The 53,912-nt window shown below is 65.8% G+C and carries 59 protein-coding genes (2 of these 59 cut by a window edge); 35 read left to right on the forward strand and 24 right to left on the reverse strand.

All coding sequences use genetic code 11. The features are described 5' to 3' along the window. The 3 genes in view from rsmB to def are tightly spaced (at most 54 nt apart) and all read right to left on the reverse strand, a layout consistent with a single transcriptional unit that may run on beyond the window. Positions 1–1,079, reverse strand: partial view of a 16S rRNA (cytosine(967)-C(5))-methyltransferase RsmB gene (gene rsmB, locus E8F12_RS18875; protein WP_280326726.1) — the 5' portion only. Its footprint begins 235 nt before the window's first position; only the first 1,079 of its 1,314 coding nucleotides appear in the window; it begins with the start codon at positions 1,077–1,079; its stop codon lies off the left edge, out of view. Then, entirely contained in the window at positions 1,076–2,020 is a 945-nt protein-coding gene (gene fmt, locus E8F12_RS18880) for a methionyl-tRNA formyltransferase (protein ID WP_280326727.1), read from the reverse strand. The genes rsmB and fmt overlap by 4 nt, the downstream gene beginning before the upstream one ends. Positions 2,021–2,074: 54 nt before the next feature. Further along, positions 2,075–2,581: a peptide deformylase gene (gene def / locus E8F12_RS18885; RefSeq protein WP_280326728.1), complete on the reverse strand. Its 507-nt coding sequence runs from the start codon at positions 2,579–2,581 to the stop codon at positions 2,075–2,077. Between the two features lie 141 nt (positions 2,582–2,722). Between def and E8F12_RS18890 the strand changes: the two genes are divergently transcribed. From E8F12_RS18890 to E8F12_RS18900, 3 genes are all read left to right on the forward strand, one after another. Further along, complete coding sequence (locus E8F12_RS18890) at positions 2,723–3,748, forward strand: LysM peptidoglycan-binding domain-containing protein (RefSeq protein WP_280326729.1); 1,026 nt, start codon at positions 2,723–2,725, stop codon at positions 3,746–3,748. An 85-nt stretch (positions 3,749–3,833) separates the two neighbouring features. Then, on the forward strand, positions 3,834–4,928 hold the full coding sequence (gene dprA, locus E8F12_RS18895) for a DNA-processing protein DprA (protein WP_280326730.1): 1,095 nt from the start codon (positions 3,834–3,836) through the stop codon (positions 4,926–4,928). 40 nt (positions 4,929–4,968) lie between these two features. Next, positions 4,969–5,523 carry a Sua5/YciO/YrdC/YwlC family protein gene (locus E8F12_RS18900; RefSeq protein WP_280326731.1) on the forward strand — a complete coding sequence of 185 codons (555 nt, stop codon included), beginning with the start codon at positions 4,969–4,971 and terminating at the stop codon, positions 5,521–5,523. On the opposite strand, the gene E8F12_RS18905 is transcribed toward E8F12_RS18900, so the two are convergent. Then, on the reverse strand, positions 5,513–6,490 hold the full coding sequence (locus E8F12_RS18905; RefSeq protein WP_280326732.1) for an NADPH:quinone reductase: 978 nt from the start codon (positions 6,488–6,490) through the stop codon (positions 5,513–5,515). The two genes, E8F12_RS18900 and E8F12_RS18905, sit on opposite strands and share 11 nt — an antisense overlap. 137 nt (positions 6,491–6,627) lie before the next feature. Here E8F12_RS18905 and hemF point away from each other — a divergent pair, with 137 nt between their 5' ends. Together hemF and aroE are read left to right on the forward strand one after the other, a co-directional pair. Next, a complete protein-coding gene (gene hemF, locus E8F12_RS18910; RefSeq protein ID WP_280326733.1) occupies positions 6,628–7,548 on the forward strand; it encodes an oxygen-dependent coproporphyrinogen oxidase in 921 nt (306 codons plus the stop codon). Further along, positions 7,548–8,372: a shikimate dehydrogenase gene (aroE, locus tag E8F12_RS18915; protein ID WP_280326734.1), complete on the forward strand. Its 825-nt coding sequence runs from the start codon at positions 7,548–7,550 to the stop codon at positions 8,370–8,372. The genes hemF and aroE overlap by 1 nt, the downstream gene beginning before the upstream one ends. A gap of 184 nt (positions 8,373–8,556) precedes the next feature. Here aroE and E8F12_RS18920 read toward each other — a convergent pair whose 3' ends face one another. The 3 genes from E8F12_RS18920 to betC form a co-directional block, all read right to left on the reverse strand. After that, complete coding sequence (locus E8F12_RS18920) at positions 8,557–10,116, reverse strand: SulP family inorganic anion transporter (protein ID WP_280326735.1); 1,560 nt, start codon at positions 10,114–10,116, stop codon at positions 8,557–8,559. 135 nt (positions 10,117–10,251) lie between these two features. Further along, positions 10,252–11,178, reverse strand: a complete 927-nt coding sequence (choX, locus tag E8F12_RS18925; RefSeq protein WP_280326736.1) for a choline ABC transporter substrate-binding protein — start codon at positions 11,176–11,178, stop codon at positions 10,252–10,254. 24 nt (positions 11,179–11,202) lie between these two features. After that, complete coding sequence (betC, locus tag E8F12_RS18930) at positions 11,203–12,708, reverse strand: choline-sulfatase (protein ID WP_280326737.1); 1,506 nt, start codon at positions 12,706–12,708, stop codon at positions 11,203–11,205. Positions 12,709–12,819: 111 nt separating this feature from the next. On the opposite strand from betC, the gene E8F12_RS18935 reads away from it, so the two are divergent. From E8F12_RS18935 to E8F12_RS18955, 5 genes are all read left to right on the forward strand, one after another. After that, positions 12,820–13,773, forward strand: coding sequence for a LysR family transcriptional regulator (locus tag E8F12_RS18935; protein WP_280326738.1), 954 nt, complete (start codon positions 12,820–12,822; stop codon positions 13,771–13,773). A gap of 164 nt (positions 13,774–13,937) precedes the next feature. Beyond that, the gene (locus E8F12_RS18940) at positions 13,938–14,924 is read left to right on the forward strand and encodes a hypothetical protein (protein WP_280326739.1); all 987 of its coding nucleotides are present in this window, start codon (positions 13,938–13,940) and stop codon (positions 14,922–14,924) included. Then, positions 14,905–16,176, forward strand: coding sequence for a peptidylprolyl isomerase (locus E8F12_RS18945; RefSeq protein ID WP_280326740.1), 1,272 nt, complete (start codon positions 14,905–14,907; stop codon positions 16,174–16,176). The genes E8F12_RS18940 and E8F12_RS18945 overlap by 20 nt, the downstream gene beginning before the upstream one ends. 233 nt (positions 16,177–16,409) lie before the next feature. Beyond that, positions 16,410–16,781: a hypothetical protein gene (locus E8F12_RS18950; protein WP_280326741.1), complete on the forward strand. Its 372-nt coding sequence runs from the start codon at positions 16,410–16,412 to the stop codon at positions 16,779–16,781. Between the two features lie 67 nt (positions 16,782–16,848). Further along, on the forward strand, positions 16,849–17,217 hold the full coding sequence (locus tag E8F12_RS18955) for a DOPA 4,5-dioxygenase family protein (protein WP_280326742.1): 369 nt from the start codon (positions 16,849–16,851) through the stop codon (positions 17,215–17,217). Positions 17,218–17,376: 159 nt separating this feature from the next. Here the strand turns inward: E8F12_RS18955 and trpA are convergent, their stop codons facing one another. Then, positions 17,377–18,186, reverse strand: a complete 810-nt coding sequence (gene trpA, locus E8F12_RS18960) for a tryptophan synthase subunit alpha (protein WP_280326743.1) — start codon at positions 18,184–18,186, stop codon at positions 17,377–17,379. Beyond that, positions 18,183–19,391 carry a tryptophan synthase subunit beta gene (trpB, locus tag E8F12_RS18965; protein ID WP_280326744.1) on the reverse strand — a complete coding sequence of 403 codons (1,209 nt, stop codon included), beginning with the start codon at positions 19,389–19,391 and terminating at the stop codon, positions 18,183–18,185. The genes trpA and trpB overlap by 4 nt, the downstream gene beginning before the upstream one ends. 107 nt (positions 19,392–19,498) lie before the next feature. Here trpB and E8F12_RS18970 point away from each other — a divergent pair, with 107 nt between their 5' ends. The 4 genes from E8F12_RS18970 (at position 19,499) to E8F12_RS18985 (ending at position 22,243) form a co-directional block, all read left to right on the forward strand. Then, the gene (locus E8F12_RS18970) at positions 19,499–20,389 is read left to right on the forward strand and encodes a LysR family transcriptional regulator (protein ID WP_280326745.1); all 891 of its coding nucleotides are present in this window, start codon (positions 19,499–19,501) and stop codon (positions 20,387–20,389) included. A 59-nt stretch (positions 20,390–20,448) separates the two neighbouring features. Then, positions 20,449–20,664 carry a dodecin gene (locus E8F12_RS18975; protein ID WP_280292112.1) on the forward strand — a complete coding sequence of 72 codons (216 nt, stop codon included), beginning with the start codon at positions 20,449–20,451 and terminating at the stop codon, positions 20,662–20,664. A gap of 185 nt (positions 20,665–20,849) precedes the next feature. After that, a complete protein-coding gene (locus E8F12_RS18980; RefSeq protein WP_280326746.1) occupies positions 20,850–21,074 on the forward strand; it encodes a DUF1161 domain-containing protein in 225 nt (74 codons plus the stop codon). A gap of 170 nt (positions 21,075–21,244) precedes the next feature. Further along, complete coding sequence (locus tag E8F12_RS18985; RefSeq protein WP_280326747.1) at positions 21,245–22,243, forward strand: LLM class flavin-dependent oxidoreductase; 999 nt, start codon at positions 21,245–21,247, stop codon at positions 22,241–22,243. 1 nt (position 22,244) lies between these two features. Here the strand turns inward: E8F12_RS18985 and E8F12_RS18990 are convergent, their stop codons facing one another. Together E8F12_RS18990 and E8F12_RS18995 are read right to left on the reverse strand one after the other, a co-directional pair. Continuing rightward, complete coding sequence (locus tag E8F12_RS18990) at positions 22,245–22,664, reverse strand: hypothetical protein (RefSeq protein WP_280326748.1); 420 nt, start codon at positions 22,662–22,664, stop codon at positions 22,245–22,247. A 53-nt stretch (positions 22,665–22,717) separates the two neighbouring features. Further along, positions 22,718–23,134, reverse strand: coding sequence for a hypothetical protein (locus E8F12_RS18995; protein WP_280326749.1), 417 nt, complete (start codon positions 23,132–23,134; stop codon positions 22,718–22,720). 56 nt (positions 23,135–23,190) lie between these two features. Here E8F12_RS18995 and E8F12_RS19000 point away from each other — a divergent pair, with 56 nt between their 5' ends. Together E8F12_RS19000 and E8F12_RS19005 are read left to right on the forward strand one after the other, a co-directional pair. Continuing rightward, positions 23,191–24,267 (forward strand): aminopeptidase, encoded by a 1,077-nt coding sequence (locus E8F12_RS19000; RefSeq protein WP_280326750.1) that lies wholly within the window; start codon positions 23,191–23,193, stop codon positions 24,265–24,267. A gap of 58 nt (positions 24,268–24,325) precedes the next feature. After that, a complete protein-coding gene (locus tag E8F12_RS19005; protein ID WP_280326751.1) occupies positions 24,326–24,559 on the forward strand; it encodes a DUF1161 domain-containing protein in 234 nt (77 codons plus the stop codon). A gap of 129 nt (positions 24,560–24,688) precedes the next feature. On the opposite strand, the gene E8F12_RS19010 is transcribed toward E8F12_RS19005, so the two are convergent. Together E8F12_RS19010 and E8F12_RS19015 are read right to left on the reverse strand one after the other, a co-directional pair. Then, positions 24,689–25,333 (reverse strand): HAD family hydrolase, encoded by a 645-nt coding sequence (locus E8F12_RS19010; protein ID WP_280326752.1) that lies wholly within the window; start codon positions 25,331–25,333, stop codon positions 24,689–24,691. A 10-nt stretch (positions 25,334–25,343) separates the two neighbouring features. Then, entirely contained in the window at positions 25,344–25,889 is a 546-nt protein-coding gene (locus E8F12_RS19015; RefSeq protein ID WP_280326753.1) for a gamma carbonic anhydrase family protein, read from the reverse strand. Between the two features lie 111 nt (positions 25,890–26,000). Between E8F12_RS19015 and prlC the strand changes: the two genes are divergently transcribed. From prlC to E8F12_RS19045, 6 genes are all read left to right on the forward strand, one after another. Further along, entirely contained in the window at positions 26,001–28,049 is a 2,049-nt protein-coding gene (gene prlC / locus E8F12_RS19020) for an oligopeptidase A (RefSeq protein WP_280326754.1), read from the forward strand. Then, on the forward strand, positions 28,046–28,312 hold the full coding sequence (locus tag E8F12_RS19025) for a YheV family putative zinc ribbon protein (protein WP_280326755.1): 267 nt from the start codon (positions 28,046–28,048) through the stop codon (positions 28,310–28,312). Before prlC ends, E8F12_RS19025 begins: the two co-directional genes overlap by 4 nt. Before the next feature lie 21 nt (positions 28,313–28,333). Continuing rightward, on the forward strand, positions 28,334–29,107 hold the full coding sequence (locus tag E8F12_RS19030; protein ID WP_280326756.1) for a DUF1835 domain-containing protein: 774 nt from the start codon (positions 28,334–28,336) through the stop codon (positions 29,105–29,107). A 40-nt stretch (positions 29,108–29,147) separates the two neighbouring features. Then, on the forward strand, positions 29,148–29,789 hold the full coding sequence (locus tag E8F12_RS19035; RefSeq protein ID WP_280326757.1) for a Vat family streptogramin A O-acetyltransferase: 642 nt from the start codon (positions 29,148–29,150) through the stop codon (positions 29,787–29,789). Positions 29,790–29,874: 85 nt separating this feature from the next. Further along, positions 29,875–30,933: a PA0069 family radical SAM protein gene (locus E8F12_RS19040; protein ID WP_280326758.1), complete on the forward strand. Its 1,059-nt coding sequence runs from the start codon at positions 29,875–29,877 to the stop codon at positions 30,931–30,933. Between the two features lie 110 nt (positions 30,934–31,043). Beyond that, entirely contained in the window at positions 31,044–31,751 is a 708-nt protein-coding gene (locus E8F12_RS19045) for a carbonic anhydrase (protein ID WP_280326760.1), read from the forward strand. Between the two features lie 97 nt (positions 31,752–31,848). Here the strand turns inward: E8F12_RS19045 and E8F12_RS19050 are convergent, their stop codons facing one another. After that, complete coding sequence (locus E8F12_RS19050; protein WP_280326761.1) at positions 31,849–32,508, reverse strand: hypothetical protein; 660 nt, start codon at positions 32,506–32,508, stop codon at positions 31,849–31,851. A 388-nt stretch (positions 32,509–32,896) separates the two neighbouring features. Between E8F12_RS19050 and coxB the strand changes: the two genes are divergently transcribed. From coxB to E8F12_RS19070, 4 genes are read left to right on the forward strand one after another with little or no spacing between them, the layout of a single operon-like run. Then, on the forward strand, positions 32,897–34,024 hold the full coding sequence (gene coxB / locus E8F12_RS19055) for a cytochrome c oxidase subunit II (RefSeq protein WP_280326762.1): 1,128 nt from the start codon (positions 32,897–32,899) through the stop codon (positions 34,022–34,024). Positions 34,025–34,053: 29 nt separating this feature from the next. After that, complete coding sequence (gene ctaD, locus E8F12_RS19060; protein WP_280326763.1) at positions 34,054–35,643, forward strand: cytochrome c oxidase subunit I; 1,590 nt, start codon at positions 34,054–34,056, stop codon at positions 35,641–35,643. Position 35,644: 1 nt separating this feature from the next. Continuing rightward, complete coding sequence (locus E8F12_RS19065; RefSeq protein WP_280326764.1) at positions 35,645–36,196, forward strand: cytochrome c oxidase assembly protein; 552 nt, start codon at positions 35,645–35,647, stop codon at positions 36,194–36,196. 25 nt (positions 36,197–36,221) lie between these two features. Beyond that, positions 36,222–37,109, forward strand: coding sequence for a cytochrome c oxidase subunit 3 (locus E8F12_RS19070; RefSeq protein ID WP_280326765.1), 888 nt, complete (start codon positions 36,222–36,224; stop codon positions 37,107–37,109). Positions 37,110–37,284: 175 nt separating this feature from the next. Here the strand turns inward: E8F12_RS19070 and E8F12_RS19075 are convergent, their stop codons facing one another. After that, a complete protein-coding gene (locus E8F12_RS19075; protein WP_069081401.1) occupies positions 37,285–37,488 on the reverse strand; it encodes a twin transmembrane helix small protein in 204 nt (67 codons plus the stop codon). Between the two features lie 70 nt (positions 37,489–37,558). Between E8F12_RS19075 and E8F12_RS19080 the strand changes: the two genes are divergently transcribed. The 5 genes from E8F12_RS19080 (at position 37,559) to E8F12_RS19100 (ending at position 41,525) form a co-directional block, all read left to right on the forward strand. Then, a complete protein-coding gene (locus tag E8F12_RS19080; RefSeq protein WP_280326766.1) occupies positions 37,559–38,284 on the forward strand; it encodes an SURF1 family protein in 726 nt (241 codons plus the stop codon). Beyond that, on the forward strand, positions 38,259–38,840 hold the full coding sequence (locus E8F12_RS19085; RefSeq protein WP_280326767.1) for a hypothetical protein: 582 nt from the start codon (positions 38,259–38,261) through the stop codon (positions 38,838–38,840). Before E8F12_RS19080 ends, E8F12_RS19085 begins: the two co-directional genes overlap by 26 nt. Before the next feature lie 97 nt (positions 38,841–38,937). Further along, positions 38,938–39,963 carry a COX15/CtaA family protein gene (locus E8F12_RS19090; RefSeq protein WP_280326826.1) on the forward strand — a complete coding sequence of 342 codons (1,026 nt, stop codon included), beginning with the start codon at positions 38,938–38,940 and terminating at the stop codon, positions 39,961–39,963. Positions 39,964–39,987: 24 nt separating this feature from the next. Then, entirely contained in the window at positions 39,988–40,893 is a 906-nt protein-coding gene (gene cyoE / locus E8F12_RS19095) for a heme o synthase (RefSeq protein ID WP_280326768.1), read from the forward strand. Then, entirely contained in the window at positions 40,890–41,525 is a 636-nt protein-coding gene (locus E8F12_RS19100) for an SCO family protein (RefSeq protein WP_280326769.1), read from the forward strand. The genes cyoE and E8F12_RS19100 overlap by 4 nt, the downstream gene beginning before the upstream one ends. A gap of 157 nt (positions 41,526–41,682) precedes the next feature. On the opposite strand, the gene E8F12_RS19105 is transcribed toward E8F12_RS19100, so the two are convergent. The 7 genes from E8F12_RS19105 to E8F12_RS19135 all read right to left on the reverse strand — a co-directional run bounded on the left by E8F12_RS19105 (position 41,683) and on the right by E8F12_RS19135 (position 47,015). Further along, positions 41,683–42,459 carry a MetQ/NlpA family ABC transporter substrate-binding protein gene (locus tag E8F12_RS19105; RefSeq protein WP_280326770.1) on the reverse strand — a complete coding sequence of 259 codons (777 nt, stop codon included), beginning with the start codon at positions 42,457–42,459 and terminating at the stop codon, positions 41,683–41,685. Positions 42,460–42,513: 54 nt separating this feature from the next. Next, entirely contained in the window at positions 42,514–43,179 is a 666-nt protein-coding gene (locus E8F12_RS19110; protein WP_280326771.1) for a methionine ABC transporter permease, read from the reverse strand. Next, a complete protein-coding gene (locus E8F12_RS19115; RefSeq protein WP_280326772.1) occupies positions 43,179–44,186 on the reverse strand; it encodes a methionine ABC transporter ATP-binding protein in 1,008 nt (335 codons plus the stop codon). Before E8F12_RS19115 ends, E8F12_RS19110 begins: the two co-directional genes overlap by 1 nt. A gap of 164 nt (positions 44,187–44,350) precedes the next feature. Next, positions 44,351–44,779, reverse strand: a complete 429-nt coding sequence (locus E8F12_RS19120; protein WP_280326774.1) for a hypothetical protein — start codon at positions 44,777–44,779, stop codon at positions 44,351–44,353. Between the two features lie 157 nt (positions 44,780–44,936). Continuing rightward, positions 44,937–45,722: a zinc ABC transporter permease subunit ZnuB gene (znuB, locus tag E8F12_RS19125; RefSeq protein WP_280326775.1), complete on the reverse strand. Its 786-nt coding sequence runs from the start codon at positions 45,720–45,722 to the stop codon at positions 44,937–44,939. Continuing rightward, the gene (znuC, locus tag E8F12_RS19130; protein WP_280326776.1) at positions 45,715–46,518 is read right to left on the reverse strand and encodes a zinc ABC transporter ATP-binding protein ZnuC; all 804 of its coding nucleotides are present in this window, start codon (positions 46,516–46,518) and stop codon (positions 45,715–45,717) included. The genes znuB and znuC overlap by 8 nt, the downstream gene beginning before the upstream one ends. Then, the gene (locus tag E8F12_RS19135; protein WP_280326777.1) at positions 46,515–47,015 is read right to left on the reverse strand and encodes a Fur family transcriptional regulator; all 501 of its coding nucleotides are present in this window, start codon (positions 47,013–47,015) and stop codon (positions 46,515–46,517) included. Before E8F12_RS19135 ends, znuC begins: the two co-directional genes overlap by 4 nt. Positions 47,016–47,076: 61 nt before the next feature. Between E8F12_RS19135 and E8F12_RS19140 the strand changes: the two genes are divergently transcribed. The 3 genes from E8F12_RS19140 to E8F12_RS19150 all read left to right on the forward strand — a co-directional run bounded on the left by E8F12_RS19140 (position 47,077) and on the right by E8F12_RS19150 (position 51,209). After that, positions 47,077–47,994, forward strand: coding sequence for a zinc ABC transporter substrate-binding protein (locus E8F12_RS19140; protein ID WP_280326778.1), 918 nt, complete (start codon positions 47,077–47,079; stop codon positions 47,992–47,994). Positions 47,995–48,358: 364 nt separating this feature from the next. Continuing rightward, on the forward strand, positions 48,359–50,506 hold the full coding sequence (locus E8F12_RS19145; protein ID WP_280326779.1) for an adenosylcobalamin-dependent ribonucleoside-diphosphate reductase: 2,148 nt from the start codon (positions 48,359–48,361) through the stop codon (positions 50,504–50,506). 16 nt (positions 50,507–50,522) lie between these two features. Continuing rightward, entirely contained in the window at positions 50,523–51,209 is a 687-nt protein-coding gene (locus tag E8F12_RS19150; protein WP_280292147.1) for an NrdJb, read from the forward strand. 129 nt (positions 51,210–51,338) lie between these two features. On the opposite strand, the gene E8F12_RS19155 is transcribed toward E8F12_RS19150, so the two are convergent. Next, the gene (locus tag E8F12_RS19155; protein ID WP_280326780.1) at positions 51,339–52,289 is read right to left on the reverse strand and encodes a homoserine kinase; all 951 of its coding nucleotides are present in this window, start codon (positions 52,287–52,289) and stop codon (positions 51,339–51,341) included. A gap of 33 nt (positions 52,290–52,322) precedes the next feature. Then, positions 52,323–52,604, reverse strand: a complete 282-nt coding sequence (locus E8F12_RS19160) for a DUF2782 domain-containing protein (RefSeq protein ID WP_280292149.1) — start codon at positions 52,602–52,604, stop codon at positions 52,323–52,325. Positions 52,605–52,678: 74 nt separating this feature from the next. Here E8F12_RS19160 and polA point away from each other — a divergent pair, with 74 nt between their 5' ends. Further along, on the forward strand, positions 52,679–53,912 hold the beginning of the coding sequence (polA, locus tag E8F12_RS19165; RefSeq protein WP_280326781.1) for a DNA polymerase I. It continues 1,514 nt past the right edge of the window; 1,234 of the gene's 2,748 nt are visible here — the first part of the coding sequence; the start codon lies at positions 52,679–52,681; its stop codon lies off the right edge, out of view.

The following is a 53,912-nucleotide window of genomic DNA, read 5'->3' on the forward strand; positions in this document are numbered from 1 at the left end:
GGCCAGAGTGCGTCCAGCAGCTCGCCCTGGAGCTGGGCCAGGGCGGGGATGTCCTCCGCCTGGCGGGTCAGCTTGATGTCCGGGTGGCGGCGAATTACGCCGGTCGCCGAGCATGGCGCATCGAGCAGGATGCGCTGGAAGGGCTTGCCGTCCCACCAGGCGCCCGTGTCACGGCCGTCGGCGGCGATCAGGGTGGCCTGCAATTGCAGCCGTGCCAGGTTCTCGCGCACGCGCACCAGCCGGCTTTCTTCCAAGTCGACGGCCACCACCTCGGCGAGGCCCGGTTCGGCCTCCAGCAGGTGGCAGGTCTTGCCGCCGGGGGCGCAGCAGGCGTCCAGCACGCGCTGGCCGGGTGCGAGTTCGAGCAGGTCGGCGGACAGTTGCGCGGCCTCATCCTGCACGCTGACGCGGCCTTCGGCGAAGCCGGGCAGGGTCTTCACATCGCAGGCTTCCTCGAGGCGGATGCCGTCGCGGCTGAAGCGGCAGGGTCCGGCGCTGATGCCGGCCCGCGCCAGCTCGGTCAGGTAGGCATCGCGGCTGCCATGGCGGCGGTTGACCCGCAGGATCAGCGGCGGATGCGCGTTGTTCGCCGCACACACCGCTTCCCAGTGCTCCGGCCAGCTGGCCTTGAGTGCCTTCTGCAGCCAGCGCGGGTGGGCGGTGCGGGCGGCCGGGTCGCGTTCCAGCTCGGCGAAGATGGCTTCGCCCTGGCGCTGGGCGTTGCGCAGCACGGCATTGAGCAGGCCCTTGGCCCAGGGCTTCTTCAGCTTGTCCGAGCAACCAACGGTTTCGCCAATGGCGGCGTGGGCAGGGATGCGGGTGTAGAAGAGCTGGTAGAGGCCCACCAGCAGCAGGGCTTCGACGTCCTTGTCGGCAGCCTTGAACGGCTTCTGCAACAGGCGATCGGCCAGGGCGGCGAGGCGCGGCTGCCAACGGGCGGCGCCGAAGGCGAGGTCCTGGGCCAAGGCGCGGTCGCGGGGCTCCACCTTGTCCAGCTGCGGCGGCAGGCTGCCGCCGAGGGAAGCCTTGCCGGAAAGGACCGCGGCCAGGGCGCGTGCGGCAGCGAGACGCGGGTTCATGCGCCCAGCACCTTGCCCACGGCGAACTGCTCGCGGCGGCTGTTGTAGAGGTCGGCGAAGTTCAGCGGCTTGCCGCCGGGCAGCTGCAGGCGGGTGAGAAGCAGGGCGCCCTCGCCGCAGGCGACGGTCAGGCCGTCCTTGCTGGCGGCGAGGATCTGTCCGGGCACACCCTTGCCCTCACCGAGGGTGGCGGCCAGCACTTTCAACGGCTCGCCATCGAGGCTGCTATGGCAGATCGGCCAGGGGTTGAAGGCGCGCACCAGGCGTTCCAGCTCAACGGCCGGGCGGCTCCAGTCGATCCGCGCTTCGTCCTTGTTCAGCTTGTGGGCGTAGTTGGCCAGGGCATCGTCCTGCACCTCGCCTTGGAGCGTGCCGGCGGCCAGGCCTTCGACGGCTTGCAGCACGGCCTGGGGGCCGAGCTGGGCGAGACGGTCGTGCAGGCTGCCGCCGGTGTCGGAGGCCGCGATCGGCGTGGTGACCTTGAGCAGCATGGGGCCGGTATCCAGGCCCGCTTCCATCTGCATCACGGTGACGCCGCTCTCCGCGTCACCCGCCTGCACCGCGCGCTGGATCGGCGCGGCGCCGCGCCAGCGCGGCAGCAACGAGGCGTGGCTGTTGATGCAGCCGAGGCGCGGGGTGTCGAGCACCACCTGCGGCAGGATCAGGCCGTAGGCCACCACCACCATCAGGTCCGCGCCCAGGGCCTTCAGTTCAGCCTGGGCGGCCGGGTCGCGCAGCGTCGGCGGCTGCAGCACCGGGATGTCGTGCTCCACGGCAAGCTGTTTGACCGGGCTCGGCATCAGCTTCTGGCCACGGCCGGCCGGGCGGTCTGGCTGGGTGTAGACGGCGACTATCTGGTGAGGGGAGTCGAGCAGGGCTTTGAGGTGCTCGGCGGCAAACTCCGGGGTGCCGGCGAAGACGAGGCGCAAAGGCTGGGTCATGGCTACTCGCTAAAAGAAAAAGGCTTGCCGGAGCAAGCCTTTGGAGATCGGGGATCAAGCGTGCTGGCGGTGCTGCTTTTCCAGCTTCTTCTTGATGCGGTCGCGCTTGAGGGACGACAGGTAGTCGACGAAGAGCTTGCCGTTGAGGTGGTCGCACTCGTGCTGGATGCACACGGCGAGCAGGCCTTCGGCGATCAGCTCGAAGGGCTGGCCGTCGCGGTCCAGGGCCTTGATCTTCACCTTCTGCGGGCGGTCGACGTTCTCGTAGAAGCCCGGTACCGAAAGGCAGCCTTCCTGGTACTGGTCCATCTCGTCGGTGAGGGATTCGAACTCGGGGTTGATGAAGACCCGCGGCTCGGACTTGTCTTCCGACAGGTCCATCACCACCACGCGCTTGTGCACATTCACCTGGGTGGCGGCCAGGCCGATGCCCGGCGCGGCGTACATGGTTTCGAACATGTCGTCGATCAGCTTGCGCACGGAATCGTCCACCACCTCCACCGGCTTGGCGATGGTGCGAAGCCGCGGATCGGGGAATTCGAGAATGTTCAGTATCGCCATATGCGTTTGTGATGCACTTGTGGAATAAAGTAAAAATCCGCTGCTAAGATGATGAGCAGCATCGAAAAACGGCTACAGAGCCCGGTTGGGGCGGCTCTCAGGGCGTTTCATGTGAATGGACATAATAAAGGGATTCACCGCATGAGGAAATCACTACTCGCCCTGCTGCTCCTGGCTGCCAGTGGCCTGACCCAGGCTGCGGTGGAACTCAGGGAGGGGCATCCGGAGCGCTATACGGTGGTCCGTGGCGACACGCTCTGGGATATTTCGGGCAAGTTCCTGAGCAAGCCCTGGAAATGGCCGGAAATCTGGCACGCCAACCCGCAGATCGAAAACCCGCACCTGATCTATCCAGGTGATGTCCTCAGTCTGGTCTACATCGACGGCCAGCCGCGCCTGGTGCTCAACCGCGGTGCTTCCCGCGGCACCGTCAAGCTCTCTCCCCAGATGCGCAGCACGCCCATGGCCGAAGCCATCCCGGCCATCCCGCTGGAAGCCATCAACAGCTTCCTGCTCTCCAACCGCATCATCGATGACCCCAAGGAGTTCGAAGCCGCTCCTTATATAGTCGCCGGCAATGCCGAGCGCGTGGTCAGCGGCGCCGGTGACCGCGTCTACGCCCGCGGCAGCTTCTCCGAGGAGCAGCCGGTCTTCGGCATCTTCCGCCAGGGCAAGAGCTACATCGATCCGGAAACCAAGGAATTCCTCGGCATCAACGCCGACGATATCGGCGGCGGCGAGATGGTCGCCGACGAAGGTGACATCGGCACCCTGCTGCTGACCCGCTCCACCCAGGAAGTCCGCCTCGGCGACCGGCTGTTCCCCACCGAGGAACGCGCGATCAATTCGACCTTCATGCCCAGCGCGCCGGCCGGCGACGTCAACGGTGTGATCCTCGATGTGCCGCGTGGCGTGACCCAGGTCGGCCAGTTCGACGTGGTCACCATCAACAAGGGCAAGCGCGATGGCCTGGTGGAAGGCAACGTGCTGGCGATCTTCAAGACCGGCGAAACCGTGCGCGACCGGATCACCGATGAATTCATCAAGATCCCGGACGAGCGCGCCGGCCTGCTGATGGTGTTCCGCACCTACGACAAGCTCAGTTACGGCCTGATCCTCGCCGCCTCCCGCCAGTTGGCGGTGATGGACAAGGTACACAACCCGTAACACCTCCAAGCCCCCGCGTCGCGGGGGCTTGTTGTATTGATGGCGGTCCTGCCGCTGCGCGCGGCGCGATCAAGGACCGATCGACATGCCAACTATCTCCCCTGCCGAGCTGGAAGCTCGCCTGCGTCTGCATCTGCTCCCCGAACTCGGCCCGGCCCGATTCCACCGCCTGCTGGAAGCCTTCGGCAGCGCCTCCGCCGCCCTCAGCGCACCGGCTCCCGCCTGGCGTTCCCTGGGGCTGCCGCAAGCCTCCGCTGACGCGCGGCGCAGCCCACAGATCCGCGACGCCGCCGCCAACGCCCTGGCCTGGCTGGAGCAGCCCGGTCATCGCCTGCTGTGCTGGGATGACCCCGCCTACCCCGCCCTGCTCGGTGAACTGGCCGGTGCCCCGCCGCTGCTGTTCGTCGCCGGAGATCCCGCGCTGCTGGAGCGGCCGCAGCTGGCCATGGTGGGCAGCCGCCGCGCATCGGCCGCCGGGCTGGACACCGCACGCGCCTTCGCCCGCAGCCTGGCCGGCGGCGGCTTCGTGATCACCAGCGGCCTGGCCCTGGGCATCGACGGCGCTGCCCACCAGGGCGCGCTGGATGCGGGCGGCAAGACGGTGGCGGTGCTCGGCACCGGCCTCGAGCGCGTCTACCCGAATCGTCACCGCAGCCTGGCCGCGCGAATCGTCGACGAAGGCGGCACTCTGGTCTCCGAGCTGCCGCTGGACTGCCCACCGCACCCCGGTAATTTCCCGCGGCGCAATCGCATCATCAGCGGCCTTTCCCTCGGCGTGCTGGTGGTGGAGGCCAGCCCCTCCAGCGGATCCCTGATCACCGCGCGCCTGGCCGCCGAGCAGGGTCGCGAGGTCTATGCCATTCCCGGTTCCATCCACCATCCAGGGGCCCGCGGCTGTCACCAGCTGATCCGCGAAGGCGCCACGCTGGTGGAGAAGGTGGAAGACATTCTCGAAGCCCTGCGCGGTTGGCAGGCCGTGGCGTCCGCTCCGCGGGTCGACACCCCGGCACCAGTCTCCCATCCGCTGTTGGACCTGCTGCGCGCAGCCCCCTACAGCAGCGAAGGCCTGGCCGCCGCCAGCGGCTGGGAGCTGCCACGTATCCTGGCCGAACTCACCGACCTCGAACTGCAGGGCCTGATTGCCCGCGACGCTGGCTGCTGGGTGCATCGCTCTGGTTGAGCCTTGTACACTTTGCCGAACTGGTTTGCGGGAGTGGGTGATGGTCAGCAAGTGGCGAGTGCAGCGAGTGGCGCGGATCGTGCGCGAGGGCGGGGTGATCGCCTATCCCACCGAGGCGGTCTGGGGCCTGGGCTGCGACCCCTGGAACGAGGACGCGGTGTATCGCCTGCTGGCGCTCAAGGAGCGTCCTGTGGAGAAGGGCCTGATCCTGGTGGCGGACAATATCCGCCAGTTCGACTTCCTCCTCGAAGGCCTGCCGGATACCTGGCTCGACCGCCTCGCCAGCACCTGGCCGGGACCCAACACCTGGCTGGTGCCGCACCAGGACCTGTTGCCGGAATGGGTCACCGGCCAGCACGAGAGCGTCGCCCTGCGCGTCAGTGACCACCCGCTGGTGCGCGACCTCTGCGCCCTCACCGGGCCGCTGGTGTCCACCTCCGCCAACCCTTCCGGCCGTCCCGCCGCCTATTCGCGCCTGCGGGTGCAGCAGTACTTCGGCGATGACCTAGACGCGGTGCTGGGAGGCGCCCTCGGCGGGCGCCGCAATCCCAGCGTGATCCGCGACCTGGTGAGCGGCAGGGTCCTCAGGGGATAAGCACGGTCGACCCGGTGGTCTGACGGCTGGCCAGGGCGGTATGCGCCTTGGCCGCGTCGGCCAGGGCAAAACGCTGCTTGATCTCCACCTTGATGCGGCCGTCGGCGATCAGCCTGAACAGCTCGTCGGCCATGGCCTGCAGGCGTTCCGGCGTATTCGCGTAGCCGAACAGGGTGGGCCGGGTGACGTAGAGCGAACCCTTCTGCGCCAGTATCCCCAGGTTGACCCCGCTCACCGGCCCCGAGGCATTGCCGAAGCTGACCAGCAGGCCGCGTGGGGCCACGCAGTCGAGGGAGATTTCCCAGGTGTCCTTGCCCACCGAGTCATAGACCACCGGGCACTTGGCCCCGTCGGTCAGTTCCTGCACCCGCTGTACTACGTTCTCGAGGCTGTAGTCGATGGTCGCCCAGGCGCCGTTGGCCTTGGCCAGCTCGGCCTTCTCGGCCGAGCTGACGGTGCCGATCAGCTTGACTCCCAGGGCCTTTGCCCACTGGCAGGCGATCAGGCCGACACCGCCGGCGGCGGCGTGGAAGAGGATGGTCTCGCCACCCTTGAGCTCAAAGGTCTGGCGCAGCAGGTATTGCACCGTCAGGCCCTTGAGCATCACCGCCGCGGCCTGTTCGAAGCTGATGCTGTCCGGCAGCCGCACCAGCTTGTCCGCCGGCAGCACGTGCAATTCGCTGTAGGCGCCCAGTGGGCCGGTGGCATAGGCGACGCGGTCGCCCACCTTGAACTGGCTCACCGCGCTGCCCACTGCCTCCACTTCGCCCGCGCCTTCGGTGCCCAGGCTGGTGGGAAAGGCCGGCGCCGGGTAGAGGCCGCTGCGGTAGTAGGTGTCGATGAAGTTCAGGCCGATGGCGCGGTTGCGCACGCGCACCTCCTGAGGCCCTGGCTCGGCCGGCTGGTAGTCCGCGTACTCGAGAACTTCCGGACCGCCATAGGCGGAGAACTGGATGCGTTTGGCCATGCTTGCAACCTCCTTGGTCGGAAAAGCCCCAATCCAACGCCTCGCCTTGACTCCCGTCAAGCCACCAGTGCCCCCGGCCGGTGGTATGCTTGCCTGCTCATTTTTCCGCCACCCTACCCGCTTCCAAGGTTGACGACGTGACTGACCGTATCGAGGCCGTGAAGGCCTACCTGCTCGATCTGCAAGACCGCATCTGCGCCGCCCTGGCGGAGGAGGACGGCAAGGCCGACTTCTTCGAAGACGCCTGGACCCGCCCCGCCGGTGGCGGCGGCCGCACCCGGGTGATCGAGAACGGCGCACTGATCGAAAAAGGCGGCGTGAACTTCTCCCATGTCTTCGGTTCCAGCCTGCCGCCGTCGGCCAGCGCCCACCGCCCCGAGCTGGCCGGCCGCGGCTTCCAGGCGCTCGGCGTGTCACTGGTGATCCACCCGGAAAATCCCCACGTGCCCACCTCCCACGCCAACGTGCGCTTCTTCTGCGCCGAGAAGGAAGGCGAGGAGCCGGTCTGGTGGTTCGGCGGCGGTTTCGACCTGACCCCCTACTACGCCGTGGAAGAAGACTGCGTGCACTGGCACAAGGTGGCCCGCGACGCTTGCGTGCCTTTCGGCGAGGATGTCTACCCGCGCTACAAGGAATGGTGCGACCGCTACTTCCACCTCAAGCATCGCAATGAGCCGCGCGGCATCGGCGGTCTGTTCTTCGACGACCTCAACCAGTGGGACTTCGACACCAGCTTCGCCTTCATGCGCGCCATCGGCGACGCTTATCTGGAGGCCTACCTGCCGATCCTGAAAAAGCGCAAGGACACGCCCTTCACCGAGCAACAGCGCGAGTTCCAGGCCTTCCGCCGTGGCCGCTACGTGGAGTTCAACCTGGTGTTCGACCGCGGCACCCTGTTCGGCCTGCAGTCCGGTGGGCGTACCGAGTCCATCCTCATGTCCCTGCCGCCCCAGGTGCGCTGGGGTTATGACTGGAAACCGGAGCCCGGCAGCGAGGAAGCGCGCCTCACCGAGTACTTCCTCAAGGACCGCGACTGGCTGAAGGAGGCGGGCCTCTGATGGACAGCTACTGCGTCTTCGGCAATCCCATCGGCCACAGCAAGTCGCCGCTGATCCACCGCCTGTTCGCCGAACAGACTGGCCAGCAGCTCACCTACGAAGCCGTGCTGGCGCCGCTGGACGACTTTACCGGCTGTGCGCGGCAGTTCTTCGCCACGGGCAAGGGCGGCAATGTCACCGTGCCCTTCAAGGAACAGGCCTATCAATTGGCCGCCAGCCTCAGCCCGAGAGCGCAACGGGCCGGCGCGGTGAACACCCTGAAGAAGCTCGACGATGGCAGCTTGCTCGGTGACAACACCGACGGTGCCGGCCTGGTGCGCGACCTGGTCCGCAATGCCGGACTGTCCCTGGCCGGCAAGCGCATCCTGCTGCTGGGTGCCGGTGGCGCCGCCCGTGGGGTGATCGAGCCGCTGCTGGCGGAAAAGCCTGCGGCCCTGGTCATCGCTAACCGCACCGTGGAAAAGGCCGAGGCCCTGGCCCAGCTCTTCGCCGACCTGGGGCCGGTATCCGCCAGCGGTTTCGACTGGCTGGAAGAGCCCGTGGACCTGATCATCAACGGCACCTCGGCGAGCCTCGCTGGCGACCTGCCGCCCATCTCGCCGAGCCTGATCAAGCCGGGCCACACGGTCTGCTACGACATGATGTACGGCAAGGAAATGACCGCCTTCAACCGCTGGGCCACCGAGCACGGCGCCGCGCGCACCCTCGACGGCCTGGGCATGTTGGTGGAACAGGCCGCCGAAGCCTTCCTGCTCTGGCGTGGCGTGTTGCCGGACAGCGCGCCGGTGCTGGCCGAGCTGCGCCGCCAGCTGGCCCAGGGCTGATGCGTAGGTTGGGCTGAGTACGACGAGGCCCAACAGCGGAGCCAGGCTCGTGATCGTTGGGCTTCGCTTCGCTCAGCCCAACCTACAGAGGCATAACGCCAAGCCACCTCCTGATGCACCGCCCCGTGAGCGATTCAATCGCGAATGAATTCGCTACAGATGCATTGCTATTCCGGGCAATGTCCTACCCCTCGATTACCAGGCTACTGCTTTCGTCGTCCAGCTTGCGCAGCTCCCGCTCCACCTGGGGCCTGGCGCGGCGCAGCACCAAGCTGCGCCCTTCCCCGCCCAGGCGCCTTGCCTCCTCATGCAGCATGCTCACGCCGGCGTAGTCGATGAAATTCACATGGTGGGCGTCCAGCACCAGACGTCCGGCGCTGCTGCGCTGGATCAGCTTCTGCAGGTAGGGGCAGGCGCCGAAGAAGATCGAACCCTCAATGCGCAGCACCTCGTCCTCGCCCTCCCTGCCCTGCAGCACCCGTGGCTGTGAGGTGCGCTTCAAGTAGAAGAACAGCGACGCCAGCACCCCGGCATAGATGGCCGTCTGCAGCTCGAGCAGCAGGGTGGCGGCGCAGGTCAGCGCCATCACCACGAATTCCGCGCGGCTGACCCGCCAGAGCTTGCGGATGCTGCGCCGGTCCGGCAGCCCCCAGCAGATCAGCAGGATGCTCGCCGCCATGGCCGGTAGCGGGATCAGCGCGATCAGCCGGGCGCCGAGCACGGCGAACAGCGCCACCCAGAGTGCCGAGAACACGCCCGCCAGCGGCGACTGCGCACCGACTTGCAAATTGAGCCCGGAGCGGGTGAAAGAGCCCGCCGAGAGGTAGCCGGAGAACCAGGCGCCAACCAGGTTGGACAGCCCCTGGGCGCGGGTTTCCTGGTTGGCGTCCAGAACCTGCCGGGACTGGCTGGCCAGGGCGCGGGCGATGGACAGGCTGGTGACCAGCCCGAGCAGGCCGCAGGCCACGGCCGATGGCAGCAGGCGCAGTACGTCCTCGGCATCGAAATGGATCGACGCGAGCGGCGGCAGGCTGCCGCTGAAGGACTGGACCAGCTCGACGCCGGCGAAGGCCCCTGGCAGCGCCGCCACCAGCAGGCTGCCGCCGGCTATGCCGATCAGCAGTGCCGGCAGGCGCGGCCACAGGCTGCGCACCAGAATCGACAGGCCCAGGGTGACGGCGGCCACCAGCAGCGACGGCCCGTGCACCTCACGCACATGCTCGGCCAGCTGCAACGCGCTCTGCCAGGCGGTGGCGCGCCCTTCCAGGTTGGAGAGACCGAGCAGGTTCGGCACCTGGCCAAGCGCGATCACCAGCGCCGCACCCAGGGTGAAGCCGAGCACCACCGATTGCGAGACGAAGTTGGCCAGCACTCCGAAGCGCAGCAATCCGAGCAGCCACTGAAAGGCCCCGGCGAGGACGGTCAGCAGCAGCACCAGGCTGATGTAGTCCTGGCTACCCGGCAGCGCCAGTGGGCTGACGCTGGCGAAGAGCACCACCGAAATGGCTGCCGTCGGCCCGCAGATCAGGTGCCGTGACGAACCCCAGAGGCAGGCGATGACCACCGGCACCACTGCCGCATACAGACCGTATTCCGGCGGCAGCCCGGCGATCAGTGCGTAGGCGATGGACTGCGGCAGGGCGAGGATGGCGCCGGTCAGCCCCACCAGCGCGTCGCGGCCGAGGCCGCGCGGCCGGGTGGAAGGCAGCCAGGTGAGGAAGGGGAAGAGGTCGGAGGGTTTCACGTTTGACCAGGCTCTTGTAGGGGCGAATTCATTCGCCCAGCAGACCGAAGGTCTGCCATTCGGGAGCGGCAAGGGGCAGCTGCGCTGCCCTTGGCGAATGAATTCGCCCCTACAGGAAAGACCGCCCCATCAGGGTCAGAGCTTCGCCTGCACCGCCGTCACGGCATCGCCGCCCTCGCGGGTGGTGACGCCCTGCAGCCAGCCGTCGACCACCGCCGGGTTGGCTTTCAGCCAGGCCTTGATCGCCGCGTCGTTGTTGGCATCGCCGTTGAGCACCTGATCCATGATGGCGTTCTCCATGTCTTGGGTGAACTGCAGGTTGGCCAGCAGCTTGCCCACATTCGGGCACTGCTGGGCATAGCCCTTGCGCGCCAGGGTGTTCACGCTGCCGCTTTCACCGAAGTACTTCTCGCCGCCCTTGAGGTAGGCCATGTCGTACTGCACGTTCATCGGGTGCGGGGTCCAGCCGAGGAAGACCACGAACTGGTTGCGCTTCACCGCCCTGCCCACCTGCACCAGCATCGCCTGCTCGCTGGACTCCACCAGCGTCCAGTCGCCCAGGCCGAACTCGTCCTTGGCGATCATCTGCCGGATCGACTCGTTGGCTGGCGAGCCGGAGGCGATGCCGTAGAGCTTCTTGTCGAACTTGTCGGCGTACCTGTCCAGGTCGGTGAAAGTCTTCACCCCGGCGTCGAAGACATAGCGCGGCACGGCAAGGGTGTATTCGGTGCCGCTGAGGTTCTGCGCCAGCTTGTCGATGCTACCGGCGGCGACGAACTTGTCGTAGTTGCTCTGCTGGGCCGGCATCCAGTTGCCGAGGAAGGCATCGATCTGGCCCTTGTGCAGGCCGGCGAAAATGATCGGCACCGCCAGGGTCGGAGTCTCGGTGCGATAGCCGAGACCTTCCAGGAGGACGCGCGCCACGCCATTGGTCACGGCGATATCGCTCCAGCCCGGATCACCCAGCTTCACCGTTGCGCAACTGGCGTCTTCCGCCTGGGCGTTGAACGCCAAGCCGGCCAGCAGCACGCCGCCGGCAAGCACTGCATTGATCGTCTTCATGCCTTGGTTCCTCGCAAGGGTGGGTCAGGGTTGGGGAAAGCGCGCGCGGCGTTCCAGGTCGTCCAGGTCGATGTGATTGCGCATGTACTGCTGGCTGGCGTCGACAAAGGGCTGGTGGTCCCAGCTCTTCAGCGTGCCGTGGGTCAGGGCCTCGGCGACGAAGCGACGGCGGCGCTGGCTGGCCAGGGTGGCCTGGTGGATGGCGGGGATGTCCCAGCGGACGCGGGCCTCTTCCAGGAAGGCTTCCAGCAGGTCCTGGTGGTCGGAGGAGCCGGCCAGGTTCTCCAGTTCCTGGGGATCGTTTTCCAGGTCGAACAGCAGGCAGGGGTCCTGCACCGAGTAGATGAACTTGTAGGCATCACGGCGGATCATCATCAGCGGGCTGGTGGTGCCTTCGGCCATGTATTCGCCCAGTACCTCGTCGTGCCCGCCACGGCCTTCGAGGTGCGGCAGCAGGGAGCGGCCATCCAGCGGCAGGCTGGTGTCCAGCTCGCCGCCAGCCAGCTCCACCAGGGTGGGCAGCAGGTCGACCGTGGAGACGGAGGCCTTCACCCGTGCGGCAGCAAAGCGCGCCGGGGCGTGTACCAGCAGCGGGACGCGGGCGGCCATCTCGAACCAGTGCATCTTGTACCAGAGGCCGCGCTCGCCAAGCATGTCGCCGTGGTCGCCGGAGAAGACGATGATGGTGTCCTGATCCAGGCCGCAGTCGGTCAGGGTCTTGCGCAGGCGGCCGACCTGCTCGTCGACGTAGCTGCAGGCGCCATAGTAGGCGCGCCGAGCGTCACGGACCTTGTGTTCGGGCAGCGGCTTGCCCCAGAGATCGATGACCTTGAGCAGGCGCTGGGAGTGCGGGTCCTGTTCGGCATCGGCCAAGTGCACGCGCGGCAGCTCGATGTCCTCGTCGCGGTACAGGTCCCAGTATTCCTCGGGGATGGTGTACGGGTCGTGGGGGTGGGTCAGCGACACCGTCAGGCAGAAAGGCTGTTCGGGGTGTTCGCGCACATGGTCGTAGAGGTACTGGCGCGCCTTGAACACCACTTCCTCGTCGAAATCCAGCTGGTTGGTGCGCACACAGGGACCCGCCTGCAGCACCGAGGACATGTTGTGGTACCAGCTCGGGCGCACGTCCGGCTCGTCCCAGTTCACCGCCCAGCCATAGTCGGCCGGGTAGATATCGCTGGTCAGGCGCTCTTCGTAGCCGTGCAACTGGTCCGGGCCGCAGAAGTGCATCTTGCCGGACAGCGCCGTGCGGTAGCCGAGGCGGCGCAGGTGGTGGGCGTAGGTGGGCACGTCGGCGGGGAAGTCGGCGGCGTTGTCATAGGCACCGATCTTCGACGGCAGCTGGCCGCTTACCAGGGTGAAGCGCGAAGGTGCGCACAGCGGGCTGTTGCAGTAGGCCGAATCGAAGACCACACCTTCGGCGGCGAGCCGCGACAGGTTCGGCACCTTGATTGGGGAGGGCGCGTAGAAGGGCAGCAGCGGCGCGGCCATCTGGTCGGCCATGATGAAGAGGATATTGGGGCGTTTCATCGTTCGCTTATCCATACTGTCGAATTATGCGAAAGTGCTGGTAACGATGATTGCGCCAGGCAATCGCCTGGTAAACGGCACAGCGGAACATGACTCGGATAAGCAAACGTTATGGCAGAGCTGCAAGCTGAACTGTCGTTGGACCTGCTGCGGGTGTTCGAATCCGCCGCGCGCCACCTGAGCTTCACCGCTGCCGCCGTGGAGCTGGGCACCACCCAGCCGGCGGTGAGCCAGCAGATCCAGCGTCTGGAGAAGCAACTGGCGACCCGTCTGTTCGACCGGGTGTATCGCGGTATCGAACTGACCGACAGCGGTCGCTTGCTGTTCCTGCATGTCCAGGAAGGCATGCAGTCCATCCGCGCGGGGCTGGAGGCCATTGGCTCGCGGACGCAGCATGAGGTGCTGCAGGTGGCCACCGACTTCGCCTTCGCCGCGTACTGGCTGATGCCGCGGCTGCACCGCTTTCATGAGGCGAATCCGGAGATCGACGTCAGCATCGTCACCAGCGATCGCACCATGAACATGCTGCGCTCGGAGGTGGACATCGCCATTGCCTTCGGCGACGGCCGCTTCAAGCATGGCGAGGCCATGCTGCTGTTTCGCGAGGAAGTCTTCCCCATCTGCAGCCCGCGACTGCTGGCGGGGCGCGCCAGCCCGTTACCGGTCGCGGCGTTGGCGGAGTTGCCGCTGCTGCACCTCAAACCCGAAGTGCGCACCCGCTGGTTCGACTGGGACGCATTGTTTCGCGAGCTGGGAATCGCCCAGCCGCCCGGCTCGGGCATGCTGCGTTTCGACAACTACACCCTGCTGATCCAGGCCGCCATCGCCGGCCAGGGCGTGGCCATCGGCTGGCGCTACCTGGTGGACGACCTGATCGACCAGGGCCTGCTGGTGCCCGTGCTGGACACCAGTGTCAGTTCGGATTTCGGTTACTACCTGGTGCAGCCGGAGCGCAAGCGCCGTGCGCGGTTGATGAAGTGCTTCGTCGACTGGCTGCAGCAGGAACTGGGTGACGAGGCCCGCCAGGCCCAGCTCATCAAGCATCGGGAAGCAATCGCCACCTGAGTCCCTGGCTTCGATTGCGCTGACGACATTGGCAGGAGGCCAAACTATTGGTTGGTTCTTCCCTTGTTTGAGACCAACGTCCCAAGAAATTCCCCCCGCTGTAATGCAATCGGCAAGAGCCTTGGCTATGAGTTCTGGCTTCATTCACTTCACGAGTGCTGCCGATGAACGTCTTCACCTGCCTGGCTGCCGGTCTCAGCCTGTGCGCCCTTGCCGGCCAGGCCAACGCCTGGTCGCAACCGACCCACAAGAACATCGTCAAGGATGCCCTGGCCTACATGAACTCTCCCTATGCGACAGGGGAGATGCGCGAGGCCTACCAGTTCTACGTGAGCGCCGCCGGTAGTGAGGCCAAGGCAGGCGAAATCCTCGGCCAGGCGGCCTACGATGTGGACGATTTCAGGGACACCCGCCTGGGCGGCTGGTGGGTCGGGTACGAGTACGCGCCGGTGTGGAACGCCGCCTCCGGGCTGGTGAACTACACCTCCTACTGGCACTTCCTCAACCTGACCCGCGACGGCGACGCCCACGGCAATGCCCATGGCGGCTACGACTATCGCTACCACAAGGTGGACGGTGGCATCGCCGATGTCGACTGGTACGCCATGGTTTATCTCTACAACCGCGAGCTGAAGCGGGAGGACTTCGACACCACCGAATCCCATTACCGCCGGGGCACCCGCTCCGACTGGCAAGGGCATTACGGTGACTTCCAGACCTCCTCCTTCCAGCCCATCGATAACCTCGCCGGTTACTGGTTCGACCAGTTCCGCGCCGCGCCCTCGCTGCAGACCATCGGCTACGCCCTGCACGCCACGGGCGATGTGGCGCAGCCGCACCACGTGTGGGTCACCTCGGCCAACGGCCACTCCAGCTGGGAAGGCTGGGTCGACGACCATTACGCCAGCGAAAAGCTCAACGATCCGGCGGCCGTGGCCAACCTCATCGGCCGCTATGACCCGAGCCGGAGCATCCGCGAGTTGCTGACCCAGACCGGTCAGGTCGCTTATGCTCATCCCGAGCCGCTCTACGACACCAGCTACGCGACGCGCCTGCGAGTAGCCAAGGAACTGATCCCGGAGTCCATCGCGCTCACCGTAACCGTGCTGACCAAGGGCGCCAGCAGCTTCAATGCGTCCGAAGGCATCTGAGGTGGGGCTGCGTCTGATCGCTGGCCTCGCGTTGGCGCTTTATCTGGGGGCTGTCCAGGCTCAACCCACTGCGACGGACCTGCGCATTGACGGCGACGTGCTGCCGGGCAGGAGCATCGCCCTGCTCGAACAGGTCCTCAGCCGGGTCAAGTTCAACACCGACCCACGGCAACTGCGCCGTGGGCTGGTGGAGAACCACCTGTTGGCCCGCGAGGTGGCGAGCGAAATGAACGTCCAGAATCGCGCTGACCTGGACGCCAGCGTCGAGATCGAAGCCGGCAACCTGCTGGAGCAGTACTACGGTCGCAGTGCTCGGCAGGACCTGCGACCCTTCCTTCGCCAGCCGCAGCCGCTCAGCGCCAAACGTCTGCGCGACACGCTGGCGCCGGCCTCCCGTGGGCTGGTGCAGAACAGCCTGGAACTCAGCCCGGAGCAACAGCGCGCGGCCGCGCAGGTGGAGCTGATCCGCTGGCAGTTTCCCGGCCAGCCCGAGCAGCACTTGGACCTGCTGTCTCTCTATCTGGGCGACAACATCCAGGGGCAGGTGGAGTTGCAGCAGGGCAACCTGGAATACCTGGCGCGTCAGGTGCAGACCCGTGTGCAGCGCGATTACCTCTGGTACCGCTTGGGCCAGGACGGTTTCACCCCGGCGGAGCAGCAGGGCTTGAAGACCCTGGTGCGCGATCGCCTGGTACGCCAGCGCTACCTGCACCAGATCGGCTTGTACAGCGACTTCCACCACGAGTCCGACACCCTGCGCGAACTGGCGCGCACAGTCAGCGACGCCGAAGCCGGGGCCTACTACCAGCGCAACCAGGCGCGCTACCGCAACGTCGCCCAAGTGCAGGCTGCGCATATCCGCCTGCCGGACCAGGTCAGCGCTGACCGCGTCTACGCCGAGTTGCAGCAGGGCCTGGATTTCGACGAGGCGGTGCGCCGCTATTCCCAAGCGCAGGACAAGGACCGCACGCCGCCGGGCGACCTCGGCCTGATCCGTCCCGAGAGCGGCCCGCTGGACCTCCTGCGCAAGACCGCGCTGATCCAGAAGGCCGACTCCCTGTCGCAACCGATGCGCATCGAGGGTGCTTTCGAGATCGTCCGGGTACGCAGCCGTGAAGACCGGCAACTGCCGCTCAGCGACCGCAGTGTTCGCTATGAGGTGAACCAGGCGGTGGCGCGGGAAAAGCTGGCTGCCGAGCTCGAGGCGCAACTGGGCCGATTGCTCACCGAGGCGCGGGTGGAAGGGCTATGAAGAGGTGGCTCGGCGTGGCCTTGGTCTGTAGCACTGCTGTTGCGGCGGCGGCCTGTGCAATGGTGTTGCTGACGCCGGGGCCGGAGTTCCGGCCAGCGCCCTCGCCAAGACCAGCGTTGCAGCCGCAGCCCATTACCGTTTCCTCTCCAGCGCCTGCTCCGTCGCCCGCCCCGCTTGTCGAAAGTCGGTCCCCTGCCCTGGCCACGGCAGCACCGAGCACGGAGACACCAACCATGGACCAGGCCGAGGCCATGCTGCTCATGCAGTGGATGGCTGAGAAAGGCGACCCGCGCAGCCCAACCCTGGGCGGACTGAAGCCGCGTCAGGGAGCCACCACCGCCGAGCTGGCGGACCGTCGCCAGTACGCGGCGTTGGAGGAGCGCCAGACCCGCGAACTGCTCCAGGCCTACGCCGGTGGTGTGCAACAGATTCCGGAGATTCGTGCACGCATCGAGGCGGCGGAGCAGAGTGGCGAACGCACTGCCATCGAACTGGACGAAGCGCGTGCTGCCCTGGCGCAACTGGAAGCCATGAAAGGGCGGCTGGAAAGTGAAGCGCCGCAGCTGCTGCCCAGCGACACCACGCTTCCCCCGGCGAAGCAATGACAACTGCGGCAAGCAACGGCCGCTTGCCGCTACCATGGAGGTCATCGGCATTTAGTGAGGCGTGAACATGCAGGATTTCTCCACACCCCGCATCAAGGGCTTCCACGCCCACGTCTATTTCGACGCCGCCACCCTCGAGCAGGCACGTGCCCTCTGCGAGGAAGCAGCTCGACGCTTCCCGTTGAAGATGGGCCGCGTTCACGAGAAACCCGTTGGCCCACATCCCGACTGGAGCTGCCAACTGGCCTTCAAGCCCGAGCTGTTCGGTGCGGTGATTCCCTGGCTGGCGCTGAACCGCAACGGCCTCACGGTGCTGGTGCACCCCATCACCGGCAGCGACCTGCGCGACCACCGCGACTACCCCATGTGGATGGGGGCGATACGGCCGCTGGATCTGTCCTGCCTCGAGGACGGCGAGATCGAGTACGACCTCTGATCGAGCCGTAGGGTGGATCACGCTTCACCGATCCACCATCGGTGCTCAATCTGGCCACGTTGGTGGACATGAAAAGCGATGTCCACCCTACGGGGCGTATACCAACGAAAAAGCCGCTGTTCCGGTGAGGGACAGCGGCTTTCTGTTGCGGCGCTGACGTCAGGCGCGGGAGCCGCGCACGCCTTCGGCGAGGATCTTGCACAGGCTGAGGACGCCGTCCACCGCCTTTTCCGGGGATTCCGCCTTGGCGATCTGGTCCACCAGGGCGGAGCCCACCACCACACCGTCGGCCAGCTTGGCGATGTTGGCCGCGTGCTCGGCAGTGCGGATGCCGAAGCCGATGGCCACCGGCAGGTTGGTGTGGCGGCGCAGGCGGGTGACCGCTTCCTGGACGTGTTCCAGGGTGGCGGAACCGGCGCCGGTGACGCCGGCCACCGAGACGTAGTAGACGAAGCCGGAGCTGCCTTCGAGTACGGTGGGCAGGCGATTGTCGTCGGTCGTTGGGGTGGTCAGGCGGATGAAGTCGATGCCCGCGGCCTGGGCCGGGTGGCAGAGGTCTTCGTTGTGCTCCGGCGGCAGGTCGACCACGATCAGACCGTCCACGCCGGCTGCCTTGGCATCGCCGATGAAGCGGTCGACGCCGTAGTAGTGGATGGGGTTGAAATAGCCCATCAGCACCAGCGGGGTGGTCTGGTTGCCGGTGCGGAATTCGCGAACCATCTGCAGGGTCTTGGCCAGGTTCTGCTCGCTGGCCAGGGCGCGGATGTTCGCCAGCTGGATCGAGGGACCGTCCGCCATCGGGTCGGTGAAGGGCATGCCCAGTTCGATGACGTCGGCGCCGGCTTCCGGCAGGCCCTTGAGGATGGCCAGGGAGGCGTCGTAGTTCGGGTCGCCGGCGGTGACGAAGGTCACCAGGGCGGCACGGTTCTGTTCTTTCAGCTCGGCAAAGCGGGTCTGCAGGCGGCTCATGCTTGCTGCTCCTTTTGCATGTGGTGCATCACGGTCTGCATGTCCTTGTCGCCACGGCCGGACAGGTTGACGACCATGATGTGGTCCTTCGGCAGCGTGGGTGCGCGCTTGAATACCTCGGCCAGGGCGTGGGAGCTCTCCAGGGCCGGGATGATGCCTTCCAGGCGGCAGCAGGTGTGGAAGGCGGCCAGGGCTTCGTCGTCGGTGATCGAGGTGTACTCGACGCGGCCGATGTCATGCAGCCAGGCGTGTTCCGGGCCGATGCCGGGGTAGTCCAGGCCGGCGGAAATCGAGTGGGCGTCGATGATCTGGCCGTCCTCGTCCTGCAGCAGGAAGGTGCGGTTGCCGTGCAGAACGCCGGGCACGCCGCCGTTCAGGCTGGCCGCGTGCTTGCCGGTCTCGATGCCGTGGCCGGCGGCTTCCACGCCGACGATCTTGACGCTGGCGTCATCGAGGAAGGGGTGGAACAGGCCCATGGCGTTGGAGCCGCCGCCGATGCAGGCGACCAGCGAATCGGGCAGGCGTCCTTCCTGCTCGGCGAGTTGCTCGCGGGTTTCCTTGCCGATCACGGCCTGGAAATCGCGGACCATGGCCGGATAGGGGTGCGGGCCGGCGACGGTACCGATCAGGTAGAAGGTGGAATCGACGTTGGTCACCCAGTCGCGCAGGGCTTCGTTCATCGCATCCTTCAGGGTGCCGGTGCCGGCGGTGACCGGGATCACCTCGGCGCCCAGCAGCTTCATGCGGAAGACGTTGGCCTGCTGGCGGTCGATGTCGGTGGTGCCCATGTAGATCACGCATTGCAGGCCGAAGCGCGCGGCCACGGTGGCGGTGGCCACGCCGTGCATGCCGGCGCCGGTCTCGGCGATGATGCGTTTCTTGCCCATGCGCCGGGCCAGGAGGATCTGGCCGATGCAGTTGTTGATCTTGTGCGCGCCGGTGTGGTTCAGCTCTTCACGCTTGAGGTAGATCTTGGCGCCGCCGCAGTGCTCGGTCAGGCGTTCGGCGAAGTACAGCGGGCTCGGGCGGCCAACGTAGTCGCGCTGGAAGTAGGCCAGCTCCTTCTGGAATTCCGGATCATCCTTGGCCTTTTCGTACTCGCGGGCCAGGTCGTGGATCAGCGGCATCAGGGTCTCGGCGACATACTGGCCGCCGAAGGCGCCGAACAGGCCCTTGGCGTCCGGGCCGGTGCGCAATGAAGTCATGGTGGAACTCCTGGGAGTGGTATCCGATGGGGGCCATTCTACCCCTGGTCGGGCGGGGGAAAAGCGATTAGATTGCTTTAATCTGTCAGCTAAACTCACGTGTCACCATGAGCCGAGACCTTCCCCCGCTGAATGCCTTGCGTGCCTTCGAAGCTGCCGCCCGGTTGCAGAGCATCAGCCGTGCCGCGGAAGAGCTGCATGTCACCCATGGTGCAGTGAGCCGCCAGGTACGGATGCTGGAGGAAGAGCTGGGCATCGCCCTGTTCAGCAAGGATGGTCGCGGCGTAAAACTCACCGATGCCGGTCAGCGCCTGCGCGATGCTACCGGCGAAGCCTTCGAGCGTCTGCGCAGCGTCTGCAGCGACCTGCAGAAGCGTAGCGAGGATGCTCCCTTCGTCCTCGGCTGCCCCGGTAGCCTGTTGGCACGCTGGTTCATTCCGCGGCTGGATCGGCTCAATCGCGAACTGCCGGAACTGCGCCTGCAACTCTCGGCCAGTGAAGGCGAACTGGACCCGCGCCGCCCCGGGATCGACGCCACCCTCTGCTTCGCCGAGCCGCCCTGGCCAACGGACATGCGGGTATTCGAGCTGGTGGCCGAATCCATCGGGCCGGTGCTCAGCCCGCGCTATGCCCAGCACGACGCCCTGGTTTCCGCCGCCCCAGCGGTCCTGCTGGGGGAAGCCCTGCTGCACACGGTCTCGCGGCCCCAGGCCTGGCCGCAATGGGCAGCCGCCCAGGGGCTGGCGGCGGAGCGGCTGCGCCTTGGTCAGGGTTTCGAACACCTCTACTACCTGTTGGAGGCCGCAGTCGCCGGACTCGGCGTCGCCATCGCCCCGCAGCAACTGGTCGCCGACGAGCTGGCAACGGGCCGCCTGGTGGCCCCCTGGGGCTTCGTCGAGACCCCGGCGCGCCTGGCCCTCTGGGTGCCGGCGCGACAGCTCGACCGGCGTGCTGAACGCCTCGCCTTGTGGCTGCGTCAGGAGTTGGCGGGCCGATAGCCGCATTCTTGGCTAGCCTTGCAGGGGAACCCATCCGTGCCTGCCACAGGAGATACGCCATGTCTGATCACCACACCTACAAGAAGATCGAGATCGTCGGTTCCTCGCGCAACAGCATCGATGAGGCGATCAACAACGCCCTGACCGAAGCGTCGAGGACGATCCGCAACATGGACTGGTTCGAGGTTGTGGAAACCCGAGGGCATGTAGAGAACGGCCGGGTCGGTCACTATCAGGTGACCCTGAAGGTCGGCTTCCGGGTGAGCGATAGCTGACCGCTTCCGTAGGCTGACGCTGGGCGACACCCGGCCCCGTCTGCGAGATGCGAGTTCCGGAGGAGCGCCGCCTTCCTCGGCGAACTGGGTTAGGCTCTGAGCGTCTGCCCCGCGGCCTTCGTGGAATCTGGCGCGGGGCGGATGGCTCGCGCGAGCCCGTTATCCATCACGAGGGAGCGTTACCCATGAAGAAACTGTTGTTGGCCGTTGGCCTGTTCACCCTGGCCGGTTCGGCCTTCGCCGCCGTAAAGCCCTGCGAGGAGCTGAAGGCGGAGATCGACGCCAAGCTCAAGGCCAAGGGCGTCGCCTCCTACACCCTGGAAATCGTCGACAAGGGCAGCGCCGCCGGCAAGCAGGTGGTGGGCACCTGCGAAGGCGGCAGCAAGGAGATCGTCTACCAGCGCAATTGATCGCGCTTCACCCGCCGGGCCGGCGCCGCGCGCCGGCCCAATCCTTACCTGCCGGTGGCCTGGTTACCGAAAAGTGCCTTCTAGCCGCCACCGGCGCCAATCCCTAGAGTAAGACCCACTGATTCACTCGGATAAGCGCCCGTGCCTGTCCCCTATCCAGGTCTTGCCCCATGACTGCCCTCTCCAAGCTGCCCTTGTCCGTTCTCGATCTGGCGCCCATCCGTGACCACGGCGGCGCCGCCCAGGCCCTGCACAACTCCCTGGAACTCGCCCGTCACGCCGAGCGCCTGGGGTTTTCACGCTTCTGGGTGGCCGAGCACCACAACATGGAAGGTATCGCCAGCTCGGCCACCGCCGTACTGCTCGGTTATCTCGCCGCCAATACGTCGACGCTGCGCCTGGGCTCGGGCGGCATCATGCTGCCGAACCACGCGCCGCTGGTGGTCGCCGAGCAGTTCGGCACCCTCGCCACCCTCTATCCGGGCCGCATCGAGCTGGGCCTGGGCAGAGCCCCGGGCGCCGATCACCTCACCGCCCGCGCGCTGCGCCGCGACCGCCTTGGCAGCGCCGACGACTTTCCCCGGGACGTCGAGGAGTTGGAAACGCTCCTTGGTCCGCGCCATCCGGGGCAGAAGGTGATTGCCATGCCGGGCGTGGACACCAATGTGCCCATCTGGCTGCTCGGCTCCAGCCTCTTCAGCGCCCAGCTGGCCGGGCAAAAGGGTCTGCCCTACGCCTTCGCCTCGCACTTCGCGCCGCGCTACATGCACGAGGCGATTCGCGTCTACCGCAACCACTTCCGCCCTTCGGCGGTGCTCGACAAGCCCTACGTGATGCTAGGCGTGCCCCTGGTGGCCGCGCCCACCGACGAAGAGGCGGAGTTCCTCGCCACCACCGTCTACCAGCGGGTGCTCGCCCTGATCCGCGGCGAAAGCCTGGTGCTGCGCCCGCCGGTGGAAAGCATGGCGGGTCGCTGGTTACCCCATGAGAAGGAGGCGGTGGGCAGTTTCCTGGCCATGGCCATGGTCGGCGGGCCGGAGAAGATCCGCGCGCGCCTGCAGGTGCTGCTGGAGCAGACCGAGGCGGATGAGCTGATCTTCACCTGCGATCTCTACCAGCACGAACACCGCCTGCGGGCGTTCGACATTCTCGCCGGCCTGCGCAACTGATTCAGAACGGTCCGCAGCGCGGGAAGATCTCGTGGCGGGCGAGGACATTGCGTTGCCCGTCATAGAGCCAGGCCATGGGCTGGTTGGCGGCGTTGCGCGCTTCCACGCGGTAGCGCTGGCCGGCCTGGAAGTTGTCGTAGTGCAGCTCCATGTAGCAGGTCAGGATGGTCGGTTCGGTATTCATGAAACCGCCCCCGCCGCCAATCTCGAACTGGTAGCGCAATTCCAGCTCGTGCTTGCCGGGTAACACCTGGTAGTAGCGACCGTCATTCCAGCGCTTGCCGTCCAGTCGGTTCGCCATGAGGACGTCGCTGGGGTCGTGGCGGATGTCGACCCAGGCCATGCGTGGGTCGGGTTCGGGGAGCTTGCCGGCGCAGGCGGTCAGGCTGGCCAGCAGCATCAGGGCCAACAGCGTGCGCATCGTGGGGCTCCTGCTGGGGTTGGGGTTTTCAGCATAACCCCTTGCCGGAGTTTTCAGACATTGCCGCAGCGACTTTCCCGTGCCTTGGCCACTTCCTGGTTACGTTCGTCATACAGACGCGCCCACGGGCGGAAGCCTATGCCGCCAGCCTGCAACTGATAACGCTCGCCCGCGGCGAACTTCGGGTAGGTCAGCTTGAGCAGGCAGGTGCGGCGGTAGCTCGAACTGCCCTGGCCGATGTCTCGGCCGCCCACCTCGAATTCCAGGCGTATTTCCAGTTCGTGATGACCGGGGCTGACCTGGAAATAGCGAGGGTCGGTCAGGGTCTTGTCGTCCACCCGGCTGGCTTCCATCACCTGGCCTTCCTGCTGCGAAAGGGAGACCCAGGCCTGATTCGGATCATGGCTGGGCATCAGCAGGGCACAGCCGCCGAGACTCAGCAGCAGCAGGGAAGCAAGCAGAGGACGCATGGAAGACTCCAACAGGGATATGGCAGTCGGTGGCTCTGATGCGCTAGTTTCGCGACATGTCGACCACCCTTCTTATCGAATTTCTTGACCGCATCCACCGGCCTCTGGTTCCCCTGCTGGGCGCCTTGCTGCTGAACGGTTGCTCCACCCTGGACTACTACAGCCAGTTGGCCCGCGGGCAACTGGACCTGCTGCGCTCCCGGCAGAGCGTGCAAGCGCTGCTCGAAGACCCGTCCCAGGACGCCGGGCTGCGTCGACGCCTGGCCGAGGCGCAGGAAGCCCGCGCCTTTGCCAGCGCCAAGCTAGGCCTGCCGGATAACGGCAGCTATCGGGTCTATGCCGATATCCACCGGCCCTACGTGGTCTGGAACCTGTTCGCCACCGAAGAGTTTTCCCTGCAGCCGGAGACCCACTGCTTTCCCATCGCCGGGTGCGTCGCCTATCGCGGCTACTACCAGTTGGGCCGGGCCCGGGGCGCGGCCGCCCTGCTCAGGCAACAGGGACTGGACACTTGGGTCGGAGGCGTCGAGGCCTACTCCACTCTGGGCTGGTTCGACGATCCTATCCTCAACACCATGCTGCGCCGGAACGACGACCGCCTCGCTGCGCTGATCTTCCACGAACTGGCCCACCAGCGGCTGTACGTGCCGGGGGACACCGCCTTCAATGAATCCTTCGCCAGCTTCGTCGAGCGTGAGGGGCTGCGCCAATGGCGCGCCAGCCGTGGCCTGGCGCCCCAGGACGAGGAGGCAGCCGAGCGCCGCGACGCCCTCACGCGACTGGTGCTGGACGCTCGCGAGCGGCTGGAGAGCCTCTACGCCCGTGACCTTCCAGCCGAACGGATGCGCCAGGCCAAGGCCGCCGAGTTCGAGCGCCTGCGCCGCGACTACCGGGAATTGCGTGATCGCCAATGGGGTGGCTCCAGCACTTTTGACACGTGGGTGGAAGGCCCGTTGAACAATGCCAAGCTGCTCCCCTTCGGCCTCTACGACCAGTGGGTGCCGGCCTTCGCCAGGCTGTTCCATGAAGCGGGCGGGAGCTGGCCGGGGTTCTATGAACGGGCGCGGGAGTTGGGGCAGTTGCCCCTGGCGGAACGAACCCAGGCACTGGAAAGCCTGATGGCAAAGCGCTAGAACTTGCCTGTCTGGCCGTCAGTCGAACGATTAGGACATCAAGGAAAGGGAGTAGTCGATGAAGAGAATTGCTGTAGTCCTCATGCTGGGAACGCTGGCGGGTACGGCCTTCGCGGCTCCCAAACCCTGCGAGGAGCTCAAGCAGGAAATCGAAGTGAAGATCCAGGCCGCCGGGGTGACCAGCTACACCTTGGAAATCGTGCCCAACGCCGAAGTGAAGGACCAGAACATGGTGGTCGGCTCCTGTGAGAACGGCACCAAGAAGATCATCTACCAGCGCAATAGCGACTAGGTGTGCGCCAGCCTTGTAGGGGCGATTCCAATCGCCAAGCAAGCCGAAGGCTTGCCTTGCTGAGCCTTTGGGGGCGCTCCGCGCCCCTTGGCGAATGAATTCGCCCCTACAGGAAAAGCGTTTTTCCCCTCAGTGGAACGCCCGGTCCAGCTCCTCAAGGCTGGCGAAGTAGTACGCCGGCGCTTCCCCCAGCAGCTCCTCGCGGCTGCCGAACCCATACCCCACTCCCGCACCGTGCAGGCCATTGCGGCGGGCGCCGATCAGGTCGTGCTTGCGGTCGCCGACCATCAGGGTGTCGGTGCGCTCCAGGCTTTCCTCCTCCAGCAGGTGGCGGATCAGCTCGACCTTGTCGGTACGGGTGCCGTCCAGTTCGCTGCCGAAGATGTGCTTGAAGTGCCGGTCGAAGCCGAAGTGCCGTGCGATTTCGCGGGCGAAGACGGTCGGCTTGCTGGTGGCGATGTAGAGGGTGCGGCCCTGGTCGCGCAGGCGTCCCAGCAGCGCGTCGATGCCGTCGAACACGCGGTTCTCGTAGAGCCCGGTGACCTTGAAGCGCTCGCGGTAATGGTTCACCGCTTCCCAGGCGCGGGCTTCGTCGAGGCTGTAGGTCTGCATGAAGCACTGCAGCAGCGGCGGGCCGATGAAATGTTCCAGCCGTGCCAGATCCGGCTCATGGATGTCCAGCTTGGCCAGGGCGTACTGCACCGAGCGGGTGATGCCTTCGCGCGGGTCTGTGAGGGTGCCGTCGAGGTCGAAGAGAATGTTCTGGTAGTGCATCTTTGCGGTCTCAGGCTCTGTAGCCTTCGGCGATATGCAGATCCTTCAGCTTCACGTAGTTCGCGGCGCTGTAGGTGAAGAAGGCCTTTTCCTTGTCGGAGAGCGCGCGAGCCTGTTTTACCGGGCTGCCGACATAGAGGTAGCCGCTTTCCAGACGCTTGCCCGGCGGCACCAGGCTGCCGGCGCCGAGCACCACGTCGTCCTCGATCACCGCGCCGTCCATGACGATGCTGCCCATGCCGATCAGCACCCGGCTGCCGACGCTGCAGCCGTGCAGCAGCACCTTGTGGCCAATGGTCACGTCGTCGCCGATTTCCAGGGGGTAGCCGTCCGGGTTGAAGGGACCGGCGTGGGTGATGTGCAGCACGCTGCCGTCCTGCACGCTGGTGCGCGCGCCGATGCGTATGCTGTGCATGTCGCCGCGAATGGTCACCAGCGGCCAGACCGAGCTGTCGTCACCCAGTTGGACGTCGCCGATGACCACGGCGGAGGCGTCGACGAAGACTCGCTCGCCGAGCTGGGGGCTGATGCCCTGGTAGGTTCTGATCGGGTTCATAGCTATTCCTGAGGCTGCGTCAGGCGGCGATTGTAATTAAGATGGCTCCCATCCGGGCTGTGTCTTGTCTCCTCGCCAGCCCGCGCCCCTTCCCGAATACAGGTGAATGCCGTGACCCTGAGCAATCCCCTCCTGCAGGACTTCGACCTGCCGCCCTACTCCTCGATCCGCCCCGAGCACGTCCAACCCGCCATCGAGACGGTGCTCGCCGACAACCGCGCCGCCATCGCCGCGCTGCTGGAGCAGCAGGACAGCACCCCGACCTGGCAGGGCCTGGTGCTGGCGCTGGACGAACTGGGCGAGCGCCTGGGCCGTGCCTGGAGCCCGGTGAGCCACCTGAACGCCGTGTGCAACAACGCCGAACTGCGCGCCGCTTACGAGGCCTGCCTGCCCAAGCTGTCCGAATACTGGACCGAACTCGGCCAGAATCGTGAGCTGTTCCAGGTCTACGAGGCCCTGGCCAGCGGCCCCGAAGCCGCAGGTTTCGAGGTGGCGCAGAAGACCATCCTCGAGCACGCCCTGCGTGACTTCCGCCTGTCCGGCATCGACCTGCCGGCCGACCAGCAGGAGCGCTACGGCGAGATCCAGATGAAGCTGTCCGAACTGGGCAGCCGCTTTTCCAACCAGCTGCTCGATGCCACCCAGGCCTGGACAAAGGAAGTCCACGACGAGGCCGCGCTGGCCGGCCTGACCGACTCGGCCAAGGCGCAGATGAAGCAGGCCGCCGAGGCCAAGGGGCTGGGCGGCTGGCTGATCACCCTGGAATTCCCCAGCTATTACGCGGTGATGACCTACGCCGATGACCGCGCCCTGCGCGAAGAGGTCTACACCGCCTATAGCACCCGCGCCTCCGACCAGGGCCCGAATGCCGGGCAGCACGACAACGGCCCGGTGATGGCCGAGATCCTCGTCCTGCGCCAGGAACTGGCCAGGCTGCTGGGCTTCGCCCACTTCTCCGACCTCAGCCTGGCCACCAAGATGGCCGAGTCCACCGATCAGGTGCTGGGCTTCCTGCGTGACCTCGCCAAGCGCAGCAAACCCTTCGCCGCCAAGGATCTGGAAGAGCTCAGGGCCTTCGCCGCCGAGCGCGGCGTCGCCGACCTGCAGAGCTGGGACGTGGGTTACTTCAGCGAGAAGCTGCGCGAGCAGCGCTACAGCATTTCCCAGGAAACCCTGCGCGCCTACTTCCCCATCGACAAGGTGCTGTCCGGCCTCTTCGCCATCGTGCAGAAGCTCTACGGCATCGAGATCAGGGAGCTGTCGGGCTTCGACACCTGGCACCCCGACGTGCGCCTGTTCGAGATCAGCGAGAACGGCCAGCACGTCGGCCGCTTCTTCTTCGACCTCTACGCCCGTGCCAACAAGCGCGGCGGCGCCTGGATGGACGGCGCTCGCGACAAGCGCCGCAATGTGGCCGGTACCCTGGTCAGCCCGGTGGCGAACCTGGTCTGCAATTTCACCCCGGCGGTGGGCGCCAAGCCGGCCCTGCTGACCCACGACGAGGTCACCACCCTCTTCCACGAGTTCGGCCACGGCCTGCACCACCTGCTGACCCGTGTCGAGCACGCCGGCGCCTCCGGCATCAACGGCGTGGCCTGGGACGCAGTGGAGCTGCCCAGCCAGTTCATGGAGAACTGGTGCTGGGAGCCTGAAGGCCTGGCATTGATCTCCGGTCACTACCAGAGCGGCGAGCCCCTGCCCCAGGACCTGCTGGACAAGATGCTGGCGGCGAAGAACTTCCAGTCGGGTCTGATGATGGTGCGCCAGCTGGAGTTCTCCCTGTTCGACTTCGAACTGCACGCCACCCATGGCGACGGTCGTAGTGTGCTGGACGTGCTGGAAGCGATCCGCGATGAAGTGGCGGTGATGCGTCCGCCGGCCTTCAACCGCTTCGCCAACAGCTTCGCGCACATCTTCGCCGGCGGTTACGCGGCCGGTTACTACAGCTACAAGTGGGCCGAAGTGCTGTCCGCCGACGCCTTCTCCCGCTTCGAGGAGGAAGGTGTGCTCAACCCGGCGACCGGCCGGGCCTTCCGCGAGGCGATCCTGGCCCGCGGCGGCTCCCAGGAGCCCATGGTGCTGTTCGTCGATTTCCGCGGCCGCGAGCCGTCCATCGACGCCCTGCTGCGCCACAGTGGCCTGACGGAGGACGCGGCATGACCGCCACCAAGAAGCGCTTCATCGCAGGGGCTGTGTGCCCGGCGTGCAACGAAATGGACAAAATTCAGATGTGGGACGAGGACGGCGTGCCGCACCGTGAGTGCGTGGCCTGCGGCTATGCCGACACCCTCAACGCCCAGGGCCAGTCGGTACCCAAGGAGCTGGGTACGCGGGTCAACCAGCCCAAGGCCAAGGTGGCCGATCCGAAGGTCCAGGGGGTGCAGTTCTTCCCCAATCCCAAGCTGAAGAAACCCAACGAGTGATGTGAAAGCCAAGGAGGGCGTATGTGGCATCTGGTTTGTGGTGATACGGCGGTCGAAGGCGTTACCCGCGTCATTGGCGAGGCTGCCGCCCGGGAGTTGCGCGTCCTGCGCGACGACCTGGCGGTGGGGCCGCTGGCGGACGTCGACCGGCCGCCCTGCATCCGGCGCGCGCAGTTCTGGCAGGACGTCTGGCCCGACGCGGTGACCCCGAGGCCGGACTTCGGCCCCGGACTCAGCGCCGATGCCGAGTGGCTCGCCGTCCTGGCCGGCCAGGCTAATCCGGTCACCGTCTGGCATGGCGACAGTTGTTCCGAACAGTTGCTGCTGGCGCGGGTGGCCGCCGTCATGGAGCAAAGCGAGCTGCCGCTGTGGGAAGTACCCTGTGGCACGGGCGACAGCAGCGTCCGCACGCGCCGCGCGGTGGGCATGATCGAGCCCGAGGCTCTGGGCGCCTACTACTCGCCGCGCTTGGTCGACGCCGAGCGCAAACAGCGATTCGCCGCCCAGTGGCACGCCGCCGTGGCCGCCAATGCCGATATCCGCCGCTGGCGCGATGGCGATTTCCGGGGTGAAGAACACAGCACGGTCGATGCCATCCTCCTGGCCGCTTGCACGCCCGAATGGCAGCCGCTGCCTCGGGTCATGGCCGAGGTCATGGCGGGCTGCGATGGATTCTTCGTCACCGATTTCTTCGCCTTCTGGCGCGCCCGCGAACTGGCGGCCCGGGGCCGCGTCGAACTGGCCGGACATGAAGGGCAACATGGCTATGGCGGCCTCAGCGTTCGCCTGACTTGAGGCGAACGGCGCTCCTGCAACCATCCACCTGGAGGTCCCCATGCACGGCCCCGATCCCCGTAATCCGCACCCCTTGGCCGGTTTTCCGCAGGTCTGCTTCATCGCCAACACGGTGAACAACCCGCAGATCGAGATCGGTGACTACACCTACTATGACGACCCGGAGGGCGCGGAGCACTTCGAGCGCAATGTGCTCTATCTCTTTCCCTTCATCGGCGACCGGCTGGTGATCGGCAAATTCTGCGCCCTGGCGCGCGGGGTGAAGTTCATCATGAACGGCGCCAACCACAAGCTCTCCGGCTTCTCCACCTATCCCTTTCAGATCTTCTGCGGCGGCTGGGAACATTTCATGCCGGCGCTGGACGAGTTTCCCTACAAGGGCGACACCCTGGTCGGCAATGACGTCTGGATTGGCTATGAGGCGCTGATCATGCCGGGCGTACGCATCGGCGACGGCGCCATCATCTCTTCACGCTCGGTGGTTACCCGTGATGTGCCGCCCTACACCATAGTTGGCGGCAATCCGGCCGAACCGCTGAAGCAACGCTTTCCCGACGAGGTGGTGCAGCGCCTGTTGGCCCTGGCCTGGTGGGACTGGCCAGTGGAGAAGATCAGCCGCCACCTGGCCGCCATCATGGCTGCCGACATCGAGGAACTGGAGCGCTGCGCTGCCCTGGATTGAGCCGCGCCATCCGGCAGAAATTGACCAGGGACAGGGCAATGCTACATATACTGTATGAATGTACAGTCTGTATGGAGTTCTTCCCATGCCTGCTCTCCTCCCTCCCCGCGGTCGCGGCACAGCCAGCAATCCCTTCAACCGCTTCGCACCGACCACTTCGGTAGCGCTGGACGATGGCTGGTTCCAGGAAGTACCGCCCAGCCGCGCCACCGAGGTGCGGTTGGAAACCGCCAAGAGCATCATCACCCGCAACCAGTCGCCGGATCTGCCCTTCGACCGCTCGGTGAACCCCTACCGCGGCTGTGAGCACGGTTGCATCTACTGCTACGCCCGTCCCAGCCATGCCTACTGGGACATGTCGCCGGGACTGGATTTCGAGACCCGGCTGATCGCCAAGACCAACGCCGTGGCCCTGCTCGAACAGCAACTCTCGAAGCCCGGCTACAGCTGCGCGCCGATCAACCTTGGCTCCAACACCGACCCCTACCAGCCCATCGAGCGCGAACATCGCCTCACCCGCCAGACCCTCGAAGTGCTGCTGCGCTACCGCCATCCGGTGACCATCGTCACCAAGGGGTCGCTGGTGCTGCGCGACCTCGACCTGCTCACCCAGCTGGCGGAGCAGAACCTGGTGGCGGTGATGATCAGCCTCACCACGCTCGACGACGAGCTCAAGCGCACCCTGGAACCCCGCGCGGCGGCACCCTCGGCCCGCCTGCGGGCCATCCGCGTGCTGCGCGAGAACCGTGTGCCGGTGGGCGTGCTCTGCTCGCCAATGATCCCGATGATCAACGACATGGAGCTTGAGAGCCTGCTGGAGGCCGCCCGCGATGCCGGTGCGCGCCAGGCTTCCTACATGCTGCTGCGCCTGCCGCGGGAGGTCGGACCCTTGTTCGAGGAATGGCTGCAGGCGCACTACCCGCAACGTGCGGCCCATGTGATGAGCATCATCCGCCAGTGCCGAGGTGGTGAGATCTACGACAGCCGCTTCGGCCATCGCTTCAAAGGCCAGGGCCCCTTCGCCGAGCTGCTGGCCCAGCGCTTCGCCGTGGCCATTCGCAAGCTCGGGCTGAACCGGCGCCGGGACTATGAGCTGGACTGCTCGCGCTTCTGCCCGCCGGGCGGGCAGATGGCTTTGCTCTGAGTTGTGACTCGCCGGGCTGTAACGACAGTCCTGTAGGAAATGAGAAGCCGACAATGAGTGGATAATGTTCGGCAGAAATACAAATTCCTACGATGACCGAGGTTGGCAGCATGAGCAACGAGCACGACAAGCTAGGCAGTGAAAGTGCGGAAGACGCCCTGCGGAACATTGTCGAGGGTTTCCAGCGGTTCCGCGACGAGGTCTTTCCGCAACAGGAAGCGCTGTTCAAGAAGCTCGCCCACGAGCAGAAACCACGTGCCATGTTCATCACCTGCGCCGACTCGCGCATCGTCCCCGAGCTGATCACTCAGAGCTCCCCCGGCGATCTTTTCGTCACCCGCAACGTCGGCAATGTGGTGCCGCCCTACGGCCAGATGAACGGCGGCGTTTCCACCGCCATCGAGTTCGCGGTCATGGCCCTCGGCGTGCACCACATCATCATCTGCGGCCACTCCGATTGCGGCGCGATGAAAGCGGTGCTCGACCCCCAGACCCTGGAGCGCATGCCCACGGTGAAGGCCTGGCTGCGCCATGCCGAAGTGGCCAAGATCGTGGTGCAGGAGAACTGCGGCTGCGCCAACCACGAAACCCTCGAGGTGCTCACGGAGGAGAACGTGGTGGCTCAGCTCGACCACCTGCGCACCCATCCCTCGGTGGCGGCGCGCCTGGCCAGCGGACAATTGTTCATCCATGGCTGGGTCTATGACATCGAGACCTGTGGCATCAAGGCCTATGACGCCGAGCAGGGCCGCTTCCGGCCAATCGGCGACGGCCCGCTGCCCATGGCGACGCCGCGGGCGCGCTACCTGCCGGAGTGACACGAAAAGGGCTGCTGATGCAGCCCTTTTTCCTGGACCAGTACCAGACCCGCTGCGCAAGGTTTCTGGTGCGCGCAGCGCACCCTCTACCCGGATTTCAACCCGCCTCGCGCTGGCCCTGGTTCAGTTGCAACTCGACGCCCAGTTGCTGCGACAGGCAGGGCCAGCGTTTCCAGGCTTCTTCCACCTTGGGGTCGCGCAGCTGCTGGCGATAGGCCTGCGCCGAGGGCAGGTCGAACACCTCTTCGTCCAGCAGGCCCTCCACGGCGAGGTGGACGGCTTCGTCCAGCTGGTTGGCGAAGGGTTCGCCGATCAGCTGGTGGGCGATCAGGTTGGCCACCGTGGTATCCAGCGGGATCAGCGGCTGGCCGAAATGCACGATGTAGCGATCGTTGACCTCTTCCACCAGGCGGTGGGCGAGGTAGGCTTCGTCGAGCAGGCCTTCCAGGCCGTTATGCCCCTCCATCAGTGCGGGCGGTTGCAGGAAGAACTGCTCGGCCACCTTCAGCACCGGCTTGATCTGCGCCTCGATGCCCGCCTCACGGGCGACATTGGCGGCGGCATCCAGCACGTCGGGGACTTGTTCCACATAAGCGGCGATGAAACGGGCGAGCACGCCCTGGGCATCCTCTGCCGGCAGGCGAATGGCGGGGTGCAGGCTGGCGACCTGGGCGTCCAGTATCCGGGTCAGTTGGGTGGAAGCGGCTTCGTGCTGGAGGGCGCGCTGGATGAGCTCGCGCAGTGCTGCGGTGTTCATGACTGCTCCTGAAAAGGACATGGAGGTTGCTGGGTGAATGCGCAGGTGAAGAAAAGACCTTAGCTCGCCTTTGAAGTCTGCTAAGACCGGATTGTCATAATTGCGTAGCAGTTATTCGGGCGCGCTATAACAGCACTTTGCCATCTGCCTTATATCCCACGCCAGCCGTGGCGTTTAGGACAAGGCTTGCGCGCCTTCAGCCATTTTTTGCATCGCGTTGCGCAGCGGAAGTCCCTGTCTATACTCCGACTCGAAAGGCATTACCTGATGGAACCCGACTGTGCACCTGCGTGCCGAGGCCGGCGGTCCGAGTTTGGTAGTCCGGGCAGCCGTCCCCAAGCCGTTGGCCCAGCCGGCGGGATAACAAGAACGAGAAGGGGAACCCGCAATGATGCGACATCCACGAGTCTGGATGGGACTCCTGCTGTGGTCGATTCTCAGCCAGGCGGAGGCTGCCTGGACAGTCAACATGGCGCCTGGGGCAACCGAGGTCAGCCGCACAGTTTTCGATCTGCACATGACCATCTTCTGGATCTGCGTCGTTATCGGCGTACTGGTCTTCGGTGCCATGTTCTGGTCGATGATCATCCATCGCCGCTCCACCGGGCAGAAGCCCGCGCATTTCCACGAGAGCACCACCGTGGAAATCCTCTGGACCGTCGTGCCCTTCGTCATCCTCGTGCTGATGGCGGTGCCGGCGACCAAGACGCTGATCGACATCTACGACACGTCCGAATCCGGGCTGGATGTGCAGGTCACCGGCTACCAGTGGAAATGGCACTACAAGTACCTGGGCCAGGACGTGGAGTTCTTCAGCAACATGTCCACGCCCAGCGAGCAGATCAACAATCAGGCGCCCAAGGGCGAGCATTACCTGCTGGAAGTCGACCAGCCGCTGGTGGTGCCGGTGGGCACCAAGGTGCGCTTCCTGATCACCGCCGCCGACGTGATCCATTCCTGGTGGGTACCGGCGCTGGCGGTGAAGAAGGACGCCATTCCCGGCTTCGTCAACGAATCCTGGGCGCGCATCGAGAAGCCCGGCCTCTACCGTGGGCAGTGCACCGAGCTGTGCGGCAAGGACCACGGCTTCATGCCCATAGTGGTCGAGGCCAAGTCCCAGGAAGACTTCGCCAAATGGCTGGCCGCACGCAAGGAAGAGACCGCCAAGCTCAAGGAGCTGACCGACAAGGAATGGACCCTCGAGGAACTGGTCGAGCGTGGCGACAAGGTCTACCACACCACCTGCGCCGCCTGTCACCAGCCTGAGGGCCAGGGGATGCCGCCGATGTTCCCGGCGCTCAAGGGCTCGAAGATCGCCACCGGTCCCAAGGCCGATCACTTGAACATCGTCTTCCACGGCAAGCCGGGCACCTCCATGGCCGCCTTCGGCAAGCAACTGTCCGAGGTCGACATCGCCGCCGTCATTACCTACGAGCGCAACGCCTGGGGCAACAACACCGGCGACATGGTGACGCCCAAGGAAGTGCTGGCTCTGAAACAGGCGGACAGCCAATGAAGAAGACACCGGCCTATATGGAGACTGACATGAGTGCAGTGATCGACCACGATCATGCCGGGCATGATCACCACCACGGTCCGGCCAAGGGCCCGATGCGCTGGGTGCTGACCACCAACCACAAAGACATCGGCACCATGTACCTGTGGTTCAGCTTCGCCATGTTCCTGCTGGGCGGGTCCATGGCCATGGTGATCCGCGCCGAGCTGTTCCAACCCGGCCTGCAGATCGTCCAGCCCGAGTTCTTCAACCAGATGACCACCATGCACGGCCTGATCATGGTCTTCGGCGCGGTGATGCCAGCCTTCGTCGGCCTGGCCAACTGGATGATCCCGCTGATGGTCGGCGCACCGGACATGGCGCTGCCTCGGATGAACAACTTCAGCTTCTGGCTGTTGCCGGCGGCCTTCAGCCTGCTGGTCAGCACCCTGTTCAGCGCCAGCGGCGGACCGAACTTCGGCTGGACCTTCTACGCGCCGCTATCAACCACCTACGCGCCGGAGAGCGTCACCTACTTCATCTTCGCCATCCACCTGATGGGCATCAGCTCGATCATGGGGGCGATCAACGTGATCGCCACCATCCTCAACCTGCGCGCCCCGGGCATGACCCTGATGAAGATGCCGCTGTTCGTCTGGACCTGGCTGATCACCGCCTTCCTGCTGATCGCGGTGATGCCGGTGCTGGCCGGCTGCGTGACCATGATGCTGATGGACATCCACTTCGGCACCAGCTTCTTCAGTGCCGGCGGCGGCGGCGACCCGGTGCTGTTCCAGCACGTGTTCTGGTTCTTCGGCCACCCCGAGGTGTACATCATGATCCTGCCCGCCTTCGGCGCGGTCAGCTCGATCATCCCGGCCTTCTCGCGCAAACCCCTGTTCGGCTACACCTCGATGGTCTACGCCACCGCGTCCATCGCCTTCCTCTCCTTCATCGTCTGGGCGCACCACATGTTCACCGTGGGCATCCCGCTGACCGGCGAGCTGTTCTTCATGTTCGCCACCATGCTGATCGCCGTGCCCACCGGGGTGAAGGTGTTCAACTGGGTGACCACCATGTGGGAGGGTTCGCTGACCTTCGAGACGCCCATGCTGTTCGCCGTGGCCTTCGTCATCCTCTTCACCATCGGCGGTTTCTCCGGGCTGATGCTGGCGATCGCCCCGGCGGACTTCCAGTACCACGACACCTACTTCGTGGTGGCGCATTTCCACTACGTGCTGGTGCCCGGCGCTATCTTCGGCATCTTCGCCTCGGCCTACTACTGGCTGCCGAAGTGGACCGGCCACATGTACGACGAGACCCTCGGCAAGCTGCACTTCTGGATGAGCTTCATCGGCATGAACATGGCCTTCTTCCCCATGCACTTCGTGGGGCTGGCGGGCATGCCGCGGCGGATTCCGGACTACAACCTGCAGTTCGCCGACTTCAACATGATCTCGTCCATCGGCGCCTTCACCTTCGGCGCTACGCAGTTCCTCTTCCTGTTCATCGTCATCAAGTGCATCCGCGGCGGCAAGAAAGCCCCGGCCAAGCCCTGGGACGGCGCCGAGGGCCTGGAGTGGACGGTGCCGTCGCCGGCGCCTTACCACACCTTCACCACGCCGCCGGAAGTGAAGTGAGATGAACGGGGAAGTGAGCACTCGCCGCCTGATCCAGCGCCTGTTGGTGCTGGTGGTGGCGATGTTCGGCTTCGGTTTCGCCCTGGTGCCGATCTACGACGTGATGTGCCAGGCCTTCGGCATCAACGGCAAGACCACGGGCTCCGCCTACGAAGGGGCCCAGAGCGAAGACCAGCAGCGTCAGGTGCGGGTGCAGTTCCTCGCCACCAACGCGGCGGGGATGAGCTGGGAATTCCGCCCCAAGGCGGATGACCTGGTGGTGCACCCGGGGGCGAGCAACGAGATGCTGTTCGTCGCCTTCAACCCCACCGACAAGCCGATGACCGCCCAGGCGATTCCCAGCGTGGCGCCGTCCAAGGCCGCGGCTTTCTTCCACAAGACCGAATGCTTCTGCTTCACCCAGCAAGTCCTGCAGCCCGGCGAGCGCATCGAGATGCCGGTGCGCTTCATCGTCGACCGCGACCTGCCGGCAGACGTGCACCACCTGACCCTCGCGTACACGCTGTTCGATATCACCGCCCGCAAGCCACCAGTCGCCAGGAACGACGGCTGACGGGCCGATAAGGAGAACAACAACGATGGCAAGTCACGAGCAGTATTACGTTCCGGCCCAGAGCAAGTGGCCGATCATCGGCACCGTCGCCCTGCTGACCACGGTTTATGGGCTGGGGACCTGGTTCAACGACATCAAGTACGATCGCCCCGATTCCAACGGGCCGATCATCTTCTTCGTCGGCGGCCTGCTGATCGCCTACATGATGTTCGGCTGGTTCGGCAATGTGATCCGCGAGAGCCGCTCGGGCCTCTACAGCGGGCAGATGGACCGTTCCTTCCGTTGGGGCATGAGCTGGTTCATCTTCTCAGAAGTGATGTTCTTCGCGGCCTTCTTCGGCGCCCTCTTCTATGTGCGCTTCTACGCCGGGCCCTGGCTCGGTGGTGAAGGCGACAAGGGCGTGGCCAACATGCTCTGGCCTGGCTTCGAGTTCGCCTGGCCGGCGATGAACAATCCCGACGCCAAGCTGTTCCCGCCGCCGAAGGCGATCATCGATCCCTGGCACCTGCCGCTGATCAACACCATCCTGCTGGTGTCCTCCAGCTTCACCGTGACCTTCGCCCACCACGCCCTGCGCAAGAACAAGCGCGGCCCGCTCAAGGCCTGGCTGGCGCTGACCATCCTGCTGGGGGCGACCTTCCTGGGCTTCCAGGCGGAGGAATACATCCACGCCTACAAGGAACTTGGGCTGACCCTGGGGTCGGGCATCTACGGCGCCACCTTCTTCATGCTCACCGGCTTCCACGGTGCCCACGTGACGATGGGGGCGCTGATCCTCACGGTGATGCTGGTGCGCATCCTGCGTGGCCACTTCGACGCTGACCACCACTTCGGCTTCGAGGCGGCGGCCTGGTACTGGCACTTCGTGGACGTGGTCTGGATCGGCCTCTTCACCTTCGTCTACGTACTCTGAGGGCGGAAGCCGAACAGGCCGTGTGAAAACGTCGCGAGCGAAGGTCAGGCAAGGCGAAAGAAGCCGAAAAAAGCGCAGTTTACGAGTTGTAAATGAGCATTTTGAGGCTGCTTTCAACGCAGCATCACCGAGCGCAGCAGTTTTCACACAGCCTGTGGGAGCGGGGGCTTCCGGCTTACCAGGTGACATGGGAAACGAATTGGCCGCTGTAGAAACCCCAGGCGATGAGCGCCAGGGTCAGGGCGGCCAGGATCACACGAACCGTTAGCGCATTGACCACGCGGGAGCTGCGTCCTTCGTCCTTGACCAGGAAGAAAAGGCCGCTGAACAGGCTGACCACCGTGGCAAGCAGCATGAGGACGATCGCAGCCTTGAGCATGCGTGACTCCGGGGGAAGGGGGGATGTAGTGCAGTATAGCCAGCCCTGTTCAGCCGCACGGACGGCGGCCATGAGCGCCTTCCGGCCGGGTCTCGCCCCGACCCTGGTGGTGCTGGCGCTGCTGCCGGTGCTGCTGGGACTGGGCGTATGGCAGCTTTCCCGTGCCGAAGAGAAGCGCCAGCTGCTGGCCGCCGCCGACGCCCGGCGCATCGCCACCCCCGTCTATGTCGAACAGCTCGCCACCAGCCCCGACCCCGCCTACCTGCGCGTGCGCTTGCACGGTCATTTCGACGCCGCCCACAGCCTGCTGCTGGATAGCCGCATCCGCGATGGCAAGGCCGGCGTCGAGCTGTTGCAGCCCTTCCAGGCCGGCAGCGGCCAGTGGCTCCTGGTCAACCGCGGCTGGCTGCCCTGGCCGGACCGTCGCGTGGCGCCGGCATTCCAAACCCCGGAGGGCCCCCAGGAACTGCTTGCCTGGGCCTACGTGCCGCCGGGCGCGGCCTTCGAACTCAAGCACCTGGAAGCATCCGGCTGGCCGCAGCTGGTCAACCAGGTGGACGCCGCTGCCCTCTGGCAACACCTGGGTCGCAACGGCCTGCCCCTGGAGCTGCGCCTGGAGGAAGGCCCGGCGGGCTATCGGACCGACTGGCCGATCGTCGCCATGGGCCCGGAAAAACATATCGGCTATGCCGTGCAGTGGTTCGCCCTGGCGACTGCCCTGCTCGGCCTGTTCATCTACTACGGATTGCGCAAAGGACGGGAGAAAGACCATGAACCCAGCACTCGCCATGCCTGAGGCCGCATCGCCGCGCCGCCGCGGGCGCATCCAGCTGCTGCTGATCCTGATGGTGGTGATCGGCCCGATGATGCTCGCCACGGCCATGTACAAGTTCAGCTTCTGGGTACCGGACGGCCGCAGCTACCACGGCGCCCTCATCGGCAATGGCCAGACCGTCGTCGACCTCGGCGTGAGGGACGTGGCGCCAGGGGAAACCTGGCAACTGCTGGTCACAGCCCCGGCCGGCTGTGCCGAGGACTGCCAGCAACTGGTCTACGTGGCGCGGCAGATCCATATCGGCCTCGGCCGCGACGCCTCTCGCGCCAACCATGCCCTCGCCGTGACCGAGGTGTCGGCGGACTACGCGGTGAAGCTCGAACAGGAGTACCCGCAGCTCAAGCGCCATGGCCTGGATGGCACCGCCTACGGCAAGGCCACCGAGGACCTGGGCGGCGCCCAGTTGTGGATAGTCGACCCCCACGGCAACCTGGTGCTGCGCTACGACGCCACTGCCAAGGGCAAGCAGATCCTCAACGACCTGCGCCACCTGCTGAAGCTTTCCAACATTGGTTGAACGACCCCTTTCCCCGGAAAGGTGAGGAGCGGCTGCTGTGGATACCTACAAGAACCGGCCCGGATTCCGCCTCGCCCTGTTCGCCACCCTGCTGGCCATGGTGGTGGTGGCGCTGGGCGCCTATACCCGTCTGACCCACGCCGGCCTCGGTTGCCCGGACTGGCCCGGCTGCTACGGCTTTATCAGCGTGCCCCAGAGCGAAGCTCAACTGGCCCACGCCGAGGCGAACTTCCCCCACGCGCCGGTGGAGGCCGAAAAGGGCTGGAACGAGATGGTCCACCGCTATTTCGCCGGCACCCTCGGCCTGGTGATCCTCGGCCTCGCCATTCATGCCGTACGCCTGCGTGGTCGTGATGGTCAGCCGCTGAAACTGCCGCTGCTGCTGCTGGGCGTGGTCATCGCCCAGGCCGCTTTCGGCATGTGGACCGTGACCCTGCAACTCTGGCCCCAGGTGGTCACCGCCCACCTGCTCGGCGGTTTCACCACCCTGTCCCTGCTGCTCCTGCTCTGCCTGCGGCTGTCCAACGCCTTTCCTGCCCTGGAACTGCCGGGGCGTCTGCGCCGCTGGGCGGCGCTGGGGCTGGTGCTGGTGATAGTGCAGATCGCCCTGGGCGGCTGGGTCAGCTCCAACTACGCAGCGGTGGCCTGCGTCGACCTGCCCACCTGCCACGGCGAGTGGTGGCCGGCAATGGACTTCGCCAACGGCTTCCACCTGACCCAGCACATCGGGCCGAATTATCTGGGTGGGCAGCTCGACAGCGATGCCCGCACCGCCATCCATATGACACACCGCCTCGGTGCCCTGGCCGTGAGCCTGGTGCTACTGGTCCTCGCCTGGCAGCTGCACCGTGGCGGCCTGTCGCGCCTCGCCGGGCTGCTGCTGGCGGCGCTGTGCCTCCAGGTGGGGCTGGGCATCAGCAATGTGATGTTCCACCTGCCGCTGCCAGTGGCGGTGGCGCACAACGGCGGCGGCGCCCTGCTGCTGTTGGTGCTGGTTTCAGTGAATTACCGGGTGCGCAGCCCGGCCCTTCATCTAGGAGCGAGCTCTGCTCGCGAAAGGGGGCACGCCGTAAGTTCGCGAGCAGAGCTCGCTCCTACGGCACTGACCCCACACGGCAAATAACCGGATCACTGAGGAGTACACGCCATGGCCACTCTGCTCAGCCAAGGACACAGCCAGGCCCACGCCAGCTGGCGCGACTACCTGGAGCTCACCAAGCCCAAGGTGGTGGTGCTGATGCTGATCACCTCGCTGGTGGGCATGTTTCTCGCCACTCGCGCCGGGGTGCCCTGGGAGGTGCTGCTGTTCGGCAACCTCGGCATCGGCCTCTGCGCCGGCGCGGCGGCGGCGGTCAACCATGTGGTGGACCGCCGCATCGACTCGATCATGGCGCGCACCCTGAAGCGCCCCGTGGTGAATGGCCGGGTTTCGCCCGTTGCAGCACTGGCTTTCGCCCTGCTCCTGGCGCTGGCCGGCCAGGCCTTGCTGCTGGCCTTCACCAATGAACTGACCGCCTGGCTGACCCTGGCGTCCTTGGTGGGCTACGCGGTGCTCTACACCGGCTTCCTCAAGCGAGCCACCCCGCAGAACATCGTCATCGGCGGCCTGGCCGGCGCCGCGCCGCCGCTGCTCGGCTGGGTGGCGGTCACCGGCCACCTCAGCGCCGAGCCGCTGCTGCTGGTACTGATCATCTTCGCCTGGACCCCGCCGCACTTCTGGGCACTGGCCATCCACCGCAAGGAGGAATACGCCAAGGCCGACATCCCCATGCTGCCGGTGACCCACGGCGAGCACTACACCAAGGTGCACATCCTGCTCTACACCCTGGTGATGTTCGCCGTCAGCCTGCTGCCCTATGCCATCCACATGAGCGGCCTGCTCTACCTGGTCTGTGCCCTGGGCCTGGGCGCGCGCTTCCTGCAGTGGGCATGGGTGTTGTACCGTGACAGCAAACCGCACGCGGCGATCAAGACCTTCAAGTACTCTATCGCCTACCTCTTCCTGCTGTTCATCGCCCTGCTGGTGGACCACTACCTGTTGCTGAACCTATGACCAGAATCCAGAAAACCGTCTTCGTCCTCGTTGCCTTAGTCGCGGTGGTGCTCGGCCTCACCGTGCACCGGGTGCTCAACGGCGAGCGCCAGGCCGACCCCACGCAGCTGCTCGACGCCGGCATCGTCCTGCTGCCCCAGAGCCGCACCCTGCCGGCGCTGGAAATGGTCGACCAGAATGGCGAGAAGGTCGTAGTGGACCAGCTCAAGGACAAGTGGAGCCTGCTGTTCTTCGGCTACACCTTCTGCCCGGACATCTGCCCCACCACGCTGGCGCAGATGCGTGAGCTCAAGGGCCTTCTGCCGCAACAGGCGCGGGATAACCTGCGTGTCGTCCTCGTCAGCGTCGACCCGAACCGCGACACCCCGCAGCAGATGAAGCAATACCTGGGCTATTTCGACCCGGACTTCGTCGGCATTACCGGCGACCTGCCGACCCTGCAGAAACTGGCCAACGCGGTGAGCATCCCCTTCATTCCAGCCGATACCAGCAAGGAGAACTACACCGTGGACCACAGCGGCAACCTGGTGATCCTCGGCCCGGACGGCACCCAGCGCGGCTTCATCCGTTCGCCGCTGAACAACCAGAAGCTCAAGGAGCAGCTGCCGGGGCTGGTGGCGCCGAAGGGCTGATACCGCGCAGGCCGACCCGTAGGTTGGGCTGAGCTACGCGAAGCCCAACGAATCCGGTGCACGGCCTTTCGCGAATGAATTCGCTCACAGGAAACGAATTTCGCACCCACAAAAAAGCCCGCTCTATGAGCGGGCTTTTTCATTTCAGCGGAGGCGATCAGAACGCCGGCACCACGGCGCCCTTGTACTTCTCCTCGATGAACTTCTTCACCTCGGGGCTGTGCAGGGCGGCGGCCAGTTTCTGCATGTCGGCGCTGGACTTGTTGTCTTCGCGGGCCACCAGGATGTTCACATAGGGCGAGTCGCTGCCTTCGATGGCCAGGGCGTCCTTGGTGGGGTTCAGCTTGGCTTCCAGGGCGTAGTTGGTGTTGATCAGCGCCAGGTCCACCTGGTTCAGCACGCGGGGCAGGGTGGCGGCTTCCAGTTCACGCACCTTGATGCCCTTCGGGTTCTCGGCGATGTCCTTCGGGGTGGCGGTGATGCTGGTGTTGTCCTTCAGCTTGATCACGCCGGCCTTGTCTAGCAGCAGTAGGGCGCGGCCGCCGTTGGTGGCGTCGTTGGGAATGACCACTTGGGCGCCTTCGGGCAGTTCGGCCAGGGTCTTGACCTTGCTGGAGTAAGCGCCGAAGGGCTCGATGTGCACGCCGGCCACGGTTACCAGCTTCACCTTGGTCTGGCGGGCCTTGTTGAACTCATCCAGGTAAGGCTGGTGCTGGAAGAAGTTGGCGTCGAGGCGGCCTTCTGCGACCTGGATGTTCGGTTGCACGTAGTCGGTGAAGACCTTCACCTGCAGGTCCACGCCTTCCTTGGCCAGTTGCGGCTTGATGAATTCGAGGATTTCCGCGTGGGGCACCGGGGTGGCGGCCACTTTCAGGGTGTCGGCCTGGGCGGAGAGGGCGGTCAGGGCGGCGAAGGCCACCAGCAGTTTCTTCATGAGCGGCTCCTTGGGGAAGTCATCGGGCCGGTGCGGATGGGCGCCGGCTCCAGGTCATTTACGGGAGAAGTGCACCACCAGCTTGTCGCCGACGGTTTGCAGAATCTGTACGAGCACCAGCAAGAGGATCACGGTGACCACCATCACGTCGGTCTGGAAGCGCTGGTAGCCGAAGCGGATGGCCAGGTCGCCGAGTCCGCCCGCGCCCACCACACCGGCCATGGCGGTGTAGGACACCAGGGTGATGGCGGTGACGGTGATGGCGGCATAGATGCCCGGCCGCGCTTCCGGCAGCAGGGCGTTGACGATGATCTGCCGGGTGGTGGCGCCCATGGCCTGGGTGGCTTCGAGGATGCCGCGGTCCACTTCACGCAAGGCCGTTTCCACCAGTCGCGCGAAGAAGGGCGTCGCACCCACCACCAACGGCGGGATGGCGCCGGCTACCCCCAGGGAGGTGCCAGTGATGAACACGGTGAAGGGAATCATCACGATCAGCAGGATGATGAAGGGCAGCGAGCGCAGCACGTTCACCAGCAGCGACAGCAGCCCGTAGACGGCCCTCTGCTCGAACAGCTGGCGCGGACCGGTGAGGAACAGCAGCACGCCCAGCGGCAGGCCCAGGAGCACGGTGAACAGCAGCGAGCCGCCCAGCATCAGCAGGGTGTCGAGGGTGGCGAGCCAGATTTCGTACCAGTCGATATTGGCGAGCAGGGCGTCCATCAACGCAGGATCTCCAGGTGCACGTCCGCCTCGCGGAAGCAGCCAAGCGCGGCGTCGATGTCGCCGCCGGTCAGGGCCAGGGTCAGTTGGCCGTAGGGGGTGTCCTTGATACGGTCGATTCGGCCGGCAAGGATGCTGTAGTCCACGCCGGTCTGGCGCGCCACGGTCCCCAACAGCGGGGCGTAGGTGGCGTCGCCACGGAAGGTCAGGCGCAGGATGCGGCCGGCGACATGGGCGAAGTCATCGCGCTGCTCGCCTTCGTCGACCTGCTCGTCCTCCAGCACGAAGCGCTGGGTGGTGGGGTGCTGCGGGTGCAGGAACACATCGGCCACCGGGCCCTGCTCGACTATCACCCCGCCATCCATTACCGCGACGCGGTCGCAGACGCGGCGGATCACATCCATCTCGTGGGTGATGAGGACGATGGTCAGGTTCAGCTCGCGATTGATCTCGGCCAGCAGCTGCAGCACCGAAGCGGTGGTCTGCGGATCGAGGGCGCTGGTGGCCTCGTCGCAAAGCAGGATCTTCGGCTGGGTGGCCAGGGCGCGGGCGATGCCGACGCGCTGCTTCTGGCCGCCGGAGAGCTGCGCCGGGTACTTTTTGGCATGGTCGCTGAGGCCGACGCGGGCCAGCAGTTCGGCGACGCGGCGGTCGATCTCGGCGCGGGACAGCTCGCCGGCCAGCTTCAGCGGCAGGGCGACGTTGTCGGCGACGGTCTTGGACGACAGCAGGTTGAAGTGCTGGAAGATCATCCCGACGCGCTGGCGGAAGCGGCGCAGGCCTTCACTGTCGAGGGCGGTCACATCTTCACCTTCGATGACGATGCGTCCGCCGGAGGGTTCCTCGAGGCGGTTGATCAGGCGCAGCAGGGTGCTCTTGCCGGCGCCCGAATGGCCGATCAGGCCGAAGACTTCGCCGCTCTGGATGGCGAGATTGGTCGGCTGCAGGGCCGGGATTTCGCGGCCCTCGACGCGGTACGCCTTGTGGACGTGGTGGAATTCGATCACTGCGGAAACCTTGTGGGTTCGTCGTTAGCCGGATCGGCTAAAAACCGGCAAGTTTACCTGCTCGCGCATAGGCGCAGAAAATCTTTCTGGACCTATGGCTATAGCTTCAGGGAATAAGCGACAGACGGACTCTGAGCAGTCTAGCTGCCCGCTGGGAACCGGCCTCAGGACTGTGGGACCAGCTCCACGGGAGGCGTTTCGCTGGTGGCCTGGCGTGCCTTGTCGATGGCACTGTTCAGGCCCTCGGTCAGGGCTGGCGCCTTGGGCGTGAGGCTGCGGGCATGGCTGAGGGCGGTGGCGGCACCGTTAAGGTCACCCTGCTGCAGGGCGACCTGGCTGCGCTTCAGCCAGGCGTCGGCGAGCTGGCGCTGGTACTGGCCGAGGCGGGCATCGGCGGCGGACTGGCCTTCCAGGGCCCTGAGCTGGGTTTCGGCGTCGGTCAGCTGGCCGGCTGCCAGGGCCTGGTCCAGCTGCTGGAAGCTGCTGCGCAGGTCGTCCGCTGGCGCTTGGGCGTCTTGCCGCGCGGTCTGGCAGGCGGCAAGCAGCAGGGAAAGCGCGGCAACGGAAAGGCAACGAGTGGCGAACGGCTTCATTTCGACAGGTCCCTGATTGCGCAAAAAACGCGCGATTCTACACTGCGGAGCCGATCAGGACAAAAGATAAGGTCGATTCGGACACCGAATTGGCCTTTCGCGGGGCATTTTCGCGCGTTCATTCGAACAAATGCCTGTCCGCCTTGGCCGCGCGCACTCAGGCGCGGCGCGGCAGGGCAAAGCTGCAGAGGAACAGGCTGGCGGCGGAGACCACGATGGACGGGCCGGCCGGGGTGTCCTTGAACCAGGACAGCGCCAGGCCTGCGCAGACCGCCACCAGGCCCAGCAGGCTGGCGCCCAGGGCCATCTGCTCCGGGCTGCGGGCGTGACGCTGGGCCGCAGCCGCGGGGATGATCAGCAGGGAGGTGATCAGCAGCACGCCGACTATCTTCATGGCCACGGCAATGACGATGGCGATCAGCAGCATCAGGCCGAGGCGGATGGCCGCCACAGGTAGGCCCTCCACGCGGGCCAGCTCTTCATGCACGGTGATCGCCAGCAGCGGCCGCCACATCGGGATCAACACCAGCATCACCAGGGCGCTGCCGCCGAGGATCCAGGCCAGGTCGCTGCGGCTCACCGCCAGCAGGTCGCCGAATAAATAGGCCATCAGGTCGATGCGCACTTCGCTCATGAAGCTCAGCACCACCAGCCCGAGTGACAGGGTGCTGTGGGCAAGTATCCCCAGCAGGGTGTCCGAGGCCAGTGGCTGGCGCTGCTGCAGGGTCACCAGCAGCACGGCGAGCAGGACGCAGCCGACTGTCACCGCCAGCGTCGGGCTGACGTCCAGCATCAGGCCGAGGGCCACGCCCAGCAGGGCGGCGTGGGACAAGGTGTCGCCGAAATAGGCCATGCGTCGCCAGACCACGAAGGAGCCGAGGGGGCCGGCCACCAGGGCCAGGGCGAGGCCGGCGAGGAGGGCGTTGAGCAGGAAATCAGCCATGGTTGCAGTCGGGGCCGTGCTTGTGGACGGGAGTGAAACGGGTGCCGTCGGGGAAGGGCGGGTTCTTCACCACCTCGCCATGCAGGTCGTGGGCATGGTCGTGATGGTGGTGGTAGACGGCCAGGCTCTTCGCGTCCTGGCCGAATAGCTCGACAAAGGCCGGGTCAAAGCTGACCTGTTCCGGATGGCCCGAGCAGCAGACGTGGCGGTTCAGGCAGACCACCTGGTCAGTGGTGCTCATCACCAGGTGCAGATCGTGGGAGACCATCAGCACGCCGCAGCCGTGGCGGTCGCGCAGGCGGGTGATCAGGCGGTAGAGCTCGGCCTGGCCGGCGACGTCGACGCCCTGCACCGGCTCGTCCAGCACCAGCAGTTCGGGCTCGCGCAGCAGGGCTCGGGCCAGCAGGACGCGCTGCAGTTCGCCGCCGGAGATGTTCTGCAGCGGACTGTCGATCACCTGGGTGGCACCCACTTCGTCCAGGGCCGAGAGCACCGCCTTGCGGTCCACGCCCGGCACCAGGCGCAGGAAACGCAGCACGGTGAGCGGCAGTGTGGCGTCCACCTGGAGCTTCTGCGGCATGTAGCCGATATGCAGGCGCGGCTTGCGCCAGACCTCGCCGCGGTGGGGCTTGAGCAGGCCGAGCACGGTGCGCACCAGGGTAGTCTTGCCGGCGCCATTGGGGCCGATCAGGGTGACGATCTCCCCGGCCTTCACCGCCAGGCGCACATCCTGCAGCACCGCCTGGCCGGCGAAATCGACGCCGACGCCGTCGAGGCGGATCAGCTCATCGCTCATGCGGCCACCTGGCAGCTGGCACAGAGGCCGACGATTTCCACGGTCTGGCCTTCGACGGCAAAGCCCACGGACTTGGCGCTCTCGACTATGGCCTGGCTGATGCTCGGCTGTTCCAGCTCGATGGCGGTCTGGCAGTTGCGGCAGATGAGGAACTGGCCCTGGTGGGCGATGCCCGGATGGTTGCAGCCGACGAAGGCGTTGAGCGAAGCGATGCGATGCACCAGGCCGTTCTCGAGGAGGAAGTCGAGGGCACGGTAGACCGTGGGCGGCGCCGCGCGGCGGCCGTCCTCCTCGGTCAGCACGCCGAGGATGTCGTAGGCGCCCAGCGGCTTGTGGCTCTGCCAGACCAGTTCCAGCACGCGCTTGCGCAGGGCGGTCAGGCGCAGTCCCTGGCGGCTGCAGATGGCATCGGCCTCGGACAGGGCGTTGGACACGCAATGGGAATGGTCGTGGGGGCGACAGGCCAGGGGGGCTTTTGCGCTGATCGGCTTGAGCATGGCGGCGACGTCTTGGGAAAGAGACGTTATTCTATAACTCTTTTACCGCCGAGTCTGTGCCGTGGTCCGTCTCTTCGTCTCCCTCTTCCTGAGTGCTTGTGCGCTGTCGGCCCAGGCCGATGTGCGCCTGCTGACCAGCATCAAGCCGCTGCAACTGATCGCCGCCGCCGTGCAGGATGGCGCCGGCCAGCCAGAGGTGCTGCTGCCCCCCGGTGCTTCGCCGCACCAGTACGCCCTGCGCCCCTCCGACGTGCGCCGGGTGCGCGAGGCGGACCTGTTTTACTGGATTGGCCCGGATCTGGAAGGCTTCCTGCCCCGCGTACTGGAGGGCCGCGACAAGCCCAGCGTGGCCGTGCAGACGCTGCCCGGTCTGCAGCTGCGTCACTTCGAAGCCGTTCACGACGAGCATGAAGAAGAAGGCCACGACGAACACGAACACGACCATGACCATCGCCCCGGCTCCCTGGACGCCCACCTCTGGCTGCTGCCGGCCAACGCACGGGTGATCGCCGCGCACATGGCCGTCGACCTGGCCGCTGCCGACCCGGCCAACTCCGTTCGCTACCAGGCCAACCTGAAGGCCTTCGAGAGCCGCCTCGACCAGCTCGACGCGAAGCTCAAGGCGCGCATGGCGGGGGTCGCCGGCAAGCCCTTCTTCGTCTTCCACGAAGCCTTCGACTACTTCGAGGCCGCCTACGGCCTGAGCCATTCCGGCGTGTTCAGCGTGGCCAGCGAAGTGCAGCCTGGCGCCCGCCACGTCGCCACCATGCGCGCCCGCCTGCAGCAGGCCGGGCCCAGTTGCGTGTTCAGCGAGCCGCCGGCCCGTCCGCGCCTGACCGAGACCCTGACCGAGGGCCTGCCGGTGCGCCTGGCCGAACTGGACGCCCTGGGCACGAACGCCCCGGTGGCCGCCGATGGCTATGAGAAGCTGCTGCAGAATCTCGGTGATGGCCTGGCCGGGTGCCTGGAGTCACTCTGATTCGCGAATGAATGCGCTTCCACGGAGTTCCGCCGCTTCCAGCGCGCGTCACCGCTCTCCCGCCGGGGCGAAGAGGCACACGCTTTCGGAAGCACCGCTTCCGGTGCCGATGAACGACTGAGCGCGAAGCGATCAGGCCGGGGCGCAGGGCGGGGGCCTGAGGAGAGGGACGCTTCAGGTGCATCGGATTCCGCCTTCAACTGACTTGCCGCAATCGTTGGGCTTCGCAAGCTCAGCACCAACCTACGGGAGCATGGAGCCGCCTGCTAAGGTGAGAGAGGGGCCGCGGGCCGCTTTGATGTGGATCAGCGGCCGGCATTCGTGGTCAGACTAGTCTGGACTCTTCATCGAGGGAGGGCAGAGGATGGCCAAGACGGGGGCACCCAAGCAGGTCCAGGGCAACCACGGCATCGCCTTGCAGGCGGCGTCGGAGGACATCTGGGACAGCAAGTACCGCCTCAAGCACAAGGACGGCACGCCGATCGACGTCACCCCGGACGCCACCTGGCAGCGTGTCGCCCGTGCCTTGTCCGAGGTGGAGGCCGACTCCGCGACCCGCGAGCACTGGTACGAGCGCTTCCTCTGGGCCCTGCGCAACGGCGCGGTGCCGGCCGGGCGGATCATCTCCAACGCCGGCGCCCAGGACTTCAAGCCGGCCACCTCGACCATCAACTGCACCGTCTCCGGCACCATCCTCGACTCCATGGACGACATCCTCGGCAAGGTCCATGAAGCGGGGCTCACCCTCAAGGCCGGCTGCGGCATCGGCTACGAATTCAGCACCCTGCGCCCGCACGGTGCCTACGTTTCCGGAGCCGGTGCGCAGACCAGCGGGCCGCTGTCGTTCATGGATATCTACGACAAGATGTGCTTCACCGTGAGCTCCGCCGGTGGCCGCCGCGGTGCCCAGATGGGCACCTTCGACGTCTGCCACCCGGATGTGCGCGAGTTCATCCGCGCCAAGCGCGAGGACGGTCGCCTGCGCCAGTTCAACCTCAGCCTGCTGGTCAGCGACGCCTTCATGCATGCGGTGGAAAACGACACCGAATGGCCGCTGCTCTACCCGGTGCATCCCAAGGAGCGCGAGGAGCTGGATTTCCATGACCCCACCCAGGTGATCTGGCGCGACTGGCCGGTGCACGACGGCTACATAACGCGCGAGGACGGCCTGGTGGCCTGCAAGGTCTACGGCCGCGTCCAGGCCCGGCACCTGTGGGACATGATCATGGTCTCCACCTACGACTTCGCGGAGCCCGGCTTCATCCTCATCGACCGGGTCAACGAGCTGAACAACAACTGGTGGTGCGAGGCGATCCGGGCGACCAACCCCTGTGGCGAACAACCGCTGCCACCCTATGGCTCCTGCCTGCTCGGCTCGATCAACCTGACCGCTTTCGTCGAGGAGCCCTTCGGCGAAGACGCCCATTTCGACTGGGAGCGCTTCCGCTCCGTGGTGCGGGTGTTCACCCGCATGCTCGACAACGTGGTGGAAATCAACGGCCTGCCGCTGGAGCGGCAGCGCGAGGAGATCCTCGGCAAGCGCCGCCATGGCATGGGCTTTCTTGGCCTGGGATCGGCCCTGGCCCTGCTGCGACTGCGTTACGGCAGCACCGAGGCCTGCGTGTTCACCGAGGAGGTGGCGCGGGAAATGGCCCTGGCCGGCTGGCAGATGGCCCTGGAGCTGGCCCGGGAGAAAGGCCCGGCGCCGGTGCTGACCCGGGACTACGAGGTGACCGCGGCCATGTTGCGCAAGCGCCCGGAGATGCAGGACGACGGTTACAAGGTCGGCGACCGCGTGCCCGGACGCATCCTCCACGCCCGCTACTCGCGCTACATGCAGCGCATCGCCGAACACGCGCCGGAGCTGGTGGCCGAGCTGGCCGAGGTGGGCGCGCGCTTCACCCACCACAGCTCCATCGCCCCCACCGGGACCATCAGCCTGAGCCTGGCCAACAACGCCTCCAACGGCATCGAGCCGAGCTACGCCCATCAGTACTCGCGCAACCTGATCCGCCCCGGGCGCAAGACCAAGGAGAAGATCGAGGTGTGCAGCTACGAGCTGCTGGCCTACCGAGCGCTGGTCAACAGCCGGGCGCGGCCCGATGCCGAGCACCCGGCGCAGCGCCTGCCTGACTATTTCGTCAGCGCCGACGACATCAGCCCCGCCGAGCATGTGGACATGCAGGCGGCGGCGCAGAAGTGGATCGATTCCTCCATTTCCAAGACCGCCAACGTGCCCACCGACTTCCCCTTCGAGGGCTTCAAGGACATCTACCTTCACGCCTGGCGCCAGGGACTCAAGGGTTGCACCACCTTCCGCTTCAACCCGGCGGCCTTCCAGGGCGTGCTGGTGAAGGAGTCGGACCTGGAGAAGACCGTCTACCGCTTCGAGCTGGAGGACGGTACCCAGGTGGAGCTGCGCGGCAACGAGGAAGTGGAATACGACGGCGAGGTGCACACCGCCGCCAACCTGTTCGAGGCCCTGAAAGAAGGCTACTACGGCAAGTACTGAACGAGCGGAGGCCGACATGACCCTGAAGATCGAGAAGAAGATCAAGGGCTTCAGCCTGGTGGACCTGGACCAGGAAAAAGCCCGCAAGGCCGCCGAGGAGGCGGCCTCCGTGGTGACGATGGACGAGACCCTGCAACGTCCAGAAACCCTGGTTGGCGCCACCTACAAGATCAAGTCGCCGCTGTTCGAGCATGCGCTTTACGTGACCATCAACGACATCGTGCTCAACGCCGGCACCGCCTTCGAGCAGCGCCGGCCCTTCGAGATCTTCATCAACTCCAAGGGTATGGAGCACTTTCAGTGGATAGTGGCGCTCACCCGCATCATGTCGGCGGTGTTCCGCAAGGGCGGTGACTGCACCTTCCTGGTGGAGGAACTGAAGGCCGTGTTCGACCCCCGCGGCGGCTACCTCAAGCGTGGCGGCGTCTACATGCCATCGCTGGTGGCCGAGATAGGCGCGGTGCTGGAACGCCACCTGGTGGCCATCGGCCTGATGGAAGGCCAGCAGCTGGACGAGGAACACAAGCTCTACCTGGCCGAGAAACGCGCCGCCTACGAGGCCAGTCTGGGCACCTCCACCGCCGAGCCCGGCGAAGGCTTTCCGCCTGGCGCCCAACTCTGCGGCAAGTGCAATACCCAGGCGGTGGTGCAGATGGACGGCTGCGCCACCTGTCTCAACTGCGGGCATTCCAAGTGTGGGTGAGCCGGAAACCTTGTGAGGGCGAATTCATTCGCCAAGCAGGCCGAAGGTCTGCCCCTGGAGGTTCAAGGGGCAGCTGCGCTGCCCTTGGCGAATGAATTCGCCCCTACAGAAATCGGTTCCGCCCTGGCCTCAGAGCGCAAACGGCAACGCCACCTCGATCTTCTGCCTGTGCGCCAGCCTGATCTGGAACACACCCGGATCGTGGATCAGCACGTCCTGCCCGGCGAAGGTATTGGCGGCGATCAGCCGTGACAGCCAGAAGCGCACGCAGGCGATGCGCAGGGCGGTGGGCCAGAGTTCGGCTTCGGCGGCGGTGAACGGGCGCAGCGCGGCATAGGCGCCGAGCAGCGCGCGGGCGAGGTGGGCGTCGAGGCGGCCCTCTTCGTCCGAGCACCAGTCGTTCAGGCAGATGGCCAGGTCGTAGAGCATCGGGCCGGAGCAGGCGTTGTAGAAGTCAATGACCCCGGCCAGGTGGGTGCCGTCGAACAGCACGTTGTCCTTGAACAGGTCGGCGTGCAGGTTGGCGCGCGGCAGGGCGAGGAAGCGCAGCTTGAGCTCGCCGATCTCCTTCAGCGCATCGCGTAGCAGCGGCAGGGCTTCCTGGTCCAGCTGCAGGGCCAGGGACGGGCCCTCGTCGAGCATCCAGTCCAGGCCGCGGTCACTCCTGCGCTCCAGCACCTGGTCGCGGGTGGCCAGGTGCAGGCGCGCCAGCAGGGCGCCGACCTCGGCACAGTGGTGGGCATTGGGCTCGCGCACATGCTTGCCCGGCAGGCGTGGCTGCAACAGGGCGGGCTTCTCCGCCAGCTCGCGCAATGCCTCGCCGCCTTCCGTGCGCAGGGCGTAGGGCACTGGCAGGCCGGCGTCGTGGAGCACATCGAGCAGTTCGATGAAGAACGGCAGGTCGTGGCTGGGACCGCGCTCCACCAGGGTCAGTACGTATTCACCCTGTTCCAGGCTGACGAAGAAGTTGCTGTTCTCGGAGCCTTCGGCAATGCCCTGAAAGTCCTTCAGCCGACCCAGTTTGTAGGGGGCGAGAAAGGCTTCCAGTTCCGGACGTTCGAGTGGGGTGAATACGGACATTGGACTACCTTGTTACGGGGTTTTTCGTGTGCGCTACCAGCTGAAGATTTCCCAAGCCGGGATCAGCATGTCGGGGTTGTCCGAGCGGACGTAATTGCTGTCGCCATCGGCGCGAACCAGGAAGTACGGCTTGCCGTTCTTCGGGGTGACCTTGATGGCGTAGAGGAAACCGTTGACGCGGTATTCCTGGATGGTCTTGTCGCCCTCCTGGCGGATGGTGACGTCCGGCTCCGCGGACGGCTCGTCGGCGGCGAACGTGGCGACCGGGGCTACTGCCAGCAGGCTGGCGAGCAAAAGGCGGTTCAGTGCGCGCATGGTAACCTTGTCCCTTCTCGTCAATGATCGGTCCATTCTACTTCGGGTCCGGTGAATAAAGGTTGATTTCACGCATGAGCCAAGCCCCTCTCGTCCTGGTGGACGGATCCTCCTATCTGTATCGCGCCTTCCATGCCCTGCCGCCCCTGACCACCTCGGCCGGCCTGCCCACCGGCGCGGTGAAAGGCGTGCTGAACATGCTGAAAAGCCTGCGCCGGCAGTATCCGGACAGCCCGTTCGCGGTGGTCTTCGACGCCAAGGGCGGCACCTTCCGCGACGAGATGTTCGCCGAGTACAAGGCCAATCGCCCGTCGATGCCGGATGAGTTGCGGGTGCAGGTTGAGCCGCTGCACGCCAGTGTGCGAGCCCTCGGCCTGCCGCTCCTGTGCGTGGAGGGCGTGGAAGCCGACGACGTGATCGGCACCCTGGCCCGGCAAAGCGCGGCGATCGGGCGCCCGGTGGTGATCTCCACCGGCGACAAAGACATGGCACAACTGGTCGACGGGCACATTACGCTGGTCAACACCATGACCGGTAGCACGCTGGACGTGGATGGCGTGAAGGAGAAATTCGGTGTCGGTCCTGAACTCATCATCGACTACCTGGCGCTGATGGGGGACAAGGTCGACAACATTCCCGGCGTGCCCGGCGTCGGCGAGAAGACCGCCCTTGGCCTGCTGCAGGGGGTCGGCGGCGGCCTCGACGTGCTCTATTCCAGCCTGGCCAAGGTGCCCGAATTGCCGATCCGCGGCGCCAAGGGCCTGCCGGCCAAGCTCGAAGAGCACAAGGACATGGCCTACCTGTCCTACAAGCTCGCCACTATCAAGTGCGACGTCGAACTGAACGTCGAGATCGACGCCCTGCACCCCGGCGAGCCGGACCGCGAAGCCCTTGCCGAGCTGTACCGCACCCTGGAATTCAAGACCTGGCTGGACGACCTGCAGCGCCAAGCGAAATCCAGCGGCGAAGAGCTGGCCCCTGCCGAAGCTCCGGCCGCCGAGGCCGAGGCCCGCTACGAAACCGTGCTGGAGCAGGCGCAGTTCGATGCCTGGCTGAAGAAGCTGGAAGCCGCGCCGCTGTTCGCCTTCGACACCGAGACCACCAGCATCGACGCGCAACAGGCGCAGGTGGTGGGTGTGTCATTCGCGGTTGAGGCTGGCGAGGCCGCCTATGTGCCGCTGGCCCATAGCTACATGGGCGTGCCCCAGCAGCTGGACCGCGACGCCGTGCTCCAGGCCCTCAAGCCGCTGCTGGAAGACCCGGCCAAGCCCAAGGTGGGCCAACACGCCAAGTACGACATGAACGTCC

This window comes from Pseudomonas sp. BN102, from assembly GCF_029871245.1.
Lineage (GTDB): Bacteria > Pseudomonadota > Gammaproteobacteria > Pseudomonadales > Pseudomonadaceae > Metapseudomonas.

Excerpts from the sequence above, each read along its gene's own strand:
- fmt (WP_280326727.1), bottom strand. The coding sequence starts at position 2,020 with ATGACCCAGCCTTTGCGCCTCGTCTTCGCCGGCACCCCGGAGTTTGCC.
- def (WP_280326728.1), bottom strand. The coding sequence starts at position 2,581 with ATGGCGATACTGAACATTCTCGAATTCCCCGATCCGCGGCTTCGCACC.
- E8F12_RS18890 (WP_280326729.1), top strand. The coding sequence starts at position 2,723 with ATGAGGAAATCACTACTCGCCCTGCTGCTCCTGGCTGCCAGTGGCCTG.
- dprA (WP_280326730.1), top strand. The coding sequence starts at position 3,834 with ATGCCAACTATCTCCCCTGCCGAGCTGGAAGCTCGCCTGCGTCTGCAT.
- E8F12_RS18900 (WP_280326731.1), top strand. The coding sequence starts at position 4,969 with ATGGTCAGCAAGTGGCGAGTGCAGCGAGTGGCGCGGATCGTGCGCGAG.
- E8F12_RS18905 (WP_280326732.1), bottom strand. The coding sequence starts at position 6,490 with ATGGCCAAACGCATCCAGTTCTCCGCCTATGGCGGTCCGGAAGTTCTC.
- aroE (WP_280326734.1), top strand. The coding sequence starts at position 7,548 with ATGGACAGCTACTGCGTCTTCGGCAATCCCATCGGCCACAGCAAGTCG.
- choX (WP_280326736.1), bottom strand. The coding sequence starts at position 11,178 with ATGAAGACGATCAATGCAGTGCTTGCCGGCGGCGTGCTGCTGGCCGGC.
- betC (WP_280326737.1), bottom strand. The coding sequence starts at position 12,708 with ATGAAACGCCCCAATATCCTCTTCATCATGGCCGACCAGATGGCCGCG.
- E8F12_RS18935 (WP_280326738.1), top strand. The coding sequence starts at position 12,820 with ATGGCAGAGCTGCAAGCTGAACTGTCGTTGGACCTGCTGCGGGTGTTC.
- E8F12_RS18940 (WP_280326739.1), top strand. The coding sequence starts at position 13,938 with ATGAACGTCTTCACCTGCCTGGCTGCCGGTCTCAGCCTGTGCGCCCTT.
- E8F12_RS18945 (WP_280326740.1), top strand. The coding sequence starts at position 14,905 with ATGCGTCCGAAGGCATCTGAGGTGGGGCTGCGTCTGATCGCTGGCCTC.
- E8F12_RS18950 (WP_280326741.1), top strand. The coding sequence starts at position 16,410 with ATGGACCAGGCCGAGGCCATGCTGCTCATGCAGTGGATGGCTGAGAAA.
- E8F12_RS18955 (WP_280326742.1), top strand. The coding sequence starts at position 16,849 with ATGCAGGATTTCTCCACACCCCGCATCAAGGGCTTCCACGCCCACGTC.
- trpA (WP_280326743.1), bottom strand. The coding sequence starts at position 18,186 with ATGAGCCGCCTGCAGACCCGCTTTGCCGAGCTGAAAGAACAGAACCGT.
- trpB (WP_280326744.1), bottom strand. The coding sequence starts at position 19,391 with ATGACTTCATTGCGCACCGGCCCGGACGCCAAGGGCCTGTTCGGCGCC.
- E8F12_RS18970 (WP_280326745.1), top strand. The coding sequence starts at position 19,499 with ATGAGCCGAGACCTTCCCCCGCTGAATGCCTTGCGTGCCTTCGAAGCT.
- E8F12_RS18975 (WP_280292112.1), top strand. The coding sequence starts at position 20,449 with ATGTCTGATCACCACACCTACAAGAAGATCGAGATCGTCGGTTCCTCG.
- E8F12_RS18980 (WP_280326746.1), top strand. The coding sequence starts at position 20,850 with ATGAAGAAACTGTTGTTGGCCGTTGGCCTGTTCACCCTGGCCGGTTCG.
- E8F12_RS18985 (WP_280326747.1), top strand. The coding sequence starts at position 21,245 with ATGACTGCCCTCTCCAAGCTGCCCTTGTCCGTTCTCGATCTGGCGCCC.
- E8F12_RS18990 (WP_280326748.1), bottom strand. The coding sequence starts at position 22,664 with ATGCGCACGCTGTTGGCCCTGATGCTGCTGGCCAGCCTGACCGCCTGC.
- E8F12_RS18995 (WP_280326749.1), bottom strand. The coding sequence starts at position 23,134 with ATGCGTCCTCTGCTTGCTTCCCTGCTGCTGCTGAGTCTCGGCGGCTGT.
- E8F12_RS19000 (WP_280326750.1), top strand. The coding sequence starts at position 23,191 with ATGTCGACCACCCTTCTTATCGAATTTCTTGACCGCATCCACCGGCCT.
- E8F12_RS19005 (WP_280326751.1), top strand. The coding sequence starts at position 24,326 with ATGAAGAGAATTGCTGTAGTCCTCATGCTGGGAACGCTGGCGGGTACG.
- E8F12_RS19010 (WP_280326752.1), bottom strand. The coding sequence starts at position 25,333 with ATGCACTACCAGAACATTCTCTTCGACCTCGACGGCACCCTCACAGAC.
- E8F12_RS19015 (WP_280326753.1), bottom strand. The coding sequence starts at position 25,889 with ATGAACCCGATCAGAACCTACCAGGGCATCAGCCCCCAGCTCGGCGAG.
- E8F12_RS19025 (WP_280326755.1), top strand. The coding sequence starts at position 28,046 with ATGACCGCCACCAAGAAGCGCTTCATCGCAGGGGCTGTGTGCCCGGCG.
- E8F12_RS19030 (WP_280326756.1), top strand. The coding sequence starts at position 28,334 with ATGTGGCATCTGGTTTGTGGTGATACGGCGGTCGAAGGCGTTACCCGC.
- E8F12_RS19035 (WP_280326757.1), top strand. The coding sequence starts at position 29,148 with ATGCACGGCCCCGATCCCCGTAATCCGCACCCCTTGGCCGGTTTTCCG.
- E8F12_RS19040 (WP_280326758.1), top strand. The coding sequence starts at position 29,875 with ATGCCTGCTCTCCTCCCTCCCCGCGGTCGCGGCACAGCCAGCAATCCC.
- E8F12_RS19045 (WP_280326760.1), top strand. The coding sequence starts at position 31,044 with ATGAGCAACGAGCACGACAAGCTAGGCAGTGAAAGTGCGGAAGACGCC.
- E8F12_RS19050 (WP_280326761.1), bottom strand. The coding sequence starts at position 32,508 with ATGAACACCGCAGCACTGCGCGAGCTCATCCAGCGCGCCCTCCAGCAC.
- coxB (WP_280326762.1), top strand. The coding sequence starts at position 32,897 with ATGATGCGACATCCACGAGTCTGGATGGGACTCCTGCTGTGGTCGATT.
- ctaD (WP_280326763.1), top strand. The coding sequence starts at position 34,054 with ATGAGTGCAGTGATCGACCACGATCATGCCGGGCATGATCACCACCAC.
- E8F12_RS19065 (WP_280326764.1), top strand. The coding sequence starts at position 35,645 with ATGAACGGGGAAGTGAGCACTCGCCGCCTGATCCAGCGCCTGTTGGTG.
- E8F12_RS19070 (WP_280326765.1), top strand. The coding sequence starts at position 36,222 with ATGGCAAGTCACGAGCAGTATTACGTTCCGGCCCAGAGCAAGTGGCCG.
- E8F12_RS19075 (WP_069081401.1), bottom strand. The coding sequence starts at position 37,488 with ATGCTCAAGGCTGCGATCGTCCTCATGCTGCTTGCCACGGTGGTCAGC.
- E8F12_RS19080 (WP_280326766.1), top strand. The coding sequence starts at position 37,559 with ATGAGCGCCTTCCGGCCGGGTCTCGCCCCGACCCTGGTGGTGCTGGCG.
- E8F12_RS19085 (WP_280326767.1), top strand. The coding sequence starts at position 38,259 with ATGAACCCAGCACTCGCCATGCCTGAGGCCGCATCGCCGCGCCGCCGC.
- E8F12_RS19090 (WP_280326826.1), top strand. The coding sequence starts at position 38,938 with ATGGTGGTGGTGGCGCTGGGCGCCTATACCCGTCTGACCCACGCCGGC.
- cyoE (WP_280326768.1), top strand. The coding sequence starts at position 39,988 with ATGGCCACTCTGCTCAGCCAAGGACACAGCCAGGCCCACGCCAGCTGG.
- E8F12_RS19100 (WP_280326769.1), top strand. The coding sequence starts at position 40,890 with ATGACCAGAATCCAGAAAACCGTCTTCGTCCTCGTTGCCTTAGTCGCG.
- E8F12_RS19105 (WP_280326770.1), bottom strand. The coding sequence starts at position 42,459 with ATGAAGAAACTGCTGGTGGCCTTCGCCGCCCTGACCGCCCTCTCCGCC.
- E8F12_RS19110 (WP_280326771.1), bottom strand. The coding sequence starts at position 43,179 with ATGGACGCCCTGCTCGCCAATATCGACTGGTACGAAATCTGGCTCGCC.
- E8F12_RS19120 (WP_280326774.1), bottom strand. The coding sequence starts at position 44,779 with ATGAAGCCGTTCGCCACTCGTTGCCTTTCCGTTGCCGCGCTTTCCCTG.
- znuB (WP_280326775.1), bottom strand. The coding sequence starts at position 45,722 with ATGGCTGATTTCCTGCTCAACGCCCTCCTCGCCGGCCTCGCCCTGGCC.
- znuC (WP_280326776.1), bottom strand. The coding sequence starts at position 46,518 with ATGAGCGATGAGCTGATCCGCCTCGACGGCGTCGGCGTCGATTTCGCC.
- E8F12_RS19135 (WP_280326777.1), bottom strand. The coding sequence starts at position 47,015 with ATGCTCAAGCCGATCAGCGCAAAAGCCCCCCTGGCCTGTCGCCCCCAC.
- E8F12_RS19145 (WP_280326779.1), top strand. The coding sequence starts at position 48,359 with ATGGCCAAGACGGGGGCACCCAAGCAGGTCCAGGGCAACCACGGCATC.
- E8F12_RS19150 (WP_280292147.1), top strand. The coding sequence starts at position 50,523 with ATGACCCTGAAGATCGAGAAGAAGATCAAGGGCTTCAGCCTGGTGGAC.
- E8F12_RS19155 (WP_280326780.1), bottom strand. The coding sequence starts at position 52,289 with ATGTCCGTATTCACCCCACTCGAACGTCCGGAACTGGAAGCCTTTCTC.
- E8F12_RS19160 (WP_280292149.1), bottom strand. The coding sequence starts at position 52,604 with ATGCGCGCACTGAACCGCCTTTTGCTCGCCAGCCTGCTGGCAGTAGCC.